This is a genomic window from Amycolatopsis alba DSM 44262, assembly GCF_000384215.1.
Classification (GTDB): domain Bacteria; phylum Actinomycetota; class Actinomycetes; order Mycobacteriales; family Pseudonocardiaceae; genus Amycolatopsis; species Amycolatopsis alba.
The window spans coordinates 5,349,637-5,407,307 of sequence record NZ_KB913032.1 but is presented as its reverse complement, the minus strand read 5'-3'; the positions used below and the strand labels follow the sequence as shown (position 1 = coordinate 5,407,307).

The 57,671-nt window shown below is 68.2% G+C and carries 50 protein-coding genes (2 of these 50 only partly in view); 12 read left to right on the top strand and 38 right to left on the bottom strand.

Annotation, left to right across the window (positions count from 1 at the left end):
- Positions 1-1,481, bottom strand: partial view of an acetyl-CoA carboxylase, carboxyltransferase subunit beta gene (gene accD / locus AMYAL_RS46125; protein ID WP_020634130.1) — the 5' portion only. The gene continues 193 nt to the left of window position 1, outside the view; the window shows 1,481 of its 1,674 coding nt (coding positions 1-1,481); the start codon lies at positions 1,479-1,481; its stop codon lies beyond the left edge, outside the window.
- 272 nt (positions 1,482-1,753) lie between these two features.
- On the opposite strand from accD, the gene AMYAL_RS0125665 reads away from it, so the two are divergent.
- Positions 1,754-2,422 (top strand): TetR/AcrR family transcriptional regulator, encoded by a 669-nt coding sequence (locus tag AMYAL_RS0125665; protein ID WP_020634129.1) that lies wholly within the window; start codon positions 1,754-1,756, stop codon positions 2,420-2,422.
- A 27-nt stretch (positions 2,423-2,449) separates the two neighbouring features.
- Here the strand turns inward: AMYAL_RS0125665 and AMYAL_RS48560 are convergent, their stop codons facing one another.
- From AMYAL_RS48560 to AMYAL_RS48555, 3 genes are all read right to left on the bottom strand, one after another.
- A complete protein-coding gene (locus AMYAL_RS48560; protein ID WP_245193042.1) occupies positions 2,450-4,690 on the bottom strand; it encodes an ATP-binding protein in 2,241 nt (746 codons plus the stop codon).
- A gap of 146 nt (positions 4,691-4,836) precedes the next feature.
- Positions 4,837-5,457 (bottom strand): DUF6879 family protein, encoded by a 621-nt coding sequence (locus AMYAL_RS0125655; RefSeq protein ID WP_020634127.1) that lies wholly within the window; start codon positions 5,455-5,457, stop codon positions 4,837-4,839.
- Entirely contained in the window at positions 5,450-5,704 is a 255-nt protein-coding gene (locus tag AMYAL_RS48555; protein WP_084702151.1) for a hypothetical protein, read from the bottom strand. Before AMYAL_RS48555 ends, AMYAL_RS0125655 begins: the two co-directional genes overlap by 8 nt.
- Before the next feature lie 257 nt (positions 5,705-5,961).
- On the opposite strand from AMYAL_RS48555, the gene AMYAL_RS0125650 reads away from it, so the two are divergent.
- The 3 genes from AMYAL_RS0125650 (at position 5,962) to AMYAL_RS50395 (ending at position 9,488) form a co-directional block, all read left to right on the top strand.
- A complete protein-coding gene (locus tag AMYAL_RS0125650; RefSeq protein WP_020634126.1) occupies positions 5,962-6,333 on the top strand; it encodes a hypothetical protein in 372 nt (123 codons plus the stop codon).
- A gap of 381 nt (positions 6,334-6,714) precedes the next feature.
- Positions 6,715-7,818, top strand: coding sequence for an AfsR/SARP family transcriptional regulator (locus tag AMYAL_RS50400; RefSeq protein ID WP_245193040.1), 1,104 nt, complete (start codon positions 6,715-6,717; stop codon positions 7,816-7,818).
- Positions 7,819-7,832: 14 nt separating this feature from the next.
- A complete protein-coding gene (locus AMYAL_RS50395; RefSeq protein WP_245193396.1) occupies positions 7,833-9,488 on the top strand; it encodes a tetratricopeptide repeat protein in 1,656 nt (551 codons plus the stop codon).
- Between the two features lie 33 nt (positions 9,489-9,521).
- On the opposite strand, the gene AMYAL_RS0125635 is transcribed toward AMYAL_RS50395, so the two are convergent.
- Entirely contained in the window at positions 9,522-10,196 is a 675-nt protein-coding gene (locus tag AMYAL_RS0125635) for an NAD(P)H-binding protein (RefSeq protein WP_020634124.1), read from the bottom strand.
- Positions 10,197-10,225: 29 nt separating this feature from the next.
- Positions 10,226-10,990, bottom strand: a complete 765-nt coding sequence (locus AMYAL_RS0125630) for a hypothetical protein (protein WP_020634123.1) — start codon at positions 10,988-10,990, stop codon at positions 10,226-10,228.
- A 170-nt stretch (positions 10,991-11,160) separates the two neighbouring features.
- On the opposite strand from AMYAL_RS0125630, the gene AMYAL_RS0125625 reads away from it, so the two are divergent.
- From AMYAL_RS0125625 to AMYAL_RS0125595, 6 genes are all read left to right on the top strand, one after another.
- Positions 11,161-11,754 carry a PadR family transcriptional regulator gene (locus tag AMYAL_RS0125625; RefSeq protein ID WP_020634122.1) on the top strand — a complete coding sequence of 198 codons (594 nt, stop codon included), beginning with the start codon at positions 11,161-11,163 and terminating at the stop codon, positions 11,752-11,754.
- A complete protein-coding gene (locus tag AMYAL_RS0125620; RefSeq protein WP_026467438.1) occupies positions 11,751-13,388 on the top strand; it encodes a DHA2 family efflux MFS transporter permease subunit in 1,638 nt (545 codons plus the stop codon). Before AMYAL_RS0125625 ends, AMYAL_RS0125620 begins: the two co-directional genes overlap by 4 nt.
- A 309-nt stretch (positions 13,389-13,697) precedes the next feature.
- Positions 13,698-14,828, top strand: coding sequence for a hypothetical protein (locus tag AMYAL_RS0125610; RefSeq protein ID WP_020634119.1), 1,131 nt, complete (start codon positions 13,698-13,700; stop codon positions 14,826-14,828).
- A 139-nt stretch (positions 14,829-14,967) separates the two neighbouring features.
- On the top strand, positions 14,968-15,450 hold the full coding sequence (locus tag AMYAL_RS0125605) for a hypothetical protein (protein ID WP_020634118.1): 483 nt from the start codon (positions 14,968-14,970) through the stop codon (positions 15,448-15,450).
- 82 nt (positions 15,451-15,532) lie between these two features.
- Entirely contained in the window at positions 15,533-16,273 is a 741-nt protein-coding gene (locus AMYAL_RS0125600; protein WP_020634117.1) for a hypothetical protein, read from the top strand.
- Between the two features lie 252 nt (positions 16,274-16,525).
- Positions 16,526-17,383 (top strand): hypothetical protein, encoded by an 858-nt coding sequence (locus tag AMYAL_RS0125595; protein ID WP_020634116.1) that lies wholly within the window; start codon positions 16,526-16,528, stop codon positions 17,381-17,383.
- Between the two features lie 75 nt (positions 17,384-17,458).
- On the opposite strand, the gene AMYAL_RS0125590 is transcribed toward AMYAL_RS0125595, so the two are convergent.
- The 6 genes from AMYAL_RS0125590 to AMYAL_RS0125565 all read right to left on the bottom strand — a co-directional run bounded on the left by AMYAL_RS0125590 (position 17,459) and on the right by AMYAL_RS0125565 (position 22,710).
- Positions 17,459-17,860 carry a hypothetical protein gene (locus tag AMYAL_RS0125590; protein ID WP_020634115.1) on the bottom strand — a complete coding sequence of 134 codons (402 nt, stop codon included), beginning with the start codon at positions 17,858-17,860 and terminating at the stop codon, positions 17,459-17,461.
- Between the two features lie 76 nt (positions 17,861-17,936).
- Complete coding sequence (locus AMYAL_RS0125585; protein ID WP_020634114.1) at positions 17,937-19,145, bottom strand: hypothetical protein; 1,209 nt, start codon at positions 19,143-19,145, stop codon at positions 17,937-17,939.
- 34 nt (positions 19,146-19,179) lie between these two features.
- A complete protein-coding gene (locus AMYAL_RS0125580) occupies positions 19,180-19,491 on the bottom strand; it encodes a hypothetical protein (RefSeq protein WP_020634113.1) in 312 nt (103 codons plus the stop codon).
- Positions 19,492-19,835: 344 nt separating this feature from the next.
- Positions 19,836-20,759, bottom strand: coding sequence for a DMT family transporter (locus tag AMYAL_RS46115; RefSeq protein WP_020634112.1), 924 nt, complete (start codon positions 20,757-20,759; stop codon positions 19,836-19,838).
- A 12-nt stretch (positions 20,760-20,771) separates the two neighbouring features.
- Positions 20,772-21,671 (bottom strand): phytanoyl-CoA dioxygenase family protein, encoded by a 900-nt coding sequence (locus AMYAL_RS46110; protein WP_020634111.1) that lies wholly within the window; start codon positions 21,669-21,671, stop codon positions 20,772-20,774.
- A 487-nt stretch (positions 21,672-22,158) separates the two neighbouring features.
- Positions 22,159-22,710: a PadR family transcriptional regulator gene (locus AMYAL_RS0125565; RefSeq protein WP_020634110.1), complete on the bottom strand. Its 552-nt coding sequence runs from the start codon at positions 22,708-22,710 to the stop codon at positions 22,159-22,161.
- Between the two features lie 45 nt (positions 22,711-22,755).
- Here AMYAL_RS0125565 and AMYAL_RS0125560 point away from each other — a divergent pair, with 45 nt between their 5' ends.
- The gene (locus tag AMYAL_RS0125560; protein ID WP_020634109.1) at positions 22,756-23,328 is read left to right on the top strand and encodes a peptide deformylase; all 573 of its coding nucleotides are present in this window, start codon (positions 22,756-22,758) and stop codon (positions 23,326-23,328) included.
- 35 nt (positions 23,329-23,363) lie between these two features.
- Here AMYAL_RS0125560 and AMYAL_RS46105 read toward each other — a convergent pair whose 3' ends face one another.
- The 15 genes from AMYAL_RS46105 to AMYAL_RS0125485 form a co-directional block, all read right to left on the bottom strand.
- On the bottom strand, positions 23,364-24,464 hold the full coding sequence (locus AMYAL_RS46105) for a 3-deoxy-7-phosphoheptulonate synthase (protein WP_020634108.1): 1,101 nt from the start codon (positions 24,462-24,464) through the stop codon (positions 23,364-23,366).
- 230 nt (positions 24,465-24,694) lie between these two features.
- Complete coding sequence (dpgD, locus tag AMYAL_RS0125550; protein ID WP_020634107.1) at positions 24,695-25,492, bottom strand: enoyl-CoA-hydratase DpgD; 798 nt, start codon at positions 25,490-25,492, stop codon at positions 24,695-24,697.
- Positions 25,489-26,715 (bottom strand): (3,5-dihydroxyphenyl)acetyl-CoA 1,2-dioxygenase DpgC, encoded by a 1,227-nt coding sequence (dpgC, locus tag AMYAL_RS0125545; RefSeq protein ID WP_020634106.1) that lies wholly within the window; start codon positions 26,713-26,715, stop codon positions 25,489-25,491. Before dpgC ends, dpgD begins: the two co-directional genes overlap by 4 nt.
- The gene (gene dpgB, locus AMYAL_RS0125540; protein ID WP_020634105.1) at positions 26,712-27,374 is read right to left on the bottom strand and encodes an enoyl-CoA-hydratase DpgB; all 663 of its coding nucleotides are present in this window, start codon (positions 27,372-27,374) and stop codon (positions 26,712-26,714) included. Before dpgB ends, dpgC begins: the two co-directional genes overlap by 4 nt.
- Positions 27,368-28,468, bottom strand: a complete 1,101-nt coding sequence (gene dpgA, locus AMYAL_RS0125535; RefSeq protein WP_026467437.1) for a 3,5-dihydroxyphenylacetyl-CoA synthase DpgA — start codon at positions 28,466-28,468, stop codon at positions 27,368-27,370. Before dpgA ends, dpgB begins: the two co-directional genes overlap by 7 nt.
- 441 nt (positions 28,469-28,909) lie before the next feature.
- Positions 28,910-29,524, bottom strand: a complete 615-nt coding sequence (locus tag AMYAL_RS0125530) for a dTDP-4-dehydrorhamnose 3,5-epimerase family protein (protein ID WP_020634103.1) — start codon at positions 29,522-29,524, stop codon at positions 28,910-28,912.
- 23 nt (positions 29,525-29,547) lie between these two features.
- Positions 29,548-30,657, bottom strand: a complete 1,110-nt coding sequence (locus tag AMYAL_RS0125525; RefSeq protein ID WP_020634102.1) for a DegT/DnrJ/EryC1/StrS family aminotransferase — start codon at positions 30,655-30,657, stop codon at positions 29,548-29,550.
- A complete protein-coding gene (locus AMYAL_RS0125520) occupies positions 30,654-31,625 on the bottom strand; it encodes an NAD-dependent epimerase/dehydratase family protein (protein WP_020634101.1) in 972 nt (323 codons plus the stop codon). The genes AMYAL_RS0125525 and AMYAL_RS0125520 overlap by 4 nt, the downstream gene beginning before the upstream one ends.
- 1 nt (position 31,626) lies before the next feature.
- The gene (locus AMYAL_RS0125515) at positions 31,627-33,057 is read right to left on the bottom strand and encodes an NDP-hexose 2,3-dehydratase family protein (protein WP_026467436.1); all 1,431 of its coding nucleotides are present in this window, start codon (positions 33,055-33,057) and stop codon (positions 31,627-31,629) included.
- 477 nt (positions 33,058-33,534) lie between these two features.
- Positions 33,535-34,869: a cation:proton antiporter gene (locus tag AMYAL_RS0125510; RefSeq protein ID WP_020634099.1), complete on the bottom strand. Its 1,335-nt coding sequence runs from the start codon at positions 34,867-34,869 to the stop codon at positions 33,535-33,537.
- A 17-nt stretch (positions 34,870-34,886) separates the two neighbouring features.
- Entirely contained in the window at positions 34,887-35,966 is a 1,080-nt protein-coding gene (locus tag AMYAL_RS0125505) for an alpha-hydroxy acid oxidase (protein ID WP_020634098.1), read from the bottom strand.
- Positions 35,963-37,021, bottom strand: a complete 1,059-nt coding sequence (hppD, locus tag AMYAL_RS0125500; protein ID WP_020634097.1) for a 4-hydroxyphenylpyruvate dioxygenase — start codon at positions 37,019-37,021, stop codon at positions 35,963-35,965. Before hppD ends, AMYAL_RS0125505 begins: the two co-directional genes overlap by 4 nt.
- Positions 37,022-37,130: 109 nt before the next feature.
- Positions 37,131-38,321: a cytochrome P450 gene (locus tag AMYAL_RS0125495; RefSeq protein ID WP_020634096.1), complete on the bottom strand. Its 1,191-nt coding sequence runs from the start codon at positions 38,319-38,321 to the stop codon at positions 37,131-37,133.
- A 16-nt stretch (positions 38,322-38,337) separates the two neighbouring features.
- Positions 38,338-40,074: an amino acid adenylation domain-containing protein gene (locus AMYAL_RS0125490; RefSeq protein ID WP_020634095.1), complete on the bottom strand. Its 1,737-nt coding sequence runs from the start codon at positions 40,072-40,074 to the stop codon at positions 38,338-38,340.
- A complete protein-coding gene (locus AMYAL_RS0125485; protein WP_020634094.1) occupies positions 40,071-40,901 on the bottom strand; it encodes an alpha/beta fold hydrolase in 831 nt (276 codons plus the stop codon). The genes AMYAL_RS0125490 and AMYAL_RS0125485 overlap by 4 nt, the downstream gene beginning before the upstream one ends.
- Positions 40,902-41,136: 235 nt before the next feature.
- Here AMYAL_RS0125485 and AMYAL_RS0125480 point away from each other — a divergent pair, with 235 nt between their 5' ends.
- Positions 41,137-42,423 (top strand): aminotransferase-like domain-containing protein, encoded by a 1,287-nt coding sequence (locus AMYAL_RS0125480; RefSeq protein ID WP_020634093.1) that lies wholly within the window; start codon positions 41,137-41,139, stop codon positions 42,421-42,423.
- On the opposite strand, the gene mpaM is transcribed toward AMYAL_RS0125480, so the two are convergent.
- The 11 genes from mpaM to AMYAL_RS0125425 form a co-directional block, all read right to left on the bottom strand.
- A complete protein-coding gene (gene mpaM, locus AMYAL_RS0125475; protein ID WP_026467435.1) occupies positions 42,404-43,222 on the bottom strand; it encodes a daptide-type RiPP biosynthesis methyltransferase in 819 nt (272 codons plus the stop codon). The genes AMYAL_RS0125480 and mpaM overlap by 20 nt on opposite strands.
- 37 nt (positions 43,223-43,259) lie before the next feature.
- Entirely contained in the window at positions 43,260-44,066 is an 807-nt protein-coding gene (locus tag AMYAL_RS0125470; protein WP_020634091.1) for a PIG-L deacetylase family protein, read from the bottom strand.
- Between the two features lie 6 nt (positions 44,067-44,072).
- A complete protein-coding gene (locus AMYAL_RS0125465) occupies positions 44,073-45,299 on the bottom strand; it encodes a class I SAM-dependent methyltransferase (RefSeq protein WP_020634090.1) in 1,227 nt (408 codons plus the stop codon).
- A gap of 29 nt (positions 45,300-45,328) precedes the next feature.
- Positions 45,329-46,555, bottom strand: a complete 1,227-nt coding sequence (locus tag AMYAL_RS0125460; RefSeq protein ID WP_020634089.1) for a glycosyltransferase — start codon at positions 46,553-46,555, stop codon at positions 45,329-45,331.
- A 40-nt stretch (positions 46,556-46,595) separates the two neighbouring features.
- Complete coding sequence (locus AMYAL_RS0125455) at positions 46,596-47,822, bottom strand: glycosyltransferase (RefSeq protein WP_020634088.1); 1,227 nt, start codon at positions 47,820-47,822, stop codon at positions 46,596-46,598.
- Between the two features lie 28 nt (positions 47,823-47,850).
- Positions 47,851-49,326 (bottom strand): tryptophan 7-halogenase, encoded by a 1,476-nt coding sequence (locus AMYAL_RS0125450; protein WP_020634087.1) that lies wholly within the window; start codon positions 49,324-49,326, stop codon positions 47,851-47,853.
- A 46-nt stretch (positions 49,327-49,372) separates the two neighbouring features.
- Entirely contained in the window at positions 49,373-50,593 is a 1,221-nt protein-coding gene (locus AMYAL_RS0125445; protein ID WP_020634086.1) for a cytochrome P450, read from the bottom strand.
- A 129-nt stretch (positions 50,594-50,722) separates the two neighbouring features.
- Positions 50,723-51,919: a cytochrome P450 gene (locus AMYAL_RS0125440; RefSeq protein ID WP_020634085.1), complete on the bottom strand. Its 1,197-nt coding sequence runs from the start codon at positions 51,917-51,919 to the stop codon at positions 50,723-50,725.
- Positions 51,920-51,951: 32 nt separating this feature from the next.
- Positions 51,952-53,127, bottom strand: a complete 1,176-nt coding sequence (locus AMYAL_RS0125435) for a cytochrome P450 (RefSeq protein ID WP_020634084.1) — start codon at positions 53,125-53,127, stop codon at positions 51,952-51,954.
- Positions 53,128-53,281: 154 nt separating this feature from the next.
- Positions 53,282-53,491, bottom strand: coding sequence for an MbtH family protein (locus AMYAL_RS0125430; RefSeq protein ID WP_020634083.1), 210 nt, complete (start codon positions 53,489-53,491; stop codon positions 53,282-53,284).
- Positions 53,488-57,671: the 3' portion of a non-ribosomal peptide synthetase gene (locus tag AMYAL_RS0125425; RefSeq protein WP_026467434.1), read on the bottom strand. 1,387 nt of this gene lie beyond the right edge of the window; 4,184 of the gene's 5,571 nt are visible here — the last part of the coding sequence; the start codon falls outside the window, past its right edge; its stop codon occupies positions 53,488-53,490. The genes AMYAL_RS0125430 and AMYAL_RS0125425 overlap by 4 nt, the downstream gene beginning before the upstream one ends.

Here is a 57,671-nt window from a genome sequence, read left to right as displayed (position 1 = left end):
CGGGCGTCGACACGCATCGCGCGGGCGGCGACGGGCGCTTTCGCCGCGTCACCGAACAGGATCGCCGCGCAGCCCTCGGCACTGATCACGGAGTAGACCGCGCCGCCGAAGATGAGGACCTCGTCGGCGGTGGCCAGCGCCAGCGCGCCCCCGCTGCCGCCTTCGCCGGTGATGACCGCGACCGTCGGCACGCCGAGTCCCGCCATCAGCCGGATGCTTTCCGAGATCGCGTACGCCTGCCCGTGTTCTTCGGCCTCGATCCCCGGCGCCGCGCCGGGGGTGTCGATCAGGGTGACGACCGGGATGCCGAGCTTCTCCGCGAGCCGCATCAGCCGGGCGGCCTTGCGGTACCCCGCCGGGGACGTCATGCCGAAGTCCGCCGAGGTCAGCTCCGCCGCGGTGTGTCCTTTCCGGACTCCGATGACCACGACCGGCTCGCCGTCGAGCAGGCCGAGCCCGCCGAGGATCGCCGGGCAGTCCTTGCCGAGCCGGTCACCCCGCAGCTCGACGAAGTCGGAGCACAACCGGCCGAGGTAGTCGGCCGCCGTGGGCCGGGCGATGTCGCGGGCGTCGCGCACGGCCGCCCAAGGATCGACCTCCGGTAACGCCCCCGGATCCCGCACCACACCGTCGAAGTCCACTGTGGACGGTTTCGGGGTGACGGCCTTTCCGGTCACCGCGAGCAGCGACGCCAGCCTGGCGCGCAACTCGGCACGCGGATGCACGGCGTCGATCAGCCCGTGCGCCATCAGGAACTCCGCGGTCTGGAATCCCGGCGGCAACGGCCGGTTGATCGTCTGCTCGATCACCCTGGGACCGGCGAAACCCAGGCGGGCGCCGGGTTCGGCGATGATCACGTCGGCGAGCGTGACGTAGGAAGCGGCCACTCCGCCGAACGTGGGGTCGGTGACGATCGAAACGACGAGCACGCCCGCCGCGTCCAGCCTGCCGATGAGCTGGCTCGTCTTGGCCATCTGCATCAGCGACAGCGGCCCCTCCTGCATCCGGGCGCCCCCGGACGCGCTGACGATGACGAACGGTTCACGCCGCCGCAGCGCCTCCTCACCCGCGCGAGTGATCAGCTCCCCCACCGCGCCGCCGAGACTGCCACCGAGGAAGCGGAAGTCCATCACGGCCAGCACCGCCGGATGCCCGTCCACGGTGCCGCGCGCGCAGACCACGGCTTCGCGCAACCCCGTCGCGGCCCGTGCCGCGGCCCGCCGATCGGGGTAGGCCACCCGGTCGGTGAAGTCCAGCGGGTCCGCGTCCACGAGGTCCGCCTCGATCGGCACGACCGAGCCCTCGTCGAGCAGCCCGCGGATCCGCTCAGCGGCGGCGAGACGATGGTGATGACCACAGTCCGGGCACACCCCGAGCTCCCGCTCGACCCGCCGGGCGTAGAGCACGGTCCCGCACCCCGCGCACCGGAGCCATCGCGCGGTCTCACCCCCGGTCGCCCGCTCGGCAGTCTGGCTGGACATCGCCGCTCCTTCCGTCGGGGCCCGGCGTGACACACCGGCGACAGCGACCCTGCCCCGACACGCTCTACGGCCGCACGAAGAACGGTCGACCAGTCCCCCGCCCCCTCCCCGCTCCCGTCCGGCGGCAAGTCCGTGAAGGCCTCCTTGAGGGACTTGAATCCATGCAGTGGCGCGCAGCGTCTCCGTTGAGGGTGGCGGCGGGGGCATGGATGGACCTCAAGGAGGCCTTCACGGACCGCCGAACGGATCACCGGCGGAGATACAGTGGTCGTATGTCTCCGTCGAAGCCCCGCCGCTCGCCCGCACCGGAGCAACGGCAACGCGACGCGGAGCGCACCCGTCAACGCATCCTGGAAGCGGCGACCACCGAGTTCGCCGCGAACGGCTACGCCGGAGCGCGGGTCGCCGCCATCGCTTCCCGCGCCAAGGTCAACCAGCAGCTCATCTCGTACTACTTCGACGGCAAGCAAGGCCTCTACCAGGCGGTCGCCGACAACTGGTGGAGCTACGAACGAGAGCTGGTGCCGCCGGGCACCTCGCCCGGCGAAGCGGCCCGCCGCTACGTGCTGCAAGCCCTGCACAACCCGGATGGCGCGCGGCAGTTCGCTTGGAGCGGCCTGGAGTACCAGGGTTCCGAGGACGATCCCGATCGTGTCCGGCGTTCCGAACGCCTGCGGCGGGAGGTCGACGTGATCCGCGCCCTCCAGGCCGAAGGCAAGGTGTCGTCCGAACTGGATCCGGCGTGCCTGGTCGTCATGATGATGGCCGCCGCGATGGGTCCCACCACGCTGCCCCATGTCATCGAGGGCCTCTACGAGGTCGACGCGCGCTCATCCGACTTCCTGCACCATTACGCCGATCAGGTCGCGCTCGTCTCACGGCTGCTCGGCCTCGATGGCGCTCCGTCGGGAAAGCCTGCCGACGGCGCCGAGCGCCGGTGACTTTCGGCCGGCGACCGAGCTGCCGTCCTATTCGGCAGTTCTGAGCGCTTGAACTATTTGACGACGAAGCTCACTTGCTCGCGGGTCGTCGAAATTTGCAATACTCGCCAAGCCGCCCTCCCGGTACTGCCGAGCCATATCGGCATCGCCAAGTAATTCACAAGATATTGCAAGATCGTTCAATGTCACCCCCAGCAGCCATTGATCTCGAGTCTCCCGGTGAATCGCAACGGCAAACCGGTGGAAATCAGTCGATTCCTTGTAGCGTTCGAGGTCCCGGTAGGCCAGACCCGCGCCATTCAATGCCTGCGCTTCACGGCTGCGGTCGCCGTGCTCGCGCTGAAGCACAGCCGCCCGCTGATACGAGACAAGGGATTCGAAGACCTGGCCAACGGAACGCTGGATGTGGCCGTACTCGATCAACCAGTAAGCCTCCCATACGCGGTTGTCGTTCTTCCGGGCGATCTCTATCGCCTGAACAATCGACTCCAAGGCGTCAGCGTGTCGGCCAAGCTCGCGGTACGACCTGGCAAGCGCATGAAGGGAATCACCTGCACCGAGAGGATTGCCCGCCGATTTGTGAAAATCGAGATTCTCGACCGCGTATTCGACAGCCGTGACATTGTCCATCACCTGATGAGCGGTTACCCCGAGATTACCTCTTGCGACAGCTTGCCAGAATTGATTGTCGAGATCACCGGCAATGGCCAGACATTCCCTGAACAGTCGGCCGGCTTCCGTCAGCTCCCGTCGACGAAGATTCAGTTGCCCCATACCGTTGAGCGCCATCACTTCACCCAGCCGATCGCCGACTTCGCGACGAATCGCCAAGCACATGTCGAAGTATCGCGCACCGTGAACGAGTTGGTCAGTTTGCACACATACAGTGGCCATACTTTCGAGAAGTTCGGCCTCAGCCCTCTTGTTCCCCACCTGGCGAGCTGCTTTTATGCCGACTTCTGTCACGATTCGCCAGTCATCCAAAGGCCCGAGAATCCGGTAGATATGATGCAAGATCGAAGCAAATTGCCAGGCGGGCTCGTAAAGTCCGGCGTCGGCTGCCGCACGTGTCGCCGCCAGCAGATTGGGACGCTCCAAAGCGTACCATTCACTGGCTTCGGCGACCGTGGAAAATCCAGGAAAAGGAAGGTCAAACCGTGCGTTCGAATCGAGCACGACGCGCGGCGACATCGGATTCAGAGATTCCTGAAGTGAATCAGCACCGTGGACATACCACGCCAAAACTCGACGCAATGCCTCAGCCCGGCTTTCGTCGGATTCTTCCTCGCGAGCCTGATCATGGGCATAGAAGCGCAGAAGATCATGAAATTGGTATCTCCCCGGCGCAATCTGCTCGAGCATGTGAGCCCCCGCCAGGACATCCAGGACACGGCGGGCGTCACTCGTGGGAGTTCCCGTCAGCGCAGCAGTGGCGGACACGCTGAACACGGCTCCTGGATGAAGTGCCAGCAAACGGAAGAATCGCGCCGATTCTTCGGTCAGCGCCCGGTATGACCAGGCAAAGACACTGCGTACCGCATCCGCATCGTCATTGTCGCCCGCCAGCGCATCCCAAAGACTTGACTCGTCACGCAGTTCTCGGGCCAGCGCATCCAACGGCACGACAGGCTCTCGGGCGGCACGTTCCGCAGCTATCCGGAGCGCCAGCGGAAGGCGGCCGCAGAGACGTGCGAGCTCAACGAGCTGATCTTCGTCGTCATTGGCCCGATACCCTGCCGTCACGTCACGCAGCAGTGCCACCGCCTCGGACTCGGTGAGCATGTCCACCGTGAGGCGATGTGCACCATTATGGAAGACCAAGCTCGACAATCGACTTCTGCTGGTGACAAGGGTCAGACACTCGGAAGTCCCCGGAATCAGCGGCCTGGCCTGAGCTGCCGTGGCGACATTGTCGAGAAGAACCAAGATCCGCCGACCTGCCACCAGGGAACGAAAGAGAGATGCCTTGGCTTCCGCATCCACCGGAACAGCACCGCGCGGAACGCCAAGTGCTCGCAGAAAGTGCTCCAAGGCCTGCGTGGCCGCCACCGGCGGACCTGGGTCGTAACCTCGCATATTGACATACAGCTGGCCATCCGGAAATCTTGTTCGCACGCGATGGGCCCAGTGCACCGCGAGTGATGTCTTTCCGACTCCTGCCGTTCCCGCGACCACTGCCAGTTTGATCGCAGGTGGCTGACTCAATTCTCCGAGCAATATTCGATCGAGACGCTCGAGTTCGGCGACCCTGTTGACGAACCCTCGCACGTCCGCAGGTAGTTGTTGTGGCCGAACTGCCCACTGGCGCTGCGCTTTCCCGTGAAGATGTATATCCCCATGAACATCCCTGGCTTGAACGACCTCACTCGCCGAGCCAGACATCTCGGAATGGATTTCTCGGTCATCCCGATCCGTCAACGCTGCCTCAAATTCGGAGGTGCCAGCCCCTTTACTTTGGATTCAAAGTAGGCATCCACATCTTCACCGATCGCGTACAGCCCCTTGACAAGAGTCTCGCACCGCCGGGCAAGATTGATGTCAATCGTTCTCCGAGCGCCCGTCGGCCGCCCGTCATCCGAATAGAGGACCTTGTATACCGTATCGCTGCCTGCGACGATAATTTCAGGCAGCGGATCGATCTCCTCGTACTTTACTACATCCCTCGAGCTGACGACTCTGACTTTTTCGCCGACGCTGGCCGCAAGGCACAGGTAGTGGATTTCCCAGTGAACGTACGGCTGCAGCGGTTCATCGACGATGCGCACCCGGTAAAGGGTCACCCCTTGAGCGGCAGCTTCTTCGTAGTACTTCTGATAGCTGGGCCGATTCGCCTCTATCAGCCGGACCGACTCCTCCCAACGCCCTTCGGAGAATGCCAGCCAAGGCGGATCATCCGGATCACTGAAGAACTGACGACGCTCGACTTTCCAGGTCTCACGCGACCCATGGGGGTCTTGTCGCCGTTTACGAAAGTCAGAGCCGTACTCCTCAAGGGTCATCAACTCGCTGCGAGTGTCGTCGAAGAACTCAGACACCGGGAATATCCTTCTTCGCAGACACCAGCCTTGCCCGTGGAATCACTACCAGGCGCTCGTGTTCGGCAATACTGACCCCTTCCGGCAGGCGCGACCGGTATTCGGCGGTCAAGTCGGTGCCGACCACGACAAAATCTCCGTTGTCCAATTCCCACACGGTTGGACAGGTTTCATAGGGTGGCGACTTTTCGTCACCGAGTCGACGAAGGAAGGCCGAGTTCGGGTCCGCAATCCATGACTGACTCACAGTCGCCTCCAAATGATGGTAATAAAGACAATAATTCTATCACCAGTGAAAACGGATTACATCCACCGTCCGGTTGAACTGCAGATGGAATCACATTGCGAGAATTTTTCTCTTCTTGGATCACATCCCGCAGTCGCCGGGGCCAGATGACGGCTGTGTGGCGCCCCGGCAAGGTTCGCCCGGTTCATCCGGCCCGCGTTGTCACGTTTCCGGTGGCTGTCTCGTCCACCTGGTGACACGACTTCCGAAGGAGCCCCATGCCAGCCCCGTTGCGCATCGCGATCGCCGTCCAGACCCTCGCCGTCTTCCTCACCCCGATCACCGCGGGGCTCCTGCTGACCGTCCCGGCAGGCCACGCGCTCCACAGCGCCACGGCCTACACCCTGTTCGTCGTGGCCGTGCTGCATGTGCTCATCGCGATCCTCGTATGGCGGCCGGGTGGCGGTTCCCCCAAGCCGATCGTGCCCGCGGCCGTGTTCCTCGGCCTCACGCTGGCTCAGGTGTTCCTCGGGATCGCGCACGTGACGGTGGTCCACGTTCCGCTCGGCGTCCTGCTGTTCGGCTTCAGCCTCGTGCAGCTCAGCCGGATTCGCCGGCCCAGGGAAACAACCGTCACAGCAGCCGCCTGATCGCCGTCGCCACCAGGCCGAAGCCGAGAAGACGACGCCGTCCGGGCCAGCCGGAACCGCCCGCCGCGGAGAAGGCTTCCGTGGCGTCCGCGACCGAGGTGGTGACCCGGTGGCGACCTGCGTGGCCATCATGCCGCTGGTGGTCACGTCAGGGGGCTCGCGGACGGGGCGATGGGTCGTCTTCTCCCTCTTCCTCGTGCTGACACCCGTCCTGGTGTGGTTGTTCACAGCCTGCCGGGCTCGGGCGGCGCCGTTCGTACTCCACGGATGCTGACCGCACCGCTCCGAACCCTGCCGATATGGGGCAAAACTGGGGGAAGTCTTGTATCCGCAGGCCGGAATCGGTATGCAGAGGGCGGGATCCTGCAACCAGGGGGGTGCATGGAGATCGAGTTCCGGCTGTTCGGCGGGATCGAGGCACACCGTGACGGGCAACGGGTGGATCTCGGTCATGCCCGGCAACGGGCAGTTCTCGCGGTACTTCTGGCGGCGGCGAATCAGGTTGTGACCATCGACCAGCTCGTGGACCGCGTCTGGGGAGAAAGTCCGCCGAACACGAGCCGGAACACGTTGTACGGCTATCTGTATCGGCTGAGACGGGCACTCGGCGGCACGCCGGACGTGGTGATCACGCGGCAGTCGGGGGGCTATGTGCTGTCCGTCGACCCGCTGACCGTGGACATGCACCGGTTCGCCATCCTGCTCCACCAGGCCGGCGCCGCCGACGACGAGAAGGCTTCACTGGACCTGCTGGAACAGGCGCTCGATGCGTGCCGGGGCAACCCGTTCCCCGATATGGACACGCCTTGGGCGAACAACCTGCGCGAACAACTCACCCGGCAGCGCTTCGACGCGGAGCTGGACCTGATAGATCTCGCGGTGCGGCAGGGCAGGCACGCGGATTGGGTGTCACCGCTGGCCGATCGCGTCATCGCCCATCCTCTCGACGAGCGGCTGGCCGGTCAGTACATGCTCGTGCTCTACCGCGCGGGCCGCCAGGCCGACGCGCTGAAGCACTACCAGCACACTCGCAGGCAGCTGGCCGACGATCTGGGGATCGACCCCAGCCCGGCGCTACAGCGGCTCCATCAGCAGATCATGACGGCGGATCCCGCCTTGGACACTCCGCTGTCCACCGCCCCCACTCTGACACCTCGCCAGCTGCCACCGCCTCCATGGTCGTTCACCGCTCGTCGTGGTGAGTTCGCCCAGTTGAGCAAGGCGCTCGACAACGACGCCGTGAAGATCACCGCCATCGTGGGTGGCGGAGGCATGGGAAAGACCTGGCTCGCGTTGCAGTGGCGCACGAGAATCTCGCCCTGTTTCCCGACGGCCAGCTGTTCGCCGACCTGCGGGGGTTCGACCCGACCGCGGAACCACTCGTACCGCAGGTGGCCTTGCGGGGCTTCCTCGACGCCCTCGGCGTGGCCGCGGCGGCGGTCCCGGTCGACACGCAGGCTCAGATCGGGCTGTACCGAAGCCTGATCGCGGGCCGCCGCATGCTCATCGTGCTGGACAACGCCCGTGACACGGCACAGGTGCTGCCTTTGCTGCCCGGCGATCCGAACTGCGCCGTGCTGATCAGCAGCCGCAGCCAGTTGAGCGATCTGATGGTCAGTCATGGCGCCCGGTTCGTGTCCTTGGACGTCCTCGGCGAGGACGACGCGAGGCAGGTACTCGCCGGGCACCTCGGCGGCGAGCGGCTGGCGGCCGAACCCGAAGCCGTCCGGGAGCTGCTCACGCGGTGCGCGGGACTTCCGCTCGCCCTGAGCATCGTCTCCGCCCGCGCTCTGGCCCATCCCGAGTTCCCGCTCTCGGTGCCGGCCGAGGAACTACGCGACGAGGCGTCCCGGCTGGACGCGTTGGACAGCGGCGGGTCGGCCGCCGGTTTGGGCACGGTGCTCTCGTGGTCGCTGCAGGCGCTGTCCGAGGAGGGCGCCCGCGCGTTCGGACTGCTCGGGCTCGCACCCGGTCCGGACATCAGCACTCCCGCGGCCGCCAGCCTCCTCGGCGTGCCGGTCACACGGGCGCGGGTGGTGCTGCGGGAACTGGAACACGCGTCGCTCCTTCAGCAGCACCTGCCGGGACGCCATCGGATGCACGATCTGATCCGGCTCCTGGCCGCCGACCACGCCCGTCGCCGATATGACGACACGGACATCCAGGCGGCGCTGCGACGGGCGATCGACTTCGCTTTGCACACCGCCTACGCGGGCGAACGGGTCCTGGCGCCCAACCGTCCGCCCATTCACCTCGACGCTCCGGCGCCCGGCTATTGTCCCGTACCGCTGCCGGACTACACGACAGCTTTGGCGTGGTTCGAGTCCGAACACGCCAACCTGCTGGCCGCCCAGCACGCCGCGGCGGCACACGGCCGGTATGAGAGTGCCTGGCAGCTGGCCTGGGTCCTGACCACCTTCCACTACCGCCGTGCGCATCTGCACGACCAGCTCGCCGCCTGGCAGATCGGGCTGGCCGCGGTCGATCATCTCGCGGACCCCGGCGCATCGATCCTGGCTCACCGCCACGTCGGACATGCCTGCAGTGACGTCGGCAGGCACGCCGAGGCGATCAGTCACCTCGGCCAAGCCCTCATATTGGCCGAACAGAGCCACGATCCGGTCACCCAGGCCCGCATTCATCACACGCTGGGCTGGGCGTGGGAACAGCACGGAGACGACCGGCGAGCCTTCGAACACGCCACCCTCGCCCTGCGGCTGGTTCAGCACCGTGGTGAACCAGCGACGGAGGCGGACGCGCTCAACGCGGTGGGCTGGTACGCGGCCCGCATCGGCGACTACGACCATGGGCAGACCCACTGTCTGGCGGCACTCGAACTGCACCGCGGCGGAGACGAGCGCGACGGTGAAGCGACCACATTGGACAGTCTCGGCTACATCGCCACCCATACCGGCCGATACGCCGAAGCCGTCGAGTACTACCGGCAAGCGCTGGCCCTACACCGCCAGTTGAACAACACCTATCAGGTCGTCAACACCCTGGAGCGGGTCGGCCACACCTACCAGGCTCTCGGCGAGCCCGAGCAGGCTCGCTCTGTCTGGCAGGAAGCCCTCACCTTGTGCCGACGCCAGCACCGCACCGCCGACGCAAGCCGAATCCAGCGACACCTGACGAACCTCGACAGTCCACTGTAGACCGTCGGGGTGGCAAGTCCCTCAGGGAGGCCTTCACGGACTTGGGAACGCCTTTTCGATGGGGGTTTCGCCGCCGAGCACCACGTAGATCCGGCCGGCGGTGTCGGGCCGGTCGAGGAGTGCCACGAGCACGGCGGCGACGTCGTCCCTGGCGACTTGGTCGAATCTGGCGCCCGTCGGCCCGATCTTGTTCCCGGCGGTGAGTTCGACGGTGCCGTCGCCGCGGTCGTCGGTGAGCACGCCGGGCCGAAGTACCGTCCAGTCGAGCTTGTCCCTGGTGAAGATGTGCTCTTCGGCGGCGCGTTTGGCCCGCAGGTAGGTGGCGTATCCGGCACCGATGCCGTGGTCGTCGGCGCAGCCGACATTGATGGAGCTGACGTGCAGGAACCGTCGCACCCCGGCCTGTTCCGCCGCGTCCATCACCAGCACGACGGCGGCCCGGTCCATTTTGTCCCGGCGGGCGGCGGTGGCGCTGGTGCCCGAGCCCGCCGAGAAGACGGCGGCGTCCGCGCCGGCGAGGATCGCGGCCACCTCGTCCACCGTGGCCTGTTCGAGATCGAGGACGGCGGCCTCCCCGCCCGCCTGTCTGACGTCGTCGACATGGCGCGGATCGCGCACCATGCCCACCACGGAGTCGCCACGTGCGGCGAGTTGCCTGGTCAGCCGCAGGGCGATCTTTCCGTGGCCGCCGGCGATGACGATCTTCATCCGAAACCCTTTCCCTGCGAAGGACGACGCTACTTCGTCGGCGACTGAGTCATCCGCGAGCGCAAAGCCTCGGCGGCTTGCCACGCCTCGTCGATCGGCACGATCCACTCGTCCCGCAGGTCGATCGACTTGTCGTCCACCCGGACGCGGAGGGCAGGCCCGGCGCTCGGCGTGATGGCGTACGCCAGGCCGATTTCGACTTCGGCACCGCCGGGCAGGTCGATGACCTCGACCTCGGCGATACCCGAGAACGGGACCTCGGCGTCGTGATCGTCGTCGAGGTTGCGGCGAACTTCGCGCCGGATCCGCACGGCGGCCTCGTCCTCGCGGATCAGGAACCAGCCGTCGGCCTCGTCCCGGAGCGCGAAGGACAACTCGGCCGTCGCGCCGACGAGGTCACCCTTGGGCCGGGCCAGCACCGAGGCCGCAGCGTTCCGCACGACGAGCCACGGTACGAGGGAAAGGACGACCACCACCGCGATGGCGATGAGCAGACCGCTTTCCCCGTCACGGCTGAGCACCCCGATCGCGCCGTAGACCCCGGCGACGACTCCGCTGATCGCCGCGACCCGGCTCCAGCGCACGGGCGAGTTCCGCCGGACGTACCCGAACAGCATCAGGATCAGCGCGAACGCGAGGAACCCCAGCACCGGCAGGATCGAACCCCGCGGCCCCGCGAAGGAAACGACGCACAGCGCCACCAGCACGATCGGGCCCAGCGACATCGCGACCAGGTACCTGCGCCGGGCACGAGCGAACACCAGCTCACTGTCGGGCGTGGACGGCGTGCTCATGGTGATTCTCCCCCGGTGGCGTCGTGACGCCGCGTGACGCTACCAGCGCACTGGCCCTTCGTGGCCTCGATCAGCCACACCTCCCAGCGAGAACCGGCCGTCGCATCGACCCTCTTCCGCCACATAGTCTTTTCGGACTATATTGTTTGGACTAGATCGGAGAAGCGTCCATGCGAACCCTCACCATCCTCGGGCTGGCCGTACTGCGGCTGCTCAGCCAGGAACCCCAGCATCCGTACGAAGTCCGGCAGCGCCTGCGGGAACAGGGACTCGATCACCTGATCAAGGTCACCCACGGCGCGCTCTACCACACGTTCGACGTGCTGACCAAGGCCTCACTGATCGAAACGGTCGAGACCACCCGTGAAGGCAAACGCCCGGAACGGACGGTCTACGCGATCACCGAAGAGGGGCGCGAAGTCGCGCTCGAACGGCTGCGCGAGCTCCTTTCCACGCTCCAGCCGGAGTACCCGATCTACTGCGCGGCACTGGCTTTCATGTCCCTGCTCCCCAAGGAGGACGCGGTCGCGCAACTGGAGCGACGGGCCGTGCTGCTGGAGGCGTCGCTGGCGTCGGCGACGACAGGCCGCGAGGCGCTGGTCAAACGCGGGGTGGCGGCGATCGACATCGTCGAGATCCGGCATCTGCAGGCCCATCTTCGCGCCGACCTGGACCTGACGCGCGCGATCGTCGAGGACATCCACGAGGGCCGTCTGGACTGGCGGGCAGGCGAAGAGCCGACCGAGGAGAAAGCGAGCGGATGAGTAAACTGCGGGGGAATCCTTGGGCTGTACTTGTAGCCCTCTGTCTCGGGTTCTTCATGACCTTGCTCGACACGACCGTCGTCGGTGTCGCGATCCCGGACATCGTCGAGCGGCTGGGCACGTCCTACAACGAGGTGCTCTGGGTCAGCAACTCCTATGTGCTGGTACTGGCCGTTTTCCTGATCACCGGCGGCAGGCTCGGCGACCTGTTCGGCAAACGCGGCATGTACCTGACCGGGGTCGCGGTGTTCACGGTGGCGTCGCTGCTGTGCGCGCTGGCGCAGGACCCCGGCCAGCTCATCGCGGCCCGCAGTCTCCAGGGCCTCGGCGCCGCGTTGCTGATCCCCCAGACGATGTCGATCATCATGGGCGTGTTCCCGCCGGAGCGGCGCGGAACGGCACTGGGCGTCTGGGGCGCGGTGGCCGGTGTCGCCACCATCGCCGGGCCACCGCTGGGCGGCTTCCTCGTCGGGGTCCTGGGCTGGCGCTGGATCTTCACCATCAACGTGCCGCTGGGCATCCTGGTCCTGATGCTCGCGCCGATGATCATCCCGGCGGGGGCCAAGCCGCCGCGGACCGGCCGTTTCGACGTGCGCGGCTCGCTGCTGGTGATCCTCGGCCTGTCCTGCCTCGCTTACGGCCTGCAGGAGGGGCAGCGCCACGACTGGGGGACGATCTGGTCGTTCGTGAGCATCCCGCTGCTGCTGGCGCTCGGCGTGGTGCTGCTGATCGCGTTCGGGTTCAGCCAGCGCAAACCCGGTGACCGCACGCCCATGGTGCCGTTCGCGCTGCTGACCGACCGCAACTTCAGCCTGATGAACGCCGGCGCGATCGGCCTGTCGATCGGCATCATGAGCATGGCGATCGGTTTCCAGCTCTACGCCCAGTCGGTGCTGGGCTTCTCGGCGCTGGCCGCGGGGATGATCAGCCTGCCGATGTCGGCGATCTCGGTGGTGCTCGGCCCGTATGCCGGCAGGCTCAGCGACAAGGTGGGCGGCAAGCCGATCGTGGTCACCGGACTGCTGCTGTTCGGTCTCGGCCTGCTGATCTTCTCCCTGACATCCACTGTGGACAGTACGGTGTGGACACTGCTGCCCTCGATGGTGGTGATCGGGCTGGGACTCGGCGCGACCTTCGCGCCGCTGACCACGGTGGCCATGCACGACGTTCAGCCGATGACGGCGGGCTCGGCGGCCGGTGTGCTGAACGCGACGAGGCAGATCGGCGCGGTGCTCGGCACCGCCGGTTTCGGAGTATTGCTGCAGAACCAGCTCGTCGGCAACCTGGTGACCCGCGCCGAAGCGACGGCCGCGACGCTGCCCCCCGAGGTGCGCGGCGAATTCGTCGAGGGCGTGCGGCGCGCCACCGGCAGCGGCCTCGACTTCGCCGATCTGCAGGCGGGCACCGCGGTCCCGGTCCCGAGCGGGGCCTCCCCGGAGGTCGCCCGGCAGGTCGCGGCCGCGGCGAACGAGGTGTTCTCCGGCGGCTACGTCGCGGCCATGCACGGCGCGATGGTCCTGCCGATCACCGCCGTGCTGCTCGGCGCGGTCTGCGGGCTGCTGGCCAAGCGCAGGCAGCCTCAGGCTCCGGCCACACCGGCGGTCAAGGAGCAGCCGGTGGCGTCCGAGGCGTGACCGAACCGCTCGCCGCGCGTTCGGGTACGCGCGGCGGGCCCGGACACACTCTCCGTCTGCGTGGAATCACCCGTGCGGTCTTCGCGGCCGCCATGGAGTGACCCGGTGCACGCCGATGGACCCGGCTTCCTCTCCCAGTACGACGATGTCGTCGGCTTGCCGGAGAGAAAACCATGCTTGCAACCATTCTGCAGTCGTGCGGCTTGGCCGTGACGCTACTGCGGACAGCACTCGACCTTCGCGAATTCCTTCGAAGGAGGCGGACCGGTACCCTGCCCGCGCGGCACGATGTCCGTGACGGGGGCGACCATGAAAGACGCTGAGCGGACGGAATTCTTCGAGCTCTGGTATCCGAAAATGATCGGCATGGGCCTGGCGGCCGGAGCCCGCCACGCCGACGCCGAGGACGCCGCCAGTGCGGTGGCCTTCTGCGTCCTGCGCTCATGGGAGCGGTGGACCGCGGTCGAGAAGAAGTACTGCTATCTGCGCACCGCCGTCAAACACGAACTGGACACCACTCGAAAGAGACGAGCCGCCCGGCTGGCACGGGAAACGCGATGGGTCCGCAACCTGCTTCAGCCAGGGCGCGATTCCGCCGCCGACAGTTACCACCGAGCCCGTGAGCCGGAAAGCGTACGACAGGCCCTGGCCATTTCCCCGCGACGGCAGCGGGAGATCCTGGCCTGGCTCTGCCTGCGCCGTCAGGCGGGATGGGACGTCAAGGACGTCGCCGACGCGCTGGGAATCAGCCAGGACACCCTTCGCCGTCATCGGCAGAACGCCCGCCGCACCCTGGAACCCTTCCTCGTCGGGGACGGCCACGAACACCGGCGATGGCTGCGCGCCGGGGAACGCGTCCACGAGGACTTCCATCGCGGGCACGCGAACCTCCTCGCCCCGCGGCCGGTCATCCTCGACGCCTGGCGGCTCGCCCGAGAACGCGGCCTGAACCCCGAGCGCGGCACCGAGGCCGTCCTTGTCGACGCGGACGAACTGCGTCAGCGCCGCCGGAATTCCCCCCTCCCCGCCCTGGCGGCGTTGACCGACCTGGCCGCGCGCAACGAATTGCTCGCCGTCGTCCTCGACGCCGACGACATCGTGCTGCATCGCGGTGGGCACCGGAGCGCACTGGCCGCCGCCGACCGGCTCGGCTATCTCGAAGGAGCCTGCTGGAATCTCGATCGGGCCGGGGTCAACGCCGCCGGGCTCGCCCCGATCGTCGGCGGGCAGGTCACGGTGAACCGGTGGGAACACACCTTTCCCGACCAGCACGGCCTGTGCTGTACGGCGATCCCGATCCGCGTCCCGCACGGCGGGCACATCACCCTCAATCTGACGGCCACCGCCGACTCCCTCGCCACCCTCCCCCGCGCGGTCCAGCACCAGCTCAACACGATGGCCCAGCGTCTTCACCGACAGTTATGGACACCGCCGAACTGAGCAGGGAGTGCGCACGGCCGGTTGGTCGCTTGAGGTGATCTTTCCTCCGGCGCCCGTGAAGTGCGGCGTTCCGGGCCTACGTTGGGCCGACCGTGCCCGGCACGAACGCATTCCTTCGAAACACGGGGGGGGTTTGTCGATGAACGGGACCCAGATCCGTTTCCAAGGTATCGTCTGGACATTCGGCGAACGCGAATTCGCGGCACTGCTGATGGACGGCCATTCGGCACACGGACCCGACGCTTTGCTGGACGTGACCCAGTCCCGCGGATTGCCGCTGACCACCGATATCCGGCGTGTACCCCTGGCGCTCGTTCCGGGGTGGCGGATCGAAGTGACCTTCGAGGATTCCGGCCACGCACGCCTCAGCGTCCATTGGCCACACGTCCGCCCGCTGGTCAGCCACGTCGGCGTCGACCTTCCTCAGCGGTGGCAGCAACTCGCTGTCACCCAACGGGCCGGGCTGCTGCTGGTCGGACACGACCTCGTCACGGACGACCACTATCTACCCGAACGGGTGACGCGGCTCGCGGAATCCGGATCGCTGGCCGCCGGGGTCGTCGCGTTCCGCTCCGGAAACCGCTCCCGGCCACGGGGGCGTGCGCGGCAAGCCGCGTTCTGACTTTTCCCCCACGACGGTTTCATCGGTATTTCATCTTCGCTCATTAGCGTTCGGCGGGGAAATCAACAGCGGGGAGAAACCGATGAGAAAAGCCAGAGCGCGCCTGCTCGCGACCGCCGTCCTGTCCGTCCTGACCCTGACCGGTGCGCTCGCCGGCCAGGGTGCGGCGCAGGCGGCGGCAGCCCGACCGGACGGCGCGTGCGGGCCGGTCATGTTCGTCGTGCCGGGCTATCGGGACGGCGGGGCCCAGAAGCTCCTGGACCCGGCGCTCGCGCCGGGTGGCGCCAACCCGGTGCGCATCCCGTACCCGAACAGCGAAGCGGACATCAATCTCTACACCGACGTCGACGCCGGCGTCGCCAACCTCAGGACCGCGCTCTACAACCTCTACGTCACCTACGGCTGCGACCTCGACACCAAGGTGTACATCGTCGGGTTCAGCCTCGGCGCCCTCGTCGCGGGCACCGTGCTGGAGACCGAGCCGCCCGGCCGGAACATGCAGGGGGTGCTGTTCGCCGACGGGCGGCGGCAGCCCGGCGAGTCGAACTGGCCGGGTGACCCCGGCGGGCTGATCGGGCACCTGCCCGTCCCCGGCCCCGGTGGCGCCGGTTTCCGGCCGCTGGACTCGTTCCGTTACCCGACGCTGAGCCTGTGCAACGGCCCCAATTCGGGTGGTGGAGCGGATTTGATCTGCTTCGGCGGCACCAATCTGGACAGCTATTTCAGCTCGCATCCTTATTACAGTTTCGAGGTGGGCACCGAGCTGAACATCCACGGCGAAGGCCCGTACCCGAATAACCTGCGCAACCGCGTCATTCCGTAGGCGACGGTGCGCCGGCCGGGCAGGCCCGACCGGCGCACCGCACCGCCTCACGGCGGCAAAGCCGGACATAACAGACCAATCGTCGCACCCGTGCCGGGAGGTTGCCCAGCAAAAGGCGGTCCTGCCCGTGAAGGCAGGAGGGTTCGGACCTTCGGGCAACCCTGCGCCGCACCCGCTCCCCGGAGCAACCCGATTCCGGTTCTCACGTCTTCTGGACAAAGCTTCGACAAAAGACGCGAGAGGGGCGCAGAAATGAAATTCACCGCGAAGAAGACAATCAAAATGGCCATGGTCGGCGGGGCGATCGCCGCCACCGCACTCCTTTCCGCGTGCAGCGGAAACGGTGTCGCAGGAAATGGTTCTCCGGTGCGGAACGCGGCGGAGACGGCGGCCACCGGAGGCCAGGGAGCGGACAGCGGCGGCCAGGGGGCGGCGGCCGGCGGGACCGGCGGCACCACGTCGAACGGTGACGTCAACTGCAGCAAGAACGGCGGCCAGGTCGGCGCGCCGGGGCGGCAGAAGATGGACCTGATCGCGGTGGCCGCCACCGACGGCACCACGCCGGGCTGCACCGAGGCGTTCAACGTGATCGCCGAGTACTACAAGAAGCTGCCGCAGGCCGAAGGCCCTGGCGAGCGCGTGCTCGATGTCCAGGGGCGGTGGACCTGCGCCCGCCAGGCGGATGACGCGGGCAGCAAGGGCGCGGTGGTCTGCGGCGTGCCCAACGACTCCCTGCAGCTGGAGACCAGGCCCGCGGGCGGCACCGGCAAGGCGCCCTCGCCGCAGGCCCGCAAGTTCCCGAACTCCACCCAGGCGGTGCAGTTCACCGGGTACGACGCCGGCGCGCGGATGGTCCGCTTCCAGCTGACCGGCCACGGCGAGGGCGAGCAGACCTACCGGCTTCCGCTGCAGAAGGGCGGCAAGGTGTTCAGCGCGGCCACCGTATGCCCGAGCGATTCGGTCACCATCGACGACCAGGGCCTCGGCAACCGGCCGTGCGGCCAGGACCAGCTGCTCCAGCAGCTGAAGGACGGCAACCCGGTGCTCGCGCAGATCACCGTGAACGGCGACGACCAGATCTCCGTGGTCAAGGAGATCTACCGCCCCTGATCCGGCGGGCACACCGCGAAGAAAGGCCCCCTTCCCCACGCCTGGCGCGGGGAAGGGGGCCTTCCGGTACTCGGCTCAGAATCCGAACAGCGAGTGCGGTGCTTCGTGCTCGTCCGCCCAGGTCAGCCACGCGACGTCGGTCGGGCCGATGGCGTAGTTGGCCAGACGCCAGGACCGGGCGTCGTTGTCGACGCTCGTCTCGCTGGTCTTCTTGAGCAGGGCGACGTAGACGTCGGACATGACGCCATCGGCTCGCTTGTTCTCGTAGATGGTTCCGGCGTAGTACGGCCGTCCGGCTTCGACGCCGCGCATGGTCCCCTGGAGGAACACCCAGGGGCCGAGCCGGTCGAGCTGCTCCACGGCCACCCGGACCTGATCGCCGAACTCCTCGTCGAGCCGGGCGGTGGCGGCCTGGAGCACCGCTTCCCGGACCGGGTCGCCGGGGTTCAGCGCCTCCGGGGACGATCGGGTGTACATCTGGCTACCTCCCACTGGCGGGGCAGCGACGACGGCCGCGTCGGCTTGCCCGGTGCTGCTATGGCGTTCTGTCGGATCAGGTCGGCGGGGTGAGGATCTTCACGAGGCCGCCACCGCCGCCCATGCTGATCTTCTGCGAACCGTCGGGGTTGATGTTGTTGGAGCCGATGAACTGACCGTCACCCGCGTACAACACGACGTGCCCGCCGTTGTTCGAGATCACCACGTCGCCGGGTTTCGCCTCGGAGAGCGGTACCGACCGCCAGCCGTCGGCCTCGAGGTTGGCCGTCAGCCCCGCGACCGAGGCGCTCGCCTGGCCCTTGTCGATCAGGCCGGACGCCTCCAGGCAGCCGGAGACGAAGTTCGCGCAGTTGACGTTGTTGGGCACCCACGACTGCATGGCGGGCAGTTCACCGCTGCCCTTGAGGTCACCGGCGTTGCGGCCGAGGAACTTCTCGGCGATCTTGGCCGGGTTGTCGCCACGGGCGTCGATCGGCTTGGCCGGCCGCCCGTCGCCCTGGACCCCGGCGACGCCACCGCCACCACCACCGCCACCATGGCCTCCACCGCCGCCACCACCGTCCCCGCCGCCGTGGCTGGGCACGTGGTTGACCGGGGTGGCGTGGACGCTCGACGCGGTGGTCTGGCCGGTGTCCGCGGGCACCAGCTCCAGGAAGCCGTTCTCGATCTCCAGGCCGAGCGGCTTGAGAAGGTCGTCGATCTGCTTCTCGGCGTCGTCGAGCGCCTTCTCGATCTCGTCCTTCTTGCCGTTCGAGTCCTTCTCGTTGAGCTGCCGGAGCCGCTCGATGTCGGAGGCGGCGATGGCGATCTCGTTGTCGTCCTTGGAGCTGTTCTTCCGGCGGCGGGCCGAGTCGATCAGCGCGCGGTTGTCCGCGTCCTTGTCGTTGGCCTCCTGGGCGAGCTGCGCGACCTTCTTCTTGACGTCGTCCAGGATCTCGGACACGCGCTGGAGGATGTTCTTGGCCGCCTCGGCCTTGTCGCTGACCTTGTAGCTGGCCTTGCCGAGCTTCTCGAGGTGGTCGGCGACGGCGTCGGCGTCCTTGCCCTCCCAGTGGCGCAGTACGTCTTCGCGGAAGGCCTTGAGGTCGTCCCCGAGGTCATTGGCGCTGGTGGCGGCTCCGCCGACCTTCCTGGCCTGGTCGTTGACGGCACCCGAGTTCAGCTTCTGCGTCTGCTGGGCGTGCTTGTCGATGGCGTCCAGCGACTTCGGACGGTCGTGCGACGGGTCGTCGAGCGTGCCCGGATTCCGCTCCGCGGTGGTCATCGGTAAATCCCCCTGGTTCCCGTCTTCGGTCCGATCAATCCCGCTCGCGGTTGCCGCGGAGGGTGTGCACACCCGCGGCTTCGTCGTTCCGCATTCGCTCGGCGGCGTTGGCCAGCGCGATGGACGCGGCGTCGACGAGCTTCGAGGCGGCCGACAGGTGCGCGTTGACGCCCTGGTGGAACCCCTTCATCGTCTTGCCCGTGCTGGCCGCGTTGCTCAGGTCGCCGAACGCGCCGCCGGGATCGCCGTCACCCAGTTCCTTGCCCGTCTTGCTGAAGCCGTCCTTCAGCCCGCCGACCTTCTTGGCCAACGCCGCGATCTGCTCCGGATCGAATCGGCGAGTCATTGATGATCCCTCCAGTCCCGGCGCCCGCGCCCGTGCTTGCTGCCCCACACTGCCTGACCCACACTGCTGTACCGCGCACCTTATGAGCTCTCACTCACCCGTGCGTGTCGTTTCCCGAAACGCGGTGACGCCGTTCGTGTAGATCGACGCACCCGGCCGGGGATCGGTTCCCGACGGAGGGAGGATCTTACCGCTTCGGCATCCGCGTCACCGGCGACGCTCCACGGCCGCCGGGTCCCGCTTCCCGCCTCCGCGGACGTTGCGAAAGCCACTTTCGCAACGTTGAAGGTTGCGAAAGTGGCTTTCACAACCCCGCACACCGCCGGACAGCGCCGGTGCAGGGGTCACGAGGGTCCGCTGACTCGGACGAGTGAACGTGGGCCGCCGGGGTCGTTGTCCCGGTTCTTGAGCCGGGTCAGGGCCACGCCGGCGAGAACGGCCACGACGCCGATGAGCATCGTCGGGGTGGGCCGCTCGCCGAGCACTGTCGCACCGAGAACGATGGAGACGACCGGGAGCAGGTACGTCACCGTCGACGCTCTCACGGTGCCGTCGTCGGTGATGATGCGGTAGTTGAGGATGTACGCCGCCCCGGTGCCGAAGAAGCCGAGGATCGCCAAGGCGACCAGGGCGTCGGCTCGCAGCTCGAGAATCGGCGCCCCTTCGACGGCGAGCGCGGGGGCGAGCAGGGCACCGGCGGCCGAGAGCTGCCCCGCCGAGAGGACCAGCGGGGAGATCCCCCTGCCCGCCAGGAAGCGGGACATGTAGACGTAGCTGACCCCGAGGAACAAGGATCCGACGAGGCATTCGAGGCCGCCCCAGGTCATCATCCCGGAGTCCTTCTCCCAGGGGCTGAAGATGAGCACGCAGCCCAGGAAGCCGAGCACCAGACCCGGTAGCTGCCGCACGTCGTGGTCGCGACGGCCGCGGGTGAAGGCCCACGCGGCCAGGAACGTCCACATCGGGGTGGTGGCGTTGATGACCCCCGCCGACGACGAGCTGATCTCCTTCTCCGCCAGGGTGAACAGCAGGTACGGAATCGCGTTCGCGAGGGCGGCGGACACCAGGATGTGTCTCCACGGCAAGGCACCCGACGACGCCCGCCGCCGACGGAGAAGCCAGATCACCGCCAGCAGGAAGGCGGCACCGATGACCATCCGCAGGAAGGTGACCTGGATGGCGGTGAACCCTCTCAGCGAGATCTTGATCCACAGGAAGGTCGATCCCCAGAGCAGGGCGAGCAGCCCGATTCTTGCCGCGCTTGCCATGTCGAGCGGCCGTCAGCGCGCGGACGACGAGTAAGCCGCCGAGCCGACCAGCGGGTTCAGTTCGGAGACGGCCGGGCTGCCCGGCGCGACACCCGGCAGGAAATCCTGCCAAGCGCCGCTCAGCACCGTGGGGTTCTCGATGACGTTGGCCCCATTCGCGTAATAGGTGGACGACAGGACGCGGCGCGGAAAGCCGGTCCGGTTGGGGCCCGCGGTGTGAAAGCAGTCCGCGGCGTGGAAGGACACCTCACCCGCTTCGAACGGGCTCGAGTCCGGGATCACGCCGTCTTTCCGCAGTTCGTCCTCCACCTCGCGGTCGTACGAGCTGTTCTCCACGGACAGGGGAATCCGCAGCAGCGAGTCGGAAACCGACGTGCGCGAAAGACAGGTCAAGGTGCCCATGGCGACGGGGATCCGCTGCAGCGGTAACCACGACGTGCAGACCGCGGGGGAATCCAGCGGATAATGGTGGTCGTCGCGATGCCAGGGCGTACGCCCGCAGCCGGACTCTTTCGAGAGAATGTTGTCGTGATAAAGCCGAACGGACTCGACATCCAGCAGCCGTGCGGCGACGTCGCCGAATCGGCGGGACAAGGTCACTCCGCGCACCAGGGGATCGGTCAGCCAGACCTGCTCCAAGGCCAGGAAACGGCCGTCGTTGCCGGATCCGTGCGCCGCGTCCAACAGTTCGTCCACCCGCCGGGAAAGCGTCGCGATCACCGACGGCGACAGCATGTTCCGCAGCCTCACATAGCCGTTGCGGCGGAAAAACGAGAGGTCTTCCTCGGTCAGCTCGTACGGCTCGGCGAGACTGGCGTGCACCTCGTATTCGGGCGCCTCGATTTCGTGGGACGGTTCCGGGCCGAGAGGCACTTCAGCGGGCTCGGACGACGGCCGGGACGCCAGGGTCATGTACCAGTCCCACCATTGCTGGTCGTCCCCTTGCCAATCTGTTCTCGCCGGACTCGATACTCCTTCGGATCGTGCCATTTCCATGGTTTCCCCTTGATTCGACGGCGTTGACAAAACCTGCGACATGCCGTTTGAATCCCCAGTTTTTTGGCTGCGCCCAGGATGTCGCCGCCCGGTTGCGGAGCACCATCCGCCGAAGGAGTGACAGCATCCCGTGCCGCCAGGGAACCACTCCCATTCGCCGCGTCGCCACTTGCCGATTTTATTCCGCGTCACCGCGACGGAATCGAAAAAAGTCGCGTTTCGTATTCGGCTGACCGCCCGAATACGAAACGCGGCGCATGATCGGGAGCCGCCGACGGGAAAGATACGTTGAATTCCGGTCAACACGGTCCGCCCGCGGTATTTCCGGCGTCCCGGAAGTCGCGCCATCAGGACGCAAGGCGCGCCCACATCGTGGACCGCGCCGGAATGAGGATGGCCGGGCTTACGGCTCGCCCGCTTCGGACAGCTTGTCCAGCCGGGAGAGCACCAGCTGATGCCAGGCCAGTTCGGCTTCGATCCGCAGCCGGGCGTGCTCCAGGACGAGGTCGTCGGCGACGGACTGATCGGGCCACCTCCGCTCGCCCAGGTGACCGAACTGGGTCGCCTGGGCGGTCAGCGCCGCGAGACGGTCTTCGAGATAGCCCCGCAGCATCTCGCGGTCGAGATCCCCGCTGACGACCAGCGCGAGGTCCACCGGGTCGGGTTTGAGGACCACTTCGGCGAAGGCCTCGTCTCGCAGGGCACGAAGCTCACGGTGCCCTTCGGCGGTGATCGAGTACACCGTCCGCGCGGGCAGCGCGCCGAGCTGCTCGGTCCGCACGGGCTCGATCAGCTTCTCGCCTTCGAGCCGGTGCAACGCCCCGTAGAGCGAACCCGGTTTGACCTGCGACCACAGATCGGTGCGGTCCATCCGCGCCTCGCGGCGGAGCTGATGGCCGTGCATGGGGCCGCGTTTGGCGAGCGCACCGAGGACGAACAGTCTGGTCGGGTTCACCGCACTAGTACAACACGAGTACTCGCGTTTGAGTACTCTCGTCGCATGACCATCCGCCCCATCCTCATCCGCGGTGAGCAGGCACTGGCCACGGCGGCGACTCCTGTCACCGAGTTCGACGACGACCTCGTCCGCCTCATCGAGGATCTGCACGCGACCAACACCGCCGCCAACGGAGCGGGTCTGGCGGCCAACCAGATCGGGGACGCCAGGAGCGTCTTCATCTACGACTGCCCGGACGACACCGGAAAGCGCCACCGTGGCCACATCGTCAATCCGGTCCTGCGGACGTCCGAGATCCCCGAGACCATGCCCCATCCGGACGATGACCTCGAAGGCTGTCTTTCGGTTCCCGGCGAGGTCTTCCCCACCGGCCGCGCGGGCTGGGCGGCCGTCGACGGCTTCGACGAACACGGGGCGCCGATCACCGTCGAAGGCACCGGTTACTTCGCGCGCTGCCTCCAGCACGAGACCGATCACCTGGCGGGCAAGCTCTACCTGGAACGCCTCGTCGGCAGGCACGCGCGAGACGCGAAACGGATGCTCAAGCGGAACGGCTGGACCGGGCCGGGACACACCTGGCTGCCCGGCGAGGTCCCGGACCCGTTCGGCCACTGATCAGGTCACCGGCGGCTCCGAGGCCGCCGACGCGATCAGATGGTCACGTCGCCCCCTTGCCGCTTGCCGTGCCGTCGGCGGGCGGCGGTCGCCGCGGCGAGGGTCTGGAGGACCTCGCCGGTGGCGGCGATGTCGATGCAGGCGTCCGTGATCGACTGCCCGTAGGTGAGCGGCCGGTCGGGGTGGAGGTCCTGGCGGCCCGCCTGGAGGTTGGATTCGAGCATGACACCGACGATGCCGCGCTGGCCGTTCTCGACCTGTTCGGCGATCTGCCCGGCGACGGCGGCCTGACGGAGATGGTCCTTGCGGCTGTTGTCGTGACTGGCGTCGATCACGACCCGGCGGGCCAGGCCGGCGTTCTGCAGGGCCGTGAGCGCTTCGCGGACCGACGCGGGGTGGTGGTTCGGCGCGCTGTTGCCGCCACGCAGGACGAGGTGGCAGTCGGGGTTGCCGACGGTGTGCAGGATGGCGGGCAGGCCGCTGGGGTCGACGCCGGGCACGACGTGGCGGGCGTCGGCGGCGCGGATCGCGTCGACGGCGACGGTGACATCGCCGTCGCGCCGGTTCTTGAAGCCGACGGGCATGGACAGACCGCTGGCGAGCATGCGGTGGTTCTGGCTTTCCACCGTCCGTGCGCCGATCGCGCCCCAGGAGACGGTGTCGGCGAGGTAAGCCGGGATGGTGGTGTCCAGCCACTCGCTCGCCACGGGCAGGCCGCCCTCGGCGAGTTCGAGCAGCAGGTCCCTGGCGATGCGCAGCCCGCGGTTGACGTCGCCGGTGCCGTCGAGGTGGGGGTCGTTGATGAGCCCTTTCCAGCCGCCGACCGTACGGGGCTTTTCGAAGTACACGCGCATGACGATCAGCAGATCGTTGACGAACCGGCCCGCGAGGGACGCGAGCCGGTCGGCGTATTCGAGTGCCGCGGCGGGATCGTGGATGGAGCAGGGCCCGGCGATCACGAGCAGCCGGTCGTCCGTGCCGTCGAGGACGCGGACGACGGATTCACGGCCTTGCCGCACCGTGTCGGCCGCGGTCGCGCTGAGCGGGAGTTCGTGGTGCAGCAACGCCGGGGTGACCAGCGGGACCATCCGGTCGATGCGCTGGTTGTCGAGATCGGCGGCGGCGATGGTCGTCATCACAGGTATCCAGGATTTCTGCCGGCACCGGGCAAGGGGAAAGCCGGGGTTTCCCCGGCCAGGGCGGCGGTCTCGGGTGAAGGATTGAGCAAGCTCGGGAAAAGCCCGGCAGCACTCGATCTGGACGAGATTTTCGGTGATTTCTCTTACCCCGAAATCTCCCACCATCGTTCACGCAAAACAACGGAAAATGCCCTGTCCAACCCGGTTCCCGAGCGCCGTCGCCGAAGCTATCGACCGGTCCAGATCGGATCTCTTTTCTCGGCGAAGGCACGGGGACCCTCACTCGCGTCCGCGCTCCGCCGTCGGCGTTCTTCCCACGGGTACACGGTTTTGAACGCCTCTTCGAGCGGGAGATCGAGCGATCGCAGCGCGGCCTCCTTGATCGCGCGGACCGAAAGCGGCGCGGCCCGGACGAGATCGTCCGTCCATTCGGCGACACACCGATCGAGCTCGGCCACCGGCACGACTTCGTTCACCAGCCCGTGCCGAAGCGCTGTCGCCGCGTCCATTCTGCGCCCGGTGAGCAGATAGCCCATCGCCACTTTCGGCGGAAGCTGCCGTGGCAACCGGAAAACGCCACCCGCCCCGGCGATCAGGCCCAGCCGGACCTCCGGCAGCGCGAAGACCGCGTCTTCGGAGGCGATGACGATGTCGCAGGCGAGCACCAGTTCGAAGCCGCCGCCCAGCGCGTAACCGTGCACACGGGCGACCACCGGCTTCGAAAGCGTGAACCGGTCCGTCAGCCGGGGGTGCCCCGGCTGACCGCCGCTGCCGAACGTCGAGGCTTCCACGCCCGACTCGGTCAGCCGCGCGCGTTCCTTGAGATCCTGGCCGACGGAGAACGCGCGATCCCCCGCGCCGGTCAGCACCACCGCCCTGATCTCGTCGTCGGCCTCGACGTCGTCCCAGATCCCGGCGAGTTCCGTGTGCATCCGCCGGTCCATCGCGTTCAGCACGGCGGGCCGGTCCATCGTCACGTAGGCGACGTGGTCCTTCTTTTCGTACCGCACACGGGGTTCGCTCATCGCGCACCCACCGCGAAGCCGTCCACCTTGCCGATCACGTCCGCGCCGTAGATGCGCAGCGCCTGCTGCAGCGCGAATTCGGCCATGTACCGGCGGAACTCCTCCGGCGGCTCCTCGGCGAGGTTCAGCATGTGCCGGTTGGCCACCACGGCTTCCCCGTCGAGACGGGCCAGCGCGGCCTCGATCGCCGCGTCCATCTCCTCCGGCGGGACGACCTCGTCGACGATCGACCGCGCGTCCGGCTCGTCCGACCGGAGCCGCCTGCCGCCGAGGATCACCTGCCTCGCCACCCGCGGCCCGGCGATCCGGGAAAGCCGGAAGTTCGACACACCGGGGATGATCCCCTCCTTCGCCGCGGGCAGGCTGAGGTACGAGTCGGACGCCGCCAGCACGTGGTCGAAGACCAGGAGGAGCTGGGTCCCGCCACCGATGGCGAAGGAGTCGACGGCCGCCATCCACGGCTTCTCGATCGTCCGGGAATGCCAGGAGCCGTCCGTGCGCAGGCCGCGGAAGATCTTCTGGAGGTAGCCGAGTTCCCGCCGCAGCAGGAAATCGACGAGCGGGATGTCACCGGAGCTGAGCTTCTTGAGGTTGATCCCCGCGCAGAACACCCGTCGCCCCCGGTAGCGGGGATGGCTCATCACCCCGCCCCGCAGCAGTCCTTTTCGGACAGACGGATCGAGCAGCATCAGATCGACCGCGGTCTCCATGTCGTCGACCTGCTGCGCGTCTTCGGCGTTCAGGCAGTCGTCGCGGCACAGGGTCAGGTACGCGACGTCGTCACGGCGCTCCAGCCGGACGGCCTCCATCTGCACGACACCGGTTTCGGCGAACTCGGGCAGCAGGCGCTGTGCCCTGGGCGTGGGCCGGAGCATGGCGTCGAGCAGATGCGGGCCGGCTTCCCGCGCGCGCAGGATCCCGCGCAGGAAGATGCCCTGGTCGATCTCGCGCCCTTCCTTCTCCGCCTGCGGACGCGAACGCTCGGCCGCCATCTGCTCTTCCGAGGGCACCAGGCCGGGGAAGGCGAACGCGGCGGCCCGGACGAGCTCGTCGATCCGCAGGTACCTGCTCCGGCCTTCGGTGAGCTCGTCGTAGATCTCCTCGGCGTGCGCCTCGACGAACTCCGTGCGCAGAGCCCGGATCTCGTCGTCGACCCGGTGGGCCTCCCCCGCCAGAGCCCGGAAGTCGAGCCCCGGCGGGAGAGTCCTGGAATCCGTCGTCACGGCTTGGCTTCCCGTCGCAGGGCCCGATCCGCCGCGGCCAGGTGAGCGCCGAGCGCCTCCTCGAAGGTGGCCGAGCCCGCTTCGAAGATCAGCTGCCGCCGGATCGCCGTCTCGGCGCCGTCGGTGACCTCGGCCAGTTCGGCCAGTGTCTTCGCCGGATCCGCGGACACCTCGTCGATGAGGCTGAGGGCGAGCGCGCGGTCGGTGCCGATCGGGGTCCCGAGCAGCACGGCCCGCCGGATGCCCGCCGCGCCCGCCTGTTCGGTCAGCCGGTACACGGTCATCCCCGGCCAGGTGCCGCCCCCGGCCCAGGAGAGGCGCAGCGTGGTGCCGGGTTCGGCGATCCGCACATCGGCCGCGAGGACGAGGTCCAGCGCCATCCCGGCGCACTCCCCCGACGCCACCGCGACCGTGAGCCTGCCGAGCCGCTCGAACCGGCGCACGACCCGCTCCCATTTGGACACCAGGCCGACGGCCAGCCCTTTCGCCCAGTCCGCGGGCGGGGCGCCCGTGACGTGGACGATGACCGGACCCGTGCCGCGATGGTCCTCGGCACGATCGCAGAGGGCGTCGATCTCCTCGACCGCCGCGGCCGACAACGGCCGGGCACCGTCGAAACGCAGCACCGGTCCGCCGTTCACTTCGTTACGCGTCACCATTGAATAAGCGCCATTTCAATCGTGGAGCCAGGCCCCATGGTCATGAGCACGCCGTAATCCCCCGGACGAGCGACGTCCTCGTCGGCGAGGCGCTCGTAGGAGAAGAGGAAGGAGCCGCTGGAGAGGTTCCCGTAGTCACGCAGCACACCGGTGGTGTGGCGGACGTCGTACCGGCTCAAGCCGAGGTTGACGACGACCGCGTCGACCACCTTCTTGCCGCCGGAGTGCACCAGCCAATGGCCGATGTCGCTGCGGCGCAGCCCGGTACCGGACAGCAGCCGGTCGATGACGATCTCGGCGTGCGCGCCGACCACGTACGGGATCTGCGGATCGAGGAAGAAGCTGAACCGGTCCTGGTCGCGGTCCCAGTCGTAGCGCATCGCGTCGACCGCGTCGGTGATGATGTAACTCGCGAACTTCAGGACACGGGGGCCGGGCACCCGGCCGTCGCCGGAGACGACCGCGAGAGCCGCGGATCCGTCGCCGAAAAGACTGTTGACCACCGCGGTCCGCATCGTGCCGTCCAGCGCGTAGGCGGCGGAACAGGCCTCGCTGCACAGGACGACGCCGAGCTCACCGGGATGCGCCGCGGACCAGCCGGAGACCACGTTGAGCGCGTTCAGGCCGGCGTTGCACCCCATGCCGACAATGTCCGAACGACTGCAGTGCGGGTCGATGCCCAGCTCGCGGATGATCAGCGCGCTCAGGCCGGGAGTCAGGAACCCGGTCGACGTGACGCAGCACAGGTGACGCAGATCCGAAAGCGTCGCGCCCGCCGACTTCAGGCAGGCTTCGAGCGCCCGGCATCCCATGTCGACGGCGATCTTCTTGTGCTTGTCGAGGAGGTCGCCCTGCGGCTCCGAAGCGCGGGCGCCGCCGGGACCCTCCGGCGGCAGCGTGAGAAAACGGCGGTCGATCGCGCTGTTGAGGAAGATCGACCGGATCTTGGGATCCTCGATGTCGAGGATGTCGAGCAGTTCGGCTTGCGAATAGGACGACTCGGAGACCGCGGTTCCCACGCCGGCGAACCTGGTGATCTCGGTCAGCCCGGTGAAGACGGAAAGGGCTTCGGCTGATTCGGCTAGAGCAGTCATCGATACATCCATCCCCATGTTCTCAACTTGCTTCGGAGTAGCTGCTTGAACCGCGCAGCGGGCATCGATCGCACCTTTCTCGGATTTCGGTGGACAGTGGGAAATTAAGCTCGGCGGATCGCGGCGGTCAACGTCGTCCAACGCGGAATTCGGTGAGTGACATCTTGTTCGGGCGAAGGGGACTTTCACCGCATCGCCGCATCGCCGCATCGCCGCTCACGACCCGGCGCGGCACGACGGCGTTGCGAAAGCCACTTTCGCAACGTTGAAGGTTGCGAAAGTGGCTTTCGCAACACTCCCAAAGCCCCGCGTCAGCAGCCGACGCCCCCGGCCGGTGTCACGAAAGCCACTTTCGGGACGTCTGATGTCCCGAAAGTGGCTTTCGCGCCATCCGAAGCCGGCGCGGCGGCGAGCGAGCAAGACACCACTCACGAGGCGAGGTCACGAGATCAGGTCACGAGTCAGGCGCCGTTCGAGATCCACGCTGGTGGCGTAGTCCGGCAGCAGCCCCTGTCGCTCCGCCTCGGCGAGCGTGATCGCCAGCTGGTCCCGATCGGACAGGATCGGTTCGACACCGGGGTCGATCGGCAGGCCGAGTGCGGGATCCAGGACCGAGAGGGCGAGTTCGTTCCGCACGTCGTAGGGCGTGGAAAGCAGGTACCACATGACGGTGTTGTCCTCGAGCGCTACGAACGCGTGGCCGACGCCGACGGGAAAGTACATCGCCCGGTGGTACTCCTGGTCCAGCAGAACCGCGTCCCACCGGCCGAACGTCGGCGAGCCGACGCGGATGTCGACCACGATGTCCAACGCCTTGCCACTTGCGCAGTAGACGTACTTCGCGGTACCGGGCGGTGTCGTCGTGTAGTGGATTCCCCGCACCACACCGCGTTTGGACCTGCTGTGATTCGTCTGCGTCACCGGGAAGAGCGGGCCGCCGTAGGCTTCGGTGAAGGCCTTTTCCTGGAACGGCGAGACGAACGAGCCCCGGTCGTCGTGGAACACCTGGGGGGTGAACTCGAATGCGCCCTCGACAGCGAGTTTGCGTGCTTGCACAGCGGCTCCCGTGGTCGGCGTGATCAGAGGCTGGACAGCACTTCGCGGACCGCGTGGATCACTTTGTCCTGCAGGTCGGGGGAAAGCGCGGGGTACATCGGCAGCGAGAAGATCTCGGTGGCCAGTTTCTCGGTGACCGGCAGGGAACCCGTCTCGTAGCCGAGGTGGGCGAAGCCGGTCATGGTGTGCACCGGCCACGGGTAGCTGATGTTCAGGTGGATGTCGTACGCCTTGAGCCGCTCGATGATCTCGTCGCGTCGCGGGTGCCGCACCACGTACACGTAGTACACGTGCTCGTTGCCGGGAACGGTTCGCGGGAGCTTCAGCTCGGTGTCGCCCAGCCCCTCGGCATAGCGGGCGGCGACGGCGCGGCGGGCCACCGTGTACGCGTCGAGACGCTTGAGCTTGCGCCGCAGGATCTCTGCCTGGACCTCGTCCAGACGGCTGTTGTGGGCGGGCGTCTCCACCGTGTAGTAGCGCTCTTCCATGCCGTAGTAGCGCAACCGTCGCAGCTTCCGGTCCACGGCTTCGTCGGACGTGATGGCCGCGCCACCGTCGCCGTACGCGCCGAGCACCTTGGTGGGATAGAAGGAGAACGCGGCCGCGTCGCCGGTCGTGCCTGCGATCGTCCCGTTCTGCCGGGCGCCGTGCGCCTGGGCGCAATCCTCCAAAAGAGACAGTCCGTGCTTCGCGGCGAGCGCCTTCAGCGGGGCCATGTCCACACACTGGCCGTACAGGTGCACGGGCAGCAGGCATTTGGTGCGCTCGGTGATCGCGGCCTCGACCTGGCTCGTGTCCATCAGGAAATCGTCCTCGCGGACGTCGACGAAGACCGGGGTGGCGCCGGTGCCGTCGATGGCGACCACGGTCGGGGCGGCGGTGTTCGACACGGTGATCACCTCGTCGCCCGGTCCGACACCCAGCGCCTGCAGGGCTAGCTTGATCGCGTTCGTCCCGTTGTCGAGGCCGACGCAGTGCCCGGCCCCGTGGTACGCGGCGAACTCCGACTCGAAGCCGCGCAGGCTCGCGCCCAGCACGAGCTGCCCCGAGTTGAAGACCGTCTCGACCGCGTCCAGCAGATCGAGCCGCTCCGTCTCGTATTCGGCCAGGTAGTCCCAAACACGCGTGGTCATGTGCGAACCTTTCCATGAACTGATGACGTCAAAGCGGCGACAGTGCGACGTACCCCATCGGACAGCGAGACCTCCGGGCGCCAGCCGGTGATCGCCCGAAACGGCGTGGAATCGATGGTGAGGCTTCGGAGATCCGTCTCGGGCGCGTGCGGCGGCGGTTCCACGCAGGTCACCTCCACCGGGCTTTTCCCGGTGTGCCCGGACATCTCCTTCGCCACGAGCCGGAAGACCTCGCCCAGCGGATCACCCCGGCCCGCGCCGATCAGCCAGTGCCCGCCCACCAGGGGATCCGGATGATCCAGTGCCGCGGTGAACGCCGACGCGACGTCGTCGACGTGGACGAGATCGCGGCGCACGGTGCCGTCGCCCCAGACGGTGAGCGGCAGTCCTTCGAGCGCCCGCCGCACCATGGCGGACACCACGCCGCGGTCCTGGTTCGCGCCTTCGGCCGCGGTCTCGCCGAAGACCGTCGGCAGCCGCAGGCTGATCCCGCGCACCCGGCCGTCGGCCGTGGCCTTCATGAGCAGCTGTTCCGCCACGAGCTTTTGCACGTCGTAGGGAGCCACCGGCCGGTCGGGCTCGCTCCCGTCGAGCGGCTCCCGCGGCGGCACGCCGACCTGCAGGACGGTGCCGGCGAACACCACCACCGGTGGCGGCCCGTCGCCGTCGCCGATGATCTCGACGAGGTCCCGGAGCACCCCCACGTTCACGCGTTCGGCGCCCTCGGCCGCGCGCCAGCCGCCGTCTCCCAAAAGCAGGTACACGACCGCGTCCGAGTCCTCGACGGCGTCGGCGAGCGCCGCACGGTCGGTGAGATCGGCGGTGACGACCGTGGTCTCGGCCCGGCCGGGCGGGGGTGTGCACCGCCTGCGCGCCACGGCCCGCAGCCGGATCGGCCGCCGTGCCAGCGCGTGCAGGACGGCCGAGCCGACGAAACCCGACGCGCCGAGCACGGTGATCGTCTTCAAATCAGGCACCTCCCCGCGGCTGGGCCGTCGCGGCGTTGAGGCAGGCGAGGAGCGTGCGGGCCTCGACGTTGACGTAGTGCCCGTGCCGGGTGAGCGCGGTGAGCTGGGCCGGGGTGACCCAGGCGTAGCCGGGCGGGGCCTCGACCGTGTCCTCCGCCTCGATCGCGAGATAGCGGGCACAGACACTGAGGAAACGGCCGCCTTCTTCGGAATGCACCGCCTCGTAACGGATCCGCGATCGCGGCGCGCCGAGGACGGCGTCCAGGAAGGGCGGGCGGCTCTCCGCGGGCAGATGCAGGTAGTTCTGGGGTGTGCACTGGACGGTCGGCGCCAGCTCGACCGTGTCGAGGAAGCCGCCGTCGGCGCGGGCATGCACCAGAACATGCGGTACGCCGCCGAAGTCGCGCACGAGGAACGCGATGAGCCCCGGCCCGACGGATTCGATCAACGGCTGGGTCCAGGTGACCTTCTCGCGGTTACTGCCCTTGACGGCGACCGCGAGGACCTTGAAGTAGTGGCCGTCCTCGTGCTCGATCGCTTCGACGCCCTGCTTCCAGCCACGCACGTCCTTCAGCGGCATCCGGACGGCACGCACGTCGTGGCGCGAACGCTCGTTGGTGAACCACGACAGGAGCTGGACGTCGGAAAACAGCGCGCCGGGAGCCTCGTCCGGGTACGGCAGGCACGACAGCACGCTCCTGGCGTTCATGTTGATCGTCAGGTCCTCGTGCATCAGCTCCGCGATCTGGCCGAGGGTGAGCCAGCAGAAGTCGTCCCACATCGGCACGTCGCCGACGGTCTCGACGATCATGTTGCGATTGGACTTCTGGAGGAACCACGAGCCTTGCTCCGCCTGGAGCACGTCGACGATGACCCGCTCGGGGTCGGGCGGGGCGAAGTATTCGATCAGCTTCACGTTCGTGCCGCCGTGTGCCTTGGTGTAGTTGCTGCGCGTCGCCTGCACGGTCGGCGAGAGCTGCACCATGTTCGGGTTCCCCGGCTCCATCTTGGCCTGCATCAGGAAATGCAGGACGCCGTCGAACTCCTTGCCGAGGATGCCGAGGATGCCGACTTCCGGCTGTTTGATGACCGGCTGCTGCCACTCGCGGTAGGGGCCGTCGCCGTGCGGGCCGTCGGCCTCGACCACGTGCAGTCCCTCGATGCTGAAGAACCGTCCGCTCCGGTGCACGATGTTGCCGGTGACGTCGTCGAAGCCCCACAGGTCCAGCTCGGCGAAGGGGATGCGTTCGACGTGGAAGACGTTGGCCTCACGGCGTTCGGCGATCCAGGCGCGGACGTCCTCGGTCCGCATGTGCGCGCCGTCGGTCGTCGCGGCGGACAGTGCGATGCGCTCCGCGTGGTCGCGGGGGTCACGGGGACGTACCGCGACCGGCGGGGCGGGGCAAGGCAGTGTCGAAGGACTCCTTGTCATGACTGGCTATCCCCTTTGCGTGCCAACGAAAACTCGGTTTCCTTCGCCCCGCGCCCGACGAACGTTAACTTCGGCCCGGCGAAACGGTCCAGCTCGTCCAATCCGCTTTGCCGAGGGTGAGGCTGGGGTGGCGTGGTCGCCGGTGCTGGGAAGCGGTGTTGCGAAAGTGGCTTTCGCAACCTGCCAGGCGGGAACAACGCGAGCGGGGATCCCCCCTCGCCTGCACCAAACGCGGAAACCATGTCGCGAAAGCCACTTTCACAACACCCAACGTCCCGAAAGTGGCTTTCGCGACACCCAAGCGAGCTTCAAGGGCCACCAACCGCCTCCCCCCGGCGGAAGACAGGAAAGCCATGTCGCGAAAGCCACTTTCGCAACACCCAACGTTGCGAAAGTGGCTTTCGCAACCTGCCAAGCGGGAACCCACGCGCACCGGCACCCAGGGTTTCCGGCGAGGGAAAGAGAGTCCCGAGCCCGCTACAGCGGTTGTTCCTGATGCGAAGTCCACGCCCGGTGCTCGGTCTCCCGCACCTCTTCTTCGGCGGTTTGCTCCACCCTCTTCATCGCGAACCGCAGGATCGGCGGCGCCATCAGCGAGGTGACGATCGCGACGAGGATGATGATCGTGTAGATCTCGACGCTGAGGATGCCCAGCCGCAGCCCCACCATGGCCACCACGATTTCGATGACGCCACGCGCGTTCAGCCCCGCGCCGAGCGCGAGCCCTTCCCATTTGTTCAGGCCGCTGAGCCGCGCGCCGGCGTACGCGCCGACGAACTTGCCGATGATGGCCAGTGCGAGCACCGCCAGGCCGGTGAGCAGGACCGGCGGGCGGATCAGCGCGGTGAGATCCATCCGCAATCCGGCCGTGGCGAAGAAGACCGGCGCGAAGACGGCGAGGACGACGGTGCGCAGCGGGGCTAGTTTCGCCGGTTCCACCTTGCCCGCGGTGCTGATCAGGATGCCGCAGAGGAACGCCCCGAAGATCGCTTCCAGACCGAGAGCCTGCGTTCCGGCCGAGGCCAGGAGAATCAGGACGACGGCGGCGGAGACGGTGAGCCCCGGACCGTCGGATTTCGCCGCGGTGCGCAGCACGCCCCGGACCAGCGGCCTGCCGATGGTGAGCGCGAAGACGACGACGCCGATCAGGTAAGCGAGCGAGAGGAGCACGGCGCCCGCGGACACGGCGGTGACCGCCATCGCGCTGACGATGGACAGCATGAACCAGCCGAAGGCGTCCTCGATCGCGCCGGCGGCGAGCGTGAGCTGCCCGACATTGCGGTGCAGCAGTTTCATGTCCATCAGGGTCTTGGCGATGACCGGGATGGCGCTGACGCACAACGCCACACCGAGGAACAGCGCGAAGACGGTGATGTCCGTGCCTTCGGGAACCAGCATCTTGGGCAGGACGTACCCCGCGCCGATGCCCAGTCCGAGAGGGACGATCAGGCCGCCGAGGCCCACTCCGGCCGCCGCGCCACGCCTCCGCCGGAGCAGGCCCATGTCCATCTGCATACCGGTGAAACCGACCAGGAGGATGACCCCGATCTGGCCGACGGCGTCGAGAAGGTGGTACTGCTCGCTGACGGCGGGGAAAAGCCAGCCGTGCAGCCCCGGTGCGGCCCACGCCAGCAGCGACGGACCGAGGATCACCCCGACGACCAGCTCACCGACCACCGCCGGCATCCCGAACCGGGCCGCCAGCCGTCCGAGGACGACGGCGAGCAGGAGCAGCAGACCCACCTGCAGCAGGAAGATCAGGAGACTGTGGGCGGCGATCGGGGCGACCGGCGCCGGAAGCGAGAGAAGCACTTTCCTCCTTAGGAAGGTCAGTTGTGGCGGGAAACCCGCGTGCCCAGCCGTCGGGCCGCGCTCACCGAGTCACAACCCGCGAGGCCCAGCGCGTTCCGGAATTCGACGGTGAGCAGGTCGAGCGCCTGCCGGACGCCGTCCTCGCCGCCCGCGGCGAGCCCCCACATCGCGGGCCGTCCGATCAGGACGGCCGACGCCCCCAGCGCGATCGCCTTGAGGATGTCGCCGCCGCCGCGGATCCCGCCGTCGAGCAGCAGTTCGCCGTCCCAGCCGGACAGGGCGGCGGCGATCTCGCCCAGCATCTCGATTCCCGGCACGGCACCGTCCAACTGACGGCCTCCGTGGTTGGACACCACGATCCCGCCGACTCCCGCGTCGACGGCGCGGGTCGCGTCCTCGACCGCGAGGATCCCCTTGAGCACCACCGGAAGGTCCGTGTGCGCACGGACGGCCTCGACGGATTCCCAGGTGGCCGGGGCGAATTCGCGGGCGGTGTGGTCCGCCACCGCAGACTGCCCGCTGGTCCGGCGGTGCGCGGCCCCGCCCGCGTCGAAGTTGGCCGCCGTCACGGAATCCGGCAGCGCGAACCCGTTCCGCAGATCTCGCAGCCGCCGTCCCATCCACGGCACGTCGACGGTGAACACGATGGCCTCGCAGCCGGCGTCCTCCGCGCGGCGGACGAGTTCCAGTGAGCGTTTCTCGTCGCGCAGCCAGTACAGCTGGAACCAGGGCCGTCCGCCGACGGCCGCGATCTCCTCCAGCGGGACACTGCTCAGCGTGCAGATGGTGTACGGCACGCCGGCGTCACGGGCGGCGCGTGCCGCCGCGAGTTCGCCGTCGGGGTGGAACAACCGCTGGTACGCGACGGGCGCGACAGCCACCGGCAGCGTGGCACGGCGGCCGAAAAGCTCGGTCCCGACGGTGTCGCCGGTCAGCTCACGCAGCATCCGGGGGATCACGAAGATCCGCTCCAGCGCGGCGCGGTTGGCCTCCAGGGAGGTCTCCGCGCCGCTGCCCCCGGCGAGAAAGTCCCAGATCTCGCCGGGGAGGGCGGCCCGCGCCGCGCGTTCGAGATCGTCCAGGCAGACGTGGGTCATCGACGGGCGGGGCCGAGCTTGCTCTGTCCGGTCCGCTCCAGCTCCACGGCTTCGTACAGGGCCTTGATGTTGGAGCTGCCGAAGGTCCCCGCGCCCTGCCGCTCGATGATCTCGAAGAAGATGGTCTTCCGCGGATGCGTGGAGGCGGTGAAGATCTGGAACAGCTGGCCGCCGTGGTCCTCGTCGGCGAGCAGTTTCGTCGCCCGCAGATCGTCGAGCGAATGGGTTTCCAGTTCGATCCGCTCGCCGAGCAGGTCGTAGTAGGCGTCCGGCGTCTTCAGGAATTCCACCCCGCGCGAGGAAAGCTCCTTGACCGCGAGGACCGCGTCCGGGCTGGTGAAGGCGATGTGCTGGATGCCCGCCCCGTGGTGTTCCTTGATGAAGTCGTCGATCTGGCCGGGGTCGGCGGTCTTGTCCGGCTCGATCAGGGTGAGGGTGACCTCGCCCGACGCGCTCTGCACGACGGTGGAGTTCATCGCCTGGGCGCCGACGACGATGTGCTCCTCGAAGATCTGCTTGAACCCGAGGGCGCGCTCGTAGAACGCCACCGTGGGGCCGAGATCCCCCGCGTTGAGGCAGACCGCGAAGTGGTCGATCGCGAGCAGTTCCAGTGCTCCCCTGCCGCGGAAGGCGTCCGGCGTCTCGCCGGTGACGTCCCGCTGGACCAGGGTGTGCACGACATCCCCGAAACCGCTGACGGTGGCCGTGACCGACCCCGCGCGCTCGCCCGGTTCACGGATGGGCTGCGCCCCCGCCTTCACCGCGGCTTCGAAGGCGGCGGCCACGTCCGGGGTGCGCAGCGCGATGTCGGCCACTCCCTCGCCGTGGGTCTGGAGGTAGGTCGCGCCAGGGTGGCGGTCCGAAGTCGGCTCGGTGAGGACCAGCGCGATGGGGCCCTGCCGCAGGGTCACGCTCCGGTGGTCGGCGGACCGGTCCGTGGCGGCGGCGGTGAAGCCGTACTTGTCCATCCAGCCGGACGCGGCCACCTCGAGGTTGGCCACGTACATCTCCACGTGGTCGATTTCGAAATTCTGCGTGCTTTCTTGCGAAGACAAGGCATTCCTCCGTGGAATAGACGTAAATCCTCATGCCCAGAATGGCGCGGGCCCCAGGGCTCATCAATGGTGTCCGCTTGACACCTCCGTCCATATCGGACGGACATGGTCAGCGACCGGTGAACCGCACCGGAAGCTCCCGGTATCCCTGGACGACGACCGCGCGCAACCAGGCCGGTTCCTTCACGAGCTCCACCCGCGAAACCCGCTCTGCCACCTCCCGCAGCACGACCGCCAGCTCGATCCGCGCGAGCGCGGAGCCGAGGCAATGGTGCATGCCGTGGCCGAAAGCGATGTGGCGATTGGGTTTCCGCCCCGGCCGGAACGTGTCGGGATCGTCGAAGACGGCCGGATCCCGGTTCGCGGCGGGCAGCCACGCGACCACCGGCGTACCGGCGGGCAGGTCGCGGCCGTTGATCGTGACGTCGTCACTCGTCACCCGGAGCACGTGCATCGCGGGCGAGGTCCAGCGCAGCACCTCGTCCACCACGGTGTCGACGTCCGCGCTCCCGTCCCGGATCTCCTCCAGCAGGCCGGGCACGGTGGCGAACGCGTGCACCGCGCCGGTGATCGCGTGCCGGGTGGTCTCGTTGCCGCCGATCAGCACGTTGTCGCAGTTGAGAACCACGTCGTCGATCGAGAGTTCGCCGTCGCTCAGCAGCGTGCTGACGAGATCGTCGCCGGGGCTCGCGCGGCGCGCGCTGATCAATTCGTCGAAGTAGACGAGGATCTCGGTATGCGCCTGCCGCGGCGTCATCCCGTCGAAAAGCTCGTCCTCGCCGCCGAACGCGTGATTGGTCAGGTCGATGAGCATGTCCTGGTCCTCGGCGGGGACCCCGAGGATTTCGCAGACGACCGCGGCGGGGATGCGCGGGCCGATCGCGGCGGCCACGTCGCACACCTCGCCGTCGAGCACCCGGTCGAGCACGCCGCGCACCTCGGCCCGCACCCGGTCCGACAGTTTCCGCGCGGCCGCCCTGGACAGCAGCGGCCCGACCAGCTTGCGCAGTTTGCGGTGCTGGTCCTGTTCGGACACCACCATCATCTGGCCGCCGGAGCGGTCGGGGTGGTCGCGGTCGAAGCCGATCATCATCCCGTACTCGGAGGTGAACGGGGCGTTCGGCCCGAGCACCGCGGCGCACGCCCGATGCGAGAACACCGACCAGAAACCGGTGGGGGAACTGCCCGGCTCGCTCCACACCATCGCGTCTTCCGCCGCGTACTCCCGCCACCGGACGTGGCGGTCCAGGCTCGTGTACAGATCGGGATCGCCGAGGTCGACGGTCTTCGTCGTCTGCATGAAGGGGTTCTCCAGATCAGGTGAGTGCGCCGTCGAGCACCTTGGCGAGCTGCGCCACGGTCGGCGCGTCGAAGAAGGCCTGCACCCTCAGCCGGATCTTCAGGCTTTCGCGGATGCGGCCCACCACACGGGTCGCGAGCAGTGAATGGCCGCCGATCTCGAAGAAGCTGTCCTCGACGCCGACACTGGCGACGCCGAGCACGTCGGCGAACAGTTCGGCGAGCAGGATCTCCGTCGGGGTGCCCGGCGCCCGTCCCGAAGCCGCGCGCTCGGCGCTCTCCTCTTCGGGAGTGGGCAGGGCGGTCCGGTCGACCTTGCCGTTCGGCGACACCGGCAGTTTCGGCAGGCTGACCACGACATCCGGCACCAGGTAGGACGGCATCCGCTCGCGCAGCGGCGGGAGGAGGTCTTCGGCCGCCACGCGTCCGCCGCCGGCGCCGACCACGTAGGCGACGAGCCGGTTGTCGTGCGCGGTCACCACCGCCTGGGCCACGCCGTCCACGGCGAGCAGGGCGGCTTCGACCTCGCCGGGTTCGATCCGGTGGCCGCGGACCTTCAGCTGGTCGTCGACCCGGCCGACGAAGACGAACTGCCCGTCCGGACGCTTCCGCACCCGGTCGCCGGTGCGGTACATGCGGCCGCCCGGCTCGCCGAACGGATCCGGCAGGAATCGCACCGCGGTCGCGGCGGGCCGCCGGAGGTAGCCGCGGGCGAGACCGGGGCCTATCGTGTACAGCTCGCCCACGTCCCCGTCCGGGACGGGCCGCAGCAGCTCGTCCAGCACGTAAGTACGGACACCGGTGATCGGCCTGCCGATCGGCGGGGTGTCCTCCCCGGTCAGCGGCTCACTCGCGGTCACCGCCACGGTGACCTCGGTCGGGCCGTACGCGTTGATCATCACGCGGTCCATCGCCCAGCGTTTCGCGACCGGGGCCGGGCACGCCTCGCCCGCCACCAGCAGCGTCAGCCCGGCGGGCAGGCCACCCGACTCCTCCAGCGGCGCCAGCGCCGACGGCGGCAGCGTGATGTGGGTGATGCCCTGATCCCGCACCAGCCTGCCGAGCGGCTCGCCGGGGACCAGATCCGGCGTGGCGGCCAGCACCAGGCAGCCGCCCGCCTGCCAGATCGGCCAGAACTCGGCGACCGCGGCGTCGAAGCTGGGGGAAGCGAAGGCCAGCAACCTGCTTTCCGGCACCAGCGCCTGACGGCGCACGTAGTCGTCGGCCAGGTTCGGGATCCCGCGATGGGTGACCAGCACGCCCTTCGGCTTGCCCGTCGAGCCCGAGGTGTAGATGACGTACGCGGGATGGTCGGGCCGCAACGGGCCGAGCCGGTCCCCGTCGTCCAAGTCCGGTTCGGACACCCCCGGTTCCCGTTCCACGCTCACGACGACGGCGGCACCGGGCACCTCCTGGCCCGGCAGGCACAGCACGATCCGCGCCGCGGTGTCGTCCAGCATGTGCCGTTTGCGTTCCTCCGGATAGTCCGGGTCGACCGGCACGTACGCGGCTCCCGCCTTGTGCACGGCCAGGATCGCGATGACGAACTCGATCGACCTCGGCATGGCCAGCGCGACCAGGTGCTCCGGGCCTGCGCCGTGCGCCACGAGCCGCCGGGCGAGCCGGTTGGCCTCGCCGTTCAGCTCGGCGTAGGTGAGGGTGGTGGTGTCCATCGCCACCGCGGGCCGATCCGGCAGCACGGCCGCGGTCGCCTCGAACAGTGCCGGTGTCGTGGCCGCCGAAAGGACGGTCATGCGGTCTCTCCCAGTGTCTCGCGGGATTCGGTGCGGAGGAACCGGATCAGCTCGCGGTTCACCGCTTCCGGGTTCTCCAGGTAGCCGAAATGCCCGCACCCGGCGACCGTGCGGTGGGTCGCGCCGGGGATCGCGGCGGCCAGCTCGCGTCCGGCGGCCGGTGGCGCCACGAGGTCGTGTTCGAACGAGACGACGTGACAGGGCACCTTGATCGAGCCGTAGGCGTCGAGGCGGTCGGGCAGCGCGCTCAGCAGCAGCTGCTCCCGGACACCCGGCCCCCACGGCCCCGCCGCGGCGAACAGGTCGAGCCAGTCGCCGGCGAGGTCGTCGTCGGCGAGGGTCGCGGGACCCAGGTTGTGCATGGCCCGGACGGCGGCGAGGAAACCCGGTGGCAGCTCGACTCCCTGCTCGATCAGCTTCGCTTCGCCTTCCGCGAGCTCCCGCTGGACGAGGCTGCTCCTGCCGCAGGCCGCCATCAGCAGGACCGAGTCCAGCAGCTCCGGACGGGCCAGTGCCAGCTCCTGCGCGACATACGACCCCATCGACGTGCCGATCACGCGGCACGGCATGGCGTCGAGATAGTCGATCAGGGCGGCCACGTCCTCGACCAGGTTCTCGATGGTGAACCCGCCCGCGCCGTCGTCGCTCGGCGGTATCCCGCGGTTGTCCATGGTGATCACGCGGAATCCGGCGGCGCGGAGCACCGGTACCTGATGCAGGTCCCAGACGGAACTCGGCGCTCCGGTGCCGGTCAGCAACAGCACCGCCGGACCGTCGCCTTGATCGTGGTAAGACAACCGGATCCCGTTCTCGGTTGTCATCAGCATGATGGTCCTTCCCGATCACCGACGGCGCGCAGCGGCACAGCGGCCGTCGAATTCCGCCGACGCAGGCTTAGTCCGATGTGGAGTGCGCGGCCCCAGTTCCACAGCGCACAGAGACGACCGTACCCGCAGAATCCGATTATCTGGAGTACTTGGTACTGGACATGGACAATTCGGCGCGATTCGCGTCCACGGACCCCGCTTGACACTTCGGCGCCGAATGGAAATTCTAGCATTTATGAATTCGAACGGTTTGTCCACTCACTTGAGCATGGAAACGCTGCACGGATCGCTCACCGATCCGGCGATCTCGTCGATGAATCTGCTGAACGAGCTGATCGACGAATACCCTGTGGCCATTTCCATGGCGGCAGGCCGTCCGTACGAAGAGTTCTTCGACATCCGGCTCATTCACGATTACCTCGACGCCTATTGCGAGCATCTCCGGCGCGATCGGAAAGTGGACGAGGCCGGGGTCACCCGCGCGCTGTTCCAGTACGGCACCACCAAGGGCATCATCGCCGACATCATCGCGCGCAACCTCGCCGAGGACGAGAACATCGACGCCGCCCCGGAATCCGTGGTCGTCACCGTCGGCGCGCAGGAGGCCATGTTCCTCGTGCTCCGCACCCTGCGGGCCGACGAGCGGGACGTGCTGCTCGCTCCCGCCCCCACCTACGTCGGCCTGACCGGGGCGGCGCTGCTCACCGACACCCCCGTCTGGCCGGTCCGCTCCACCGAGAACGGCATCGACCCCGAGGACCTCGTCCTGCAGCTGAAGCGGGCCGACGAACAGGGCAAGCGGGTCCGGGCCTGTTACGTGACCCCCAACTTCGCCAACCCCACCGGCACCAGCATGGATCTGCCCGCCCGCCACCGGCTGCTCGATGTCGCCGAGGCCAACGGGATCCTTCTGCTGGAGGACAACGCGTACGGGCTTTTCGGAGCCGAGCGGCTCCCGACGCTGAAGGCGCTCGACCGCTCGGGGACCGTGGTCTACATCGGTTCCTTCGCCAAGACCGGGATGCCCGGCGCCCGTGTCGGCTACGCGGTGGCGGATCAGCGGGTGGCGGGGGGCGGCCTGTTCGCCGACCAGCTCTCCAAGCTCAAGGGGATGCTCACGGTGAACACCTCCCCCATCGCCCAGGCGGTGATCGCCGGGAAGCTGCTGCTCAACGACTACAGCCTGACCAAGGCCAACGTCCGGGAAACCGCCATCTACCAGCGCAATCTCCATCTGACACTGGCCGAACTCGACCGCAGGCTCGGCGGGCTGGCCGGGGTCCGCTGGAACACCCCGACGGGCGGGTTCTTCGTCACCGTCACCGTGCCCTTCGTCGTCGACGACGAACTGCTGGCCCACGCCGCCCGCGACCACGGTGTGCTGTTCACCCCGATGCATCACTTCTACGGCGGCAAAGACGGGTTCAACCAGCTGCGGCTGTCCATCAGCCTGCTCACGCCGGAACTGATCCAGGAGGGCGTGAGCAGGCTCGCGGCGCTCATCACCGCACGGCTGGGGTGACCGCTTCCACCAGCAACATGTCTTCACGGCCTGCCTCGCTCGACGCGAACGGTGTCTGCGAGATCACGTCGAAGCCCGCCCGCACGAGTTCCCGCACCGTCCGATCCGACGGGACGAGCCTTCTGCGATGCGTGCAGACGACGAAGGGATCAGCCGTTTCGTCGGCGGGGTAGATCGTGATTTCCTGGATCTCTTCCGACGGCACGACCTTCACGTGCAAGGCGTGCCGCCGTCCGCTTCGCCCGGTCAGCTCCTGCCGTCGCTCCATCGGTTCCGGCTCGCCGGGCTTCCCCAGCTCCAGGCTGAGCAGAAATTTCCCGCCGGGGTCGAGATGTTCGCGAACCGCCGCGTACACCCGGCTCCTGTCGTACTCGTCCAGTTCGTTGATCGAACCCGAGCTGATGACGACCGTCCCGAAGGTCTTGCCCAGCGAGAAGGCGCTCATGTCCGCCTGAACCACCGTGCACCGATCCCGGACGTCCGCTGGCTCCTTCGCCAGCCGCTCCCGGAAGGCGGCGACCACCGTGGCCGACAGCTCCAAGGCGGTCAGCTCCCAGCCGAATTCCAGAAAAGGAAAACTCAGCCTGCCCACTCCGGCCGCGAGTTCCAGTACCGGCGCGGACACCGGGTGGACGCGGGCGGCGAACGCCTGCGCTTCCGAAGTGCCGTCCCCGTCCTCGACCAGATCCCGGTAGGTGTCCGCGGCGGCTTCGCCGTAGAAATCGCACAGGACGCCCCGCTCGCCCGCCGAGGCGAGCAGGACGTCCGAATGCGCGGTCCGCACTGCTTGATCACCCATGAAACAAACCCCCTGATCGTTTGAAGCGTCCCTGAATTCAGCTGACCGGCCAGGTCGTCTCGCCGTAGTCACCCCGCGGCGAGGATTTCGCGGCGTGCCCGTCGAGCAGCGCGAAGAAATCCTTGTCGGGACCGTGGAGCATCAACATCTGAGACGAATAGAGCCGCAGCGCTTCGAATTTCCGTGTCCGAACCTCCGCCGTGACGGAGCCGAAGTCGGGTGGGCCGAGTTGAAAGCCCTTCGGCAGTTCGGCGGTTCCCGGCGCGAAGATCCCGTGGGGAAGGTCTTCCCACAGTCGCACCGGAATGTCCTTCTCGCGCGCGACGAGCAGCGTGGCGTCTCGCGCGATTTCGTTGTCGATATGGCCGCTGACCGCCGCGCAGGTCAGGATCAGCGCCGGGGCACACTCGTCGACGGCCGACTCGATGTCCTTCCGCACCGCCGCGAACAGCTCCGGATCACCCTGCGGCGACTGCTTGCCGATGGCCAGCTTCTGACGGCCCGGCACGTTGTCGGCCAGCCAGCGGCCGTCCGGCGCCTTGCGGTAAATGGCGTCGAGGAAGGAGCTGTGCCGGTAGTCGACGCCCAGCCGGCCGAGTGCGGCGATGTCCTCGTTCCGGCGATGAAGCGAAGCGTCTTGATCCGGTGTGAGACCCCAGATCGAGTGCATCCGCTCCGCCGCCGGCGAGTACGGGGGCGCCCCGGTACCGGCGAACACCGTGTGCACGGTCGCCTTCGCGCCGTTCCGCACCGCCAAGGCGAGCCCTGCCCCGAAGGACAGGGCCGCGTCGTCCAAATGCGGGGAGATCGCCAGGATCCGGCCCGCGTCGAGAACTCGGGACATGGCGGGTCAGCTCACGTGCACGTTCGGCACGTACCGGATCCACTGCCCACCGGCGTCACGGAAACCCTGCTCCGCGTTCATGATCTCGTCGGCGTGGTTCCAGGCGAACAGCAGTGCGTAGTCCGGGTGGTCACCGGCGAATTCCCGGTACTCGCGCACCGGGATGTGCTGACCGGGGCTGAGCCTGCCCTGTTTGGCCGGTGTGGTGTCCGAGATGAACTCCACCAGATCCGGGGTGATACCACAGAAGTTGGTCACCGTGGCGCTCTTGGCCGTCGCGCCGTAGCCGACGACACGCTTGCCCTCGGCGCGGAGCTTGGTCAGCAACGCGATCAGGTCTTCCTTGATCTTCTTCACGTTGGCGGCGAAGCGTTCCAGCGTGGCGACCTCCGACAGCTTGCGCTCGGCCTCCCACGCCAGCAGTTCCGCCACGGCCTCGGACGGCTTGCGCGCCCCGGCGAGGGCGAGGGTGTACCGGACCTCGCCGCCGTGCACCGGGATGCGTTCGACGTCCACGAGTTCGAGGCCGTTGCGCTTGGCCATCTCCTGGACCGAGCGCGCCGTGAAGAAGAAGAAATGCTCGTCGTAGATCTGGTCGAACGACGTGCGCTCGACGATGTCACCGAGGTACGGGTCCTCGAACACGAAAACGCCGTTCGGGCCGAGCAGCGTGGTGACACCCTTCAGGATCGAGTCCATGTAAGGGATGTGGCACAGGGTGTTGGCCGCGTAGATCACGTCGGCGGGGCCGTCGTTCTCACGGATGTCGGCGGCCGTCGCCTCTTCGAAGAAGTCCTTGCGGACGCGGATCCCCTTGGCCGCGGCCAGATCCGCGACACCACCGGAGGGCTCGACGCCGAGCTGGCGCACACCGGCTTCGGCGATGGCCTTGAGCATGATGCCGTCGTTGCAGCCGAGTTCGACGATGAACGGGTCTTCGCCGGTCAGCTCCGTGGTCAGCAGGCGTTTGGCCAGGTCGTGGAAATGCGTGCGCATGAAGGCCGAACCGGACGAGTGGTACGGGTACGCCTCGTGGAACATCAGGTCCCTCGGGACCTCTTCCATCAGCTGCACCATCGTGCAGGACTCGCAGATCCCGGTGGCGAGCCGGAAGAAGAACTCCTTCTTCTCGTCGCCGGGAACCACGAACGCGTCCGAAAGCGGCTGGCGGCCGAGATCGATGAATTCGGTGACGGTGCCGTCACAGATCCGGCACCGGGACGTGGTGGACATGCGTCTCCTCTGAGCTTGCTCGGGGTGGTTCAGGCTGGAACGGCGGGCTTTTCCCGGCCGACCGCGGTGAAGATCAGGTCCGCGGCCGCCGCGGCCCCGTCGGTGAGGACGGTGCCCGCCACCTCCGCCGCCCGCGCGGCCGTTTCCGGGGCGAGGGCCGTGGTGAGCGCGGCCGACAGGGTGTCGAAGGTCGGGGTCGGACCGTCGTGGGCCACCCCGATACCCAGTTCGGCCACCCGGCCGGCGTAGTACGGCTGGTCCGCGATCTGGGGCACCAGGATCTGAGGGGCGCCCGCCCGCGCGGCCACATGCGTCGTACCCGCGCCGCCGTGGTGGATGACGGCGGCCACCCGGCCGAACAGCACCTGCTGGTTCACTTCGCCGGTGGCGAAACAGTCGTCCCGGTCGTCGGGCAGGACCAGATCGGCCCAGCCACGCGAGAGGATCACCCGGTGGCCGTGGGCGCGGATCGCTTCGATGGCCACCTTCGCGGCGTCAGCGGGGGCACGCAGGCTGCCGAATCCCAGGTAGACCGGCGGCGGTCCGGCGGCCAGGAACGCCTCCAGCTCCGCGGAAAGCGGCCGTTCGTCGGGCAGGATCCACGCGCCGGTCTGCACGGCGTCGAGATCCGTCGGCTGCATCGGGGCCAGGACCGGATCCGCCGCCATCCACGGGTGATCGGTGTAGCCGTGGCCGAAGATATCCGTCACCGGCGGCAGGCCGATCGCGGCCCGCTGCTCGTTGAGCGGGCCGCCGTACCTCCGGAAGGCGCTCTGGTTGTTCCGCTCCCACAGCGCCCGGATGTCGGTCCCTTCCGGGGCGGGCGGCTCGCCGAGAGGCGGCGGCGGCGCGTAGTACGGCGACGGCACATAGCTCGGGCAGTGGAAGCCGTAGAAGTAGGGGATGCCCAGCTTCTCGGCCACCGACCGCACGCCGAGCGCGGCGGCCAGCAGTCCGGTCGTCACCACGGCGGCACAGCCCTCGGCGGCCGCCGGGATCTGGTCGAACTGCGTGGCGATCGTGTCGGAGGTGAACCGGAGCATGTCCTCCGCCGTGAAGGGCTTCGCTTGCCCGGCCGACGGACGCGCCGACTGACCGAGCGGCACATGCGGCACGCCGACCTCGGCCAGCCGGTCCGCGCAGTCCGGCGGGGCGCACATCAGCGGCTCCGCGCCGGACTCCCGCAGACGGACCGCCAAGGCCACCAGTGGTTCGACGTCTCCGCGGCTTCCGCACGTCGCCAACAGCACACGCATTACTTGGTTCCCCGTTCCCTGGGTTCCGGTTCGGTGTGGTTCACGCGGGAACCGCCGGCTTCTCCGCGCCGACCGCGGCCAGCAGCAGCTCCGCGGCCGCCGCCGCCCCGTCGGTGAGGACGGTGGCCGCCACGGCCACCGCCCGCGCACGCGTTTCCGGGGCGAGGACGGTGGTGAGCCCGGCCGACAGTGAGTCGAAGGTCGGCGTCGGACCGTCGTGGGCCACCCCGATACCCAGAGCGGCCACCCGCTCCGCGAAGTACGGCTGGTCGGTGTTCCGGGGGATCACGAGCTGGGGGACGCCCGCCCGCGTGGCCAGATGCTCCGTGCCCGCGCTGCCGTGGTGGATGACGGCGGCCACCCGGCGGAACAGCTCCTGGAGATTCACCTCGTCGATGGCGAAGCAATCTTCCCGGTCGTCGGGCAGGACCAGCTCGGTCCAGCCGCGGGAGAGGATCACCCGGCGGCCGTGGGCGCGAATCGCCTGGACGGCGAGCTTCGCGGCGTCGGCGATCCCGCGTCCGGACGAGCTGCCGAAACCGATGTACACCGGCGGCGGCCCGGCGGCCAGGAATGCCTCCAGTTCCGCGGAGAGCGGCCGTTCGTCGGGCAGGATCCACGCACCGGTCTGCACGGCGTCGACGTCCGGCTGCAGCGGGGCCAGCACCGGATCCGCCGAAAGCCACGGCTGATCGGTGTGGCCGTAGCCGAAGACGTCCTCCACCGGCGGCAGGCCGATCGCGGCCCGCTGCTCGTTGAGCGTGTCCCGGTGCCGGTCGTCGAACCGCCGGACCCGCTCCTCCCACAGCACGTCGATGTCGGTCACGCCCGGCGTGGTCGGCTCGTCGTCGGGTGGCAGGAAGTGCGGGGACCGCAGATAGACCGGGCTGGGGACCGAGTAGAAGAACGGGAGACCCAGTTTCTCGGCCACCGACCGCGCGCCGGTCGCGGCGGCCACGTCCCCGACCGCCACCACCGCGACGCACCCTTCGGCCGCCGCGGGGATCGCGTCGAACTGCATGGTGATCGTCATGGCCTCGAGCCGTCGCTCCTCCTCGGGCGGTGGCGGCGGCATCCCCTCCTGCAACATCAGGTGCTGCGGCAGGCCGACCGGCACATGCGGCACCTCGACCTCGGCCAGCCGCTCCGCGGCGGCGGGCGGGGCGCACATCCGCGTCTCCACCCCGAGCGCCCTCAACCGGACCGCGAGCGCCACCGCGATTTCGACGTCTCCGCGGGTTCCGCACACCGACAACAACACGCGCATTTCGCTACCCCTGTTTGCTAGGCGGGTTTCAGGCCGGGTGGTAAGGCAGCCACTTCATCCCGTCGGGCGAAGTCACCAGCCCGCCGGGGAACAGCGGCATCTCGGGTTCGGCGTCCTCGCCGAGCAGCGCCTTCATCTGCACCTGGCCCGCTTCCTGCATCGCCTGCTTGACCACCTGCGACTTGAACATCGGCACCATGTTGTCCCCGTCGCCCGCCGCCATCTCGTCGACGGCCGAAGCGAATTCGGCGCTGCGCTCGGCGATCCGGTCCGCGGCCGTCAGCGCCGTCTCACCGGAGGACACGCCACCGATCAGCTCGACGAACGACTCGATGTCGGTGTTCTCGTTCCTCGTGACCTTCTTGGCCTGCCAGAAATACGATTCCTCGTTCACGTTCATCTGATAGAACGACACGAGGAACTCGTAGAACACGCCGTATTCGCGGCGGTACCGCGCCTCGTATTCGGTCAGGACGGTCTTCTCGTCCAGCTCACCCGCGAGGACGCTGTTGATCGACCGGGCGGCGAGCAGCGCGCTGTAGGTCGCCAGGTGCACACCGGAGGAGAACACGGGGTCCACGAAACACGCGGCGTCGCCGACCAGGATCATCCCCGGCCGCCAGAAAGTCGTCTGCTGGTACGAGTAGTCCTTGCGGACCCGCAGTTCCCCGTACTTGCCCGTCGTCACCCTCTTCGCGTCCGACAGGTACTCCGAGATCATCGGGCATTCGGCGATCAGGTCCGCGAGCGCCTTCTCCCGGTCGCCCTGGATCTTGTCGGCGTCCTCCCGGCGCACCACCGCGCCGACGCTGGTCAGCGTGTCGCTCAACGGGATGTACCAGAACCAGCCGCTGTCGAAGGCGACGCTCAGGATGTTGCCCGAGACCGGCGCGGGCAGCCGCTTGCCGCCCTCGAAGTACCCGAACAGTGCCAGGCTGCGGAAGAACTCCGAATAGTTCCGCGTACCGCCGACGTGGGAGTACAGCCGGCTCTTGTTGCCCGACGCGTCGATCACGAAGCGCGCCGACACCTCGCGGGCGTTGCCGTCCGCGTCGGTGTACCGCAGCCCGGTGACCCGCTCGCCCTCTTCGACCACAGTGTCGACCGAACAACCCTCGCGGACGACGACACCTTTGCTTTTGGCGTTGTTCAACAGGATCTGGTCGAACTTGGCCCGCTCGACCTGATAGGCGTGCGACGTCGAGCCCGCCATCTTGGCCGAGATGCCGAAGTGGAACGTCCACGGCTCCGGGCGGGCACCCCAGCGGAACGTGCCACCGCGTTTGATCGGGAACCCGGAATTCGCCAGTTCGTCCGCGACGCCCAGCATCCGGCACACCCCGTGCACCGTGGCGGGCAGCAGCGACTCACCGATCTGGTACCGGGGAAAGACCTCCTTCTCCAGCAGCAGAACGCGATGCCCCTGCATCGCCACCAACGTGGCGACGGTCGAACCGCCAGGCCCGCCACCGGCGACCACCACATCGAAATCTTCGACCGACATTTCCCACCATTCCTCTGTGTCGTGTGTCATTTCGCCGGGCCGGTCGTCACCAGACGACCGGAACCTGATCAGGGCAGTCAACGAACGCGCTGCGGTACTTCACTTCTTCGATGGGCACGGCCAGGCGCAGTCCGGGAAATCGCCGCCACAGCGTCCGGTAAGCCGTCCGCAGCATCGACCTGGCCAGCGCCGCGCCCACGCAGTAATGGATGCCGTGCCCGAATCCGACGTCCGACACCGCGGCGCGATTCGCGTCGAGGACGTTGGGATCCGGGGTCAGCGCCTCGTCCCGGTTGGCCATGAGCACCGAGCACAGGACGTAGTCCCCCGCTTTGATCAGCTGCCCGTCGACGACCACGTCCTTGATGGCGAGGCGCGGATTCGGCGCCTGCACCGGGGACAGATACCGCACCAGTTCGTTGACGACCCGGTCGGCCTTTTCGGGGCTTTCGAAAAGCAGTTCGATCTGGCCGGGATTGTCCAGCAGGGCGAGCACACCGAAGCCGATCATCCCCGCGACGGTCTCGACACCGCCGAGGATCAGCGCCGTGCACAGGCCTTTCAGTTCATCGTCCGTGACGTTGTCGCCGTGCTCCCGCGCGATCATGCCGAGGAATCCGTCTCCGGGGTTCTTCCGCTGTCCGGCGATGAGGTTGTCCAGGTACCGGTTGAACGCCGCGCTGTCGGCCGCCCGCGCCTTGAGCCCGCGGCTCAGATCGGCGTTCCGCCTGATCCGCCGGACGAACTCGTGCTGGTCGTCGCGCGGGATGCCGAGCAGTTCGCACAGGGCGTGGGCGCCGACCGGATCGGCGAACAGCCCTTGGAGGTCCGCGCCCGGTCCCTCGGCCTCCAGCAGGTCGAGCCGGTCGTCGACGAGGGCTTGGATCGCGGGCTCCATCCGGCGGATCCGCCGGAGGGTGAACTCCGGCGTCAGCATTTTCCGCAGGCGGGTGTGCTCGGGCGGATCATAGGTCGAGATCTGCCCGACGAACTGGGCTTCGACGTGTGCCCCGGATTTCGCCTGGGTGAATTGCGGCCGCGTCGTGAAATTCTCGTGGTCGCCGAGGATCTTGCGCACGACGTCGTAGCCGTGTGCCTGCCAGACGAAATCCCGGCCCAGCTGCGCGGACGATTCGCCGGCTATCCGGACCAGCGGGCCCTGTGCCCTGAGCGCGAAATTGTCCTCGTGCGGATCGCAGTTCTTCCGCAGCTGAAAGTTCGCCGGCTCCCGCAGAAGTGGCGCGAGCTGATCGCTACCGTGCCCCATCAGAATGGAAACTCCTTGGTCGACCGGGAAAATCCCGTTTCGGCTTTGCCGGCCCGAACCCGCCGACGCCCCAATTCCACCGGTAATCAGGCAGCACGTCCAGCGACCTCGTGTGGACGGATCCGGCGATCACCATCCGACCATCAATTCGGTCAATCCGTACGCGGGGGTGGTCAGGCGGAATTTGTCGTCCTGCGCGGGATCCGCGAGCCTCAGCGCGGGAAAACGCTGCCACAGCAAGGTGAAGACCGTGCGCAGTTCGAGGCGGGTCAGCGCGGCGCCGAGGCAATGGTGGACCCCGTGCCCGAACGCGACATGCGGGACGGGCTCACGCGCGACATCGAGGCGGTCCACGTCCGGCGCCAGTGCCGGGTCACGGTTGGCCGCGGGGAGGGAACAGATGACGCTGTCCCCTTTCTTGACCTCCTGGCCCGCGAGGGTGATGTCCTCCCTGGCGATCCGGGGGGTCGGCGAATAGGGCACCGTCAGGTACCGGATCAGCTCGTCGACCGCGCGTTGCGCCGACTGCTCGTCACCGCGGAAAGCGGCGATCTGCTCGGGATGCCGCAGCATCGCCAGCACCCCGAGCCCGATCATGCCGGAGATGTTGTCGTCACCTGCCAGCATCACCTGAACGCAGAAACCCCGCAGCTCCTCGTCCGTGGCGTCGTCACCGTATTCGGCGACGACCGCCCCGATCATCCCCTCGCCCGGCTCCTTGCGTTCCCTGGCGATCATCGCCAGCAGATAGCGGGAGAACTTGTCGCCGAGCGCCGCCCGCCGCTTTTGGCTCAGCGAGGCGTCCAGATGCCCGTGACAGAGCTTCATGAACATGTCCCGGTCGTCCCTCGGCACGCCGATCAGCTCGCACAGCACGGCGCCGGGCACCCGGTCGGCGACGAGCGTGATCAGATCCGCGGGGGATCCCGTCTCCTCCATCTCGTCGAGACGTTCGTGCACGATCTGCTCGATGTACGGCCGCATCCGCTGCATCTTGCGCAACGTGAAACCGGGCGTCAGCTTCTGCCGCAGCCGCGTGTGCTCGGGCGGGTCGTAATCCATCAGGTTGCCGACCAGTTCACGCGGCCGGAAGATGCCCTTCCCGCCGATCTCGTCGCGCGGGTCCCAGCGGCGCCGGGTGCTGAACCGCTGGTGATCACCCATCACCTGCCGGACGACGGCGTGCGCGGTGGCCATCCAATGGGTCTCGGCATCCGCCCCGGATCCGATGGTGACCCTCGTCAGCGCTCCGGCGGCGAGCAGTTCGTCCGCCGGGTCCAGCCCCTGTCTCCGGATGTGCAGCGGGCGCTGGTCGTCCTCAATCACCGGGAAAACTCCTTTGCTGCCAAGGTTTCGCGCTACCAGTCGAGGAGAAGGGCTTCCACGTCGAACGGCGGCGGCCCCAGTTTGATCTCGCGATCCGGTTCGGCCAGCCGGAGTTTGGGAAAGCGGTGCGCCAATGCCGGGAGCGCCGCCCGGAACACCATCTCGGCCAGCGGCCTGCCGAGACAGTGATGGATGCCGTGCCCGAACGTGACATGCGAGGGCTTTTCACGGGTGATGTCGAACGCGTCCTCCGGGTCGGGGAACTTCCCACGGTTCGAAGCCAGCAAGGAACAGGTGACGGCGTCACCCGCCTTGACGAGCTGATCACCCACGTACACGTCTTCCTTCGCGATGCGCGGAGTGGTCTTCTCGTCGCTCGTGAGGTACCGGGCGACCTCGTTCAGCCAATCCGGGACGGATTCCGGCTTGTCCCGGAGCACGGCGAACTGCTCGGGATGCTCGACCATCAGCCACGCGCCCGCCGAAAGGAACCGGGCCACCTGATCCCCGCTCGCGCCCATGACGAAAGCGGCCACGCCCAGCAGTTCCGCGTCGGTGATGTCGTCGCCGTGTTCGCGCACCACGGCACCGAACATGTCGTCACCGGGATCGCGGCGCGTTTTGGCCGCGACCTGGCCCATGTACGTCCAGTACTTGTTTCCCGCCGCCACACGCCGTTTGCCCGACCGTTCGGCCCGGCTGGCGTGCAGGGCGCGCGACAGGTCCGCCTGGTCGTCACGGGGAATGCCGAGGAAGTCGCAGATCACCGTCGTCGCGACGGGCCACGCGAACCGGGGCACGAAATCCACCGGGCCGCCGGTGGCCTCGATGTCGTCGAGGGTGGCCTCGACGATCGACTCGATCCGCGGCCGGAAGTCCCGCATCCGCCGGAAAGTGAACGCCGACGCCACCATCCGGCGCAGCCGCGTGTGCTCCGGCGGGTCGTACTGGTTGAGGAAGCCGGGCCAGATGCGGCCTGCCGCCGTCCCGCCGTACAGCAGTTTGGCGCTGAACTTGTCCGAGCCGAGCACCTGCCGGGTCTCGTCGTACCCGGTGGCGACCCAGCCAGTCCGCCCGCCGGGGCATTCTTCGGCCTCCATCACGGACATGGGGCCCTCGGCCATCAGGGAACGCAGCTCCTGCCCCGGATCGAAGCGCTCTCTCCGGTGGATCTCCGTGCCCCGGAGGGCGTTCTTCTCCTCGAACACTGCACAGTTCCTTTCCGCCTCATCCAGCGTTCGTTCGGATGTCCGTGAAGGCCTCCTTGCCTACCCTCAAGGTAGGGAAGGAGGCCTTCACGACCTCACTACGCCGCCGCCGGGCTCGTCCAACCGTCCGGGTTGAGCGGCTGGACACCGTCCCTCAGACGCCGGCTTCCCGCACGAGGCTCTTCGGCCGGAGGTCGGTCCAGTTCTCCTCGACGTAGGCGAGGCATTCCTGGCGGCTGCTCTCGCCGTGCACACGGGTCCAGCCCGACGGCACCTCCGCGAAGGACGGCCACAGGGAGTGCTGGCCCTCGTCGTTGACCAGCACGAAAAAGGAACCGTCTTCGTTGTCGAAGGGGTTGGTCATCGTTGTGTCCTTTCACCTTCCGGGCGGTGCCGGAGTTTCTCGGCGACGATGGCTCCAATCTGGCCCAGCGCCGCGGTTTGCACCATGTCGTAGTGGTTGGACGGGACGTCGTGGCACTCGATGGTCCCGCTGGTGAAGTCCTTCCAGCTGGCTTTCGCCACCGAGACGGGCAGATGCTCGGGACGGTCCACAGTGGCCACGAAGAGCAGGATGTCGCCTTCGAAGGGCGAAGAGACGTGGCGTGGCCCCACATCCCAGAGATTGCGCATGACAGCTTCGAGACGCGACCGGGCGGCTTCTCCCTTGACCAGCTGGCTCGCGAGGTCCAGATCCGCCTGGTTCCGCTTCGACAGGGCCGCTTCCTCGTTCGCGGCGCCGGTCGTCTTGCGTCCCATGTAGACGGGATAGGCGTCGAGCAGGGCGAGCAGGCCGACCTTTTCCCCTTCCGCCTCCAGCGACCGGGCCATCGCCTGCGCGATACGGCCGCCGAGCGACCAGCCGAGGAGGTGATACGGCCCGGACGGCTGCACGGCGCGGATCTGCGCCAGGTAGTCCGCGGCCATCTCCTCGACGCTGCCCGGCAGCGGTTCGGCACGGGCCAGGCCGCGTGCCTGCACGCCGTAGACCGGCTGATCCGCCGGGAGGTACCGCAGCAGCGGTTCGTAGTTCCAGCTCAGGCCGCCGCTCGCGTGGACGCAGAACAGGGGCGGCCGGTCACCGCTGACGCGCAGCGGCAGCAGGATCTCGAAGTCGCCCGTCTTCACCGCGGTGCTCGCCCGCCGCCGCTCGCCGACGACGACCAGGGTCTTCGCGGGCGTCTTGCGGGCGAGCAGGCCCGTGGACAGCATCCGGTGCCCGTCCTCCCCGAACGGACAGGGCACGGTCGGCAGCCCGGCCCCTCCCGCGTCGACCGCCGGACCGGTGACGTAGAGATCGCCGACGGTGCCAGGAGCGACAGGCCGCAGTTCGCCGTCCAGCACGAGCGCGCCGAGCGGGCCGTCCCCGACCAGGTCGGTGACCACCTGGGGCGCGTCCCCGGCCCATCGCGCCGGTGCGATGGGCGGACGGCCGCGTTCGAAGTCGTCCAGGAAGAGGTCCAGGTCGCTGATCCGCCGCCGGGGATCCTCCGCGACCTGTTCGAGGACGCGGATCAGCCGCCGGGCCATCGACTCGGCCGTGGCCTCGTCGAACAGGTCGGTGGCGTAGCGCAGCGCGCCCTCGATGCCGCCAGGTTCGTCGTCGTCATCGAAGCGTTCGGTGAGGTCGACGGCGAGATCCAGCTCCATGGCCTCGGTCCCGCCGGGTTCGACGCTGGTGCGCAGCGCGGGCAGTTCCGCCGCCGACCAGCCGTCGATGTCCTCCTCGTCCACCCGCAGGCCCACCTGGAACACAGGATGGCGAGACAGCGACGCGGGCAGATCCAGCAGTTCGACGATCCGCTCGAACGGCACGTCCAGGTGCTGGCTCGTGGCCTGGACGGCCTCCTGCACCCTGGTGACGACCTCCAGGAAGGTCGGGTCGCCCGAGACGTCCGTCCGCAGGGCGAGCGGCCTGGCGAACGGGCCGATCATCGGTTCGAGATCGAAGAGTTCCTCGTCACGGGGCAGCGTCGAGCCGATCACCACATCCTGGCCCGCGCCGGATTTGGCCAGCAGCATGACGAGCGCCGCGTGCACCAACTGGGACGTGTCCGCGCCCGCCGGTTCCGCCGCCTCCGTCAACCGGGCGTGCGGAGCGGCGTCCAGCCGGAGCGCGACCGTCCCGGCCCGGCGCGACGGGACGGCGGGCCGCGGCCGGTCGAACGGGAGCACCGTCTCCCCGTCGATACCCGCCAGATTGTCCCGCCAGAAGGAGATCTGCTCGTTGATCAGGCTGCCCGGCTCGTTCTCGTCTTCGAGCAGCCGCCGCTCCCAGAGCCCGTAGTCGGCGAACTGCAGGGCCAGCGGCGCGCGCTGCGGGACCCGGCCTTCGCGCCGTGCGCCGTACGCGGCCGCCAGGTCGCGGAAGAACACGTCCAGTGAGTCGTCGTCGGCGAGGATCCGGTGCACCTGCAGGTGCAGTACGTGTTCCTTTTCCGAGAGCGCGAAAAGGTCGCACCGCCACGGCACTTCACGGGTGAGGTCGAAGGCCCGCCCGCGCCGGTCGGCGAGCAACCCCGGAAGGTCCTCCTCGGTGACCGTGACCGGAACCGGCTCGGCCGCCGAGGTCTCGTGGACGTGCTGGCGCACGCTCTGCGCGTCGCCGGGGAAAGTGGTGCGCAGCAGTTCGTGCCGGGTCGCGACGTCGCCGATCGCCGCCGTCAGCGCAGGCACGTCCAGCTTGCCCCGCAAGCGCAGGGCGACCGAGGTGGTCAAGGCCGCCGTCTCACCGCCGGGGTCGGCCAGCAGCCACGCGCGCAGCTGCCGGGCGGTGAGGGGCACCCGGTCCGGCCGCTGGACGGCTTCCAGTACGGGGCGGGACTTCGCGGCGAGAGCCCTGGCCAGCCCCGCGGGTGTCGGCGACGAGAACAGCTGCCGGATGGGGAGATCCTCACCGAGTTCCTCCCGGATCCGCGCGACGAGCCGCATGGCCAGCGCCGAACTGCCGCCGAGGTCGTTGAAGGTGTCGTCGACCCCCACGTGCTCGACGCTGAGGATCTCGGCGAACAGCGCGCACAGGACCTTTTCGGTCTCGCTCTCCGGCGCCTTCGCCGACGAGTGTCCCGCGAGATCCGGGGCGGGCAGCGCCCGCCGGTCCACCTTGCCGTTGGGGGTGACGGGCAGGCCGGGCAGCGCGACGACCGCGATCGGGACCATGTAGTCGGGCAGGACCAGCGCCATCTGCCGCCGGATCTCCTCCGGCCCCGCGTCGGTGCCGTCGGACACGAAGTAGCCGACGAGACGCTTTTCGCCCGGCTGGTCTTCCCGTGCCAGCAGGACCGCCTCGACCACGCCCGGCTGAGCCGCCAGCACGGACTCCACTTCGCCGAGCTCGACCCGGTAGCCGCGGATCTTCACCTGGTCGTCGGCGCGGCCGAGGAAGACGATCTCGCCGTCACGGGTCCAGCGCGCCCGGTCGCCGGTGCGGTACATGCGTTCGCCGGGGAGGAACGGGCACGCGACGAACCGGTCCGCCGTCAGGCCGGGGCTGTTCAGGTAGCCACGGGCCAGCCCCGTGCCCGCGATGTACAGCTCGCCGTCCACTCCCGGCGCGACCGGGCGCAGGAAGGCGTCGAGGACGTAGATCCGGCGGTTGGTCATGGGGTGGCCGATCGGCAGCTCCTGACCGAGCACGTCGCCGGGTTCGATCGGCAGCCACGTCGCGCACAGGGTGGTCTCGGTCGGCCCGTAGGTGTTGCGCACCCGCAGACCGGGCTGGGCGCGCCGCAGGTTCTCCACCGACTGCAAGGGGACGACGTCGCCGCCGGTCCCGATCTCGACCAGGCCGTCGAAGCATTCCGGCGCCGTTTCCGCCAGCGCGCGGAAGGTGCCGGCGGTGAGGTGGACGAAGGTCGCGCCCCGCCCCACGGCCTGCCGCACCCCGGCCGCGTCCAGCGCTCCCGGTTCGGTGAGCAGGACCCTGGCGCCCGAGACGAGCGGCACCCAGATCGCGTAGAGAGACGGGTCGAAGACGTGCGTCGCGTGCATCAGGACGCCGTCCTCGGGACCGATCTGCCAGCCCTCGTCACCGGCCAGCCCGGCGACGGCGCCGTGCGGGATGGCCACGCCCTTCGGCAGGCCGGTGGATCCCGAGGTGTACATGACGTACGCCAGATCGCCCGCGTACAGCCGGATCCCCGGCGCGGCACAGTCGTTCACGGCCGCCCGCGTTCCGGGCGCGTCGAGCACGATCGCGTCGTCCGGCGCGACCGCGCTGGTGGCTTCGGCGCACAGGACGGTCGAGACGCCGGAGTCGTCGAAGATAAACGAGATCCGCTCGGCCGGGTACTCGACGTCCACCGGGACGTAGGCGGCGCCCGCCTTCCAGATCGCGAGGAACGCGATGATCAGCTCCGGTGACCGTTCCATCGCCACCCCGACCCGGTCACCACGGCCGACGCCACGACCGGCGAGGTAACCGGCCAGCCTGTCCGACGCCTCGTCGAGGGCGGCGTAGGTCAGGTCCGCGCCGTCGGCGCCGGTGATCGCCACCGCGTCCGGCGCCGCGGCCACCCGCCGCGCGAACAGCCCGACGACGGATT

Excerpts from the sequence above, each read along its gene's own strand:
- AMYAL_RS0125665 (WP_020634129.1), top strand. The coding sequence starts at position 1,754 with ATGTCTCCGTCGAAGCCCCGCCGCTCGCCCGCACCGGAGCAACGGCAA.
- AMYAL_RS0125650 (WP_020634126.1), top strand. The coding sequence starts at position 5,962 with ATGCCAGCCCCGTTGCGCATCGCGATCGCCGTCCAGACCCTCGCCGTC.
- AMYAL_RS50400 (WP_245193040.1), top strand. The coding sequence starts at position 6,715 with ATGGAGATCGAGTTCCGGCTGTTCGGCGGGATCGAGGCACACCGTGAC.
- AMYAL_RS50395 (WP_245193396.1), top strand. The coding sequence starts at position 7,833 with ATGCTCATCGTGCTGGACAACGCCCGTGACACGGCACAGGTGCTGCCT.
- AMYAL_RS0125635 (WP_020634124.1), bottom strand. The coding sequence starts at position 10,196 with ATGAAGATCGTCATCGCCGGCGGCCACGGAAAGATCGCCCTGCGGCTG.
- AMYAL_RS0125630 (WP_020634123.1), bottom strand. The coding sequence starts at position 10,990 with ATGAGCACGCCGTCCACGCCCGACAGTGAGCTGGTGTTCGCTCGTGCC.
- AMYAL_RS0125625 (WP_020634122.1), top strand. The coding sequence starts at position 11,161 with ATGCGAACCCTCACCATCCTCGGGCTGGCCGTACTGCGGCTGCTCAGC.
- AMYAL_RS0125620 (WP_026467438.1), top strand. The coding sequence starts at position 11,751 with ATGAGTAAACTGCGGGGGAATCCTTGGGCTGTACTTGTAGCCCTCTGT.
- AMYAL_RS0125610 (WP_020634119.1), top strand. The coding sequence starts at position 13,698 with ATGAAAGACGCTGAGCGGACGGAATTCTTCGAGCTCTGGTATCCGAAA.
- AMYAL_RS0125605 (WP_020634118.1), top strand. The coding sequence starts at position 14,968 with ATGAACGGGACCCAGATCCGTTTCCAAGGTATCGTCTGGACATTCGGC.
- AMYAL_RS0125600 (WP_020634117.1), top strand. The coding sequence starts at position 15,533 with ATGAGAAAAGCCAGAGCGCGCCTGCTCGCGACCGCCGTCCTGTCCGTC.
- AMYAL_RS0125595 (WP_020634116.1), top strand. The coding sequence starts at position 16,526 with ATGAAATTCACCGCGAAGAAGACAATCAAAATGGCCATGGTCGGCGGG.
- AMYAL_RS0125590 (WP_020634115.1), bottom strand. The coding sequence starts at position 17,860 with ATGTACACCCGATCGTCCCCGGAGGCGCTGAACCCCGGCGACCCGGTC.
- AMYAL_RS0125585 (WP_020634114.1), bottom strand. The coding sequence starts at position 19,145 with ATGACCACCGCGGAGCGGAATCCGGGCACGCTCGACGACCCGTCGCAC.
- AMYAL_RS0125580 (WP_020634113.1), bottom strand. The coding sequence starts at position 19,491 with ATGACTCGCCGATTCGATCCGGAGCAGATCGCGGCGTTGGCCAAGAAG.
- AMYAL_RS46115 (WP_020634112.1), bottom strand. The coding sequence starts at position 20,759 with ATGGCAAGCGCGGCAAGAATCGGGCTGCTCGCCCTGCTCTGGGGATCG.
- AMYAL_RS46110 (WP_020634111.1), bottom strand. The coding sequence starts at position 21,671 with ATGACCCTGGCGTCCCGGCCGTCGTCCGAGCCCGCTGAAGTGCCTCTC.
- AMYAL_RS0125560 (WP_020634109.1), top strand. The coding sequence starts at position 22,756 with ATGACCATCCGCCCCATCCTCATCCGCGGTGAGCAGGCACTGGCCACG.
- AMYAL_RS46105 (WP_020634108.1), bottom strand. The coding sequence starts at position 24,464 with ATGACGACCATCGCCGCCGCCGATCTCGACAACCAGCGCATCGACCGG.
- dpgD (WP_020634107.1), bottom strand. The coding sequence starts at position 25,492 with ATGAGCGAACCCCGTGTGCGGTACGAAAAGAAGGACCACGTCGCCTAC.
- dpgB (WP_020634105.1), bottom strand. The coding sequence starts at position 27,374 with ATGGTGACGCGTAACGAAGTGAACGGCGGACCGGTGCTGCGTTTCGAC.
- dpgA (WP_026467437.1), bottom strand. The coding sequence starts at position 28,468 with ATGACTGCTCTAGCCGAATCAGCCGAAGCCCTTTCCGTCTTCACCGGG.
- AMYAL_RS0125525 (WP_020634102.1), bottom strand. The coding sequence starts at position 30,657 with ATGACCACGCGTGTTTGGGACTACCTGGCCGAATACGAGACGGAGCGG.
- AMYAL_RS0125515 (WP_026467436.1), bottom strand. The coding sequence starts at position 33,057 with ATGACAAGGAGTCCTTCGACACTGCCTTGCCCCGCCCCGCCGGTCGCG.
- AMYAL_RS0125505 (WP_020634098.1), bottom strand. The coding sequence starts at position 35,966 with ATGACCCACGTCTGCCTGGACGATCTCGAACGCGCGGCGCGGGCCGCC.
- AMYAL_RS0125495 (WP_020634096.1), bottom strand. The coding sequence starts at position 38,321 with ATGCAGACGACGAAGACCGTCGACCTCGGCGATCCCGATCTGTACACG.
- AMYAL_RS0125490 (WP_020634095.1), bottom strand. The coding sequence starts at position 40,074 with ATGACCGTCCTTTCGGCGGCCACGACACCGGCACTGTTCGAGGCGACC.
- AMYAL_RS0125485 (WP_020634094.1), bottom strand. The coding sequence starts at position 40,901 with ATGCTGATGACAACCGAGAACGGGATCCGGTTGTCTTACCACGATCAA.
- AMYAL_RS0125480 (WP_020634093.1), top strand. The coding sequence starts at position 41,137 with ATGAATTCGAACGGTTTGTCCACTCACTTGAGCATGGAAACGCTGCAC.
- mpaM (WP_026467435.1), bottom strand. The coding sequence starts at position 43,222 with ATGGGTGATCAAGCAGTGCGGACCGCGCATTCGGACGTCCTGCTCGCC.
- AMYAL_RS0125470 (WP_020634091.1), bottom strand. The coding sequence starts at position 44,066 with ATGTCCCGAGTTCTCGACGCGGGCCGGATCCTGGCGATCTCCCCGCAT.
- AMYAL_RS0125465 (WP_020634090.1), bottom strand. The coding sequence starts at position 45,299 with ATGTCCACCACGTCCCGGTGCCGGATCTGTGACGGCACCGTCACCGAA.
- AMYAL_RS0125460 (WP_020634089.1), bottom strand. The coding sequence starts at position 46,555 with ATGCGTGTGCTGTTGGCGACGTGCGGAAGCCGCGGAGACGTCGAACCA.
- AMYAL_RS0125455 (WP_020634088.1), bottom strand. The coding sequence starts at position 47,822 with ATGCGCGTGTTGTTGTCGGTGTGCGGAACCCGCGGAGACGTCGAAATC.
- AMYAL_RS0125450 (WP_020634087.1), bottom strand. The coding sequence starts at position 49,326 with ATGTCGGTCGAAGATTTCGATGTGGTGGTCGCCGGTGGCGGGCCTGGC.
- AMYAL_RS0125445 (WP_020634086.1), bottom strand. The coding sequence starts at position 50,593 with ATGGGGCACGGTAGCGATCAGCTCGCGCCACTTCTGCGGGAGCCGGCG.
- AMYAL_RS0125430 (WP_020634083.1), bottom strand. The coding sequence starts at position 53,491 with ATGACCAACCCCTTCGACAACGAAGACGGTTCCTTTTTCGTGCTGGTC.